This window comes from Streptomyces flavovariabilis, from assembly GCF_000725785.1.
GTDB lineage: Bacteria > Actinomycetota > Actinomycetes > Streptomycetales > Streptomycetaceae > Streptomyces > Streptomyces hawaiiensis.
On sequence record NZ_JNXD01000011.1, the window covers coordinates 1 to 55,800 of the forward strand.

At 71.8% G+C, this 55,800-nt stretch carries 58 protein-coding genes (1 of these 58 only partly in view); 16 read left to right on the forward strand and 42 right to left on the reverse strand.

Going from position 1 to position 55,800, the window contains the following annotated elements; genetic code table 11:
* The coding region (locus IO24_RS0119195) for a fatty acid desaturase family protein (protein WP_031137288.1) at positions 1–256 on the forward strand (256 nt) is incomplete at its 5' end.
* 482 nt (positions 257–738) lie between these two features.
* Here the strand turns inward: IO24_RS0119195 and IO24_RS0119205 are convergent.
* The 4 genes from IO24_RS0119205 to IO24_RS0119220 are packed head-to-tail and all read right to left on the reverse strand — an operon-like array spanning position 739 to position 2,559.
* Positions 739–1,422 (reverse strand): DUF6286 domain-containing protein, encoded by a 684-nt coding sequence (locus IO24_RS0119205; protein WP_031137290.1) that lies wholly within the window; start codon positions 1,420–1,422, stop codon positions 739–741.
* Positions 1,419–1,865: a hypothetical protein gene (locus IO24_RS0119210; protein WP_031137291.1), complete on the reverse strand. Its 447-nt coding sequence runs from the start codon at positions 1,863–1,865 to the stop codon at positions 1,419–1,421. The genes IO24_RS0119205 and IO24_RS0119210 overlap by 4 nt, the downstream gene beginning before the upstream one ends.
* Positions 1,862–2,089 carry a hypothetical protein gene (locus IO24_RS0119215; RefSeq protein ID WP_031137292.1) on the reverse strand — a complete coding sequence of 76 codons (228 nt, stop codon included), beginning with the start codon at positions 2,087–2,089 and terminating at the stop codon, positions 1,862–1,864. The genes IO24_RS0119210 and IO24_RS0119215 overlap by 4 nt, the downstream gene beginning before the upstream one ends.
* 38 nt (positions 2,090–2,127) lie before the next feature.
* The gene (locus tag IO24_RS0119220) at positions 2,128–2,559 is read right to left on the reverse strand and encodes an Asp23/Gls24 family envelope stress response protein (protein WP_031137293.1); all 432 of its coding nucleotides are present in this window, start codon (positions 2,557–2,559) and stop codon (positions 2,128–2,130) included.
* A 634-nt stretch (positions 2,560–3,193) separates the two neighbouring features.
* Here IO24_RS0119220 and IO24_RS47405 point away from each other — a divergent pair.
* On the forward strand, positions 3,194–3,526 hold the full coding sequence (locus IO24_RS47405) for a hypothetical protein (RefSeq protein ID WP_338055631.1): 333 nt from the start codon (positions 3,194–3,196) through the stop codon (positions 3,524–3,526).
* A gap of 614 nt (positions 3,527–4,140) precedes the next feature.
* On the opposite strand, the gene IO24_RS40850 is transcribed toward IO24_RS47405, so the two are convergent.
* The 7 genes from IO24_RS40850 to IO24_RS0119265 all read right to left on the reverse strand — a co-directional run bounded on the left by IO24_RS40850 (position 4,141) and on the right by IO24_RS0119265 (position 8,409).
* Complete coding sequence (locus IO24_RS40850) at positions 4,141–4,821, reverse strand: hypothetical protein (RefSeq protein WP_031137295.1); 681 nt, start codon at positions 4,819–4,821, stop codon at positions 4,141–4,143.
* Positions 4,818–5,207 (reverse strand): STAS domain-containing protein, encoded by a 390-nt coding sequence (locus IO24_RS0119235; protein ID WP_031137296.1) that lies wholly within the window; start codon positions 5,205–5,207, stop codon positions 4,818–4,820. The genes IO24_RS40850 and IO24_RS0119235 overlap by 4 nt, the downstream gene beginning before the upstream one ends.
* Positions 5,208–5,507: 300 nt before the next feature.
* Entirely contained in the window at positions 5,508–5,753 is a 246-nt protein-coding gene (locus tag IO24_RS0119240) for a hypothetical protein (protein WP_063768076.1), read from the reverse strand.
* Positions 5,754–5,758: 5 nt separating this feature from the next.
* The gene (locus IO24_RS0119245) at positions 5,759–6,355 is read right to left on the reverse strand and encodes a DUF5994 family protein (RefSeq protein ID WP_031137300.1); all 597 of its coding nucleotides are present in this window, start codon (positions 6,353–6,355) and stop codon (positions 5,759–5,761) included.
* Positions 6,356–6,972: 617 nt separating this feature from the next.
* On the reverse strand, positions 6,973–7,140 hold the full coding sequence (locus IO24_RS45240) for a hypothetical protein (RefSeq protein WP_157851275.1): 168 nt from the start codon (positions 7,138–7,140) through the stop codon (positions 6,973–6,975).
* Between the two features lie 377 nt (positions 7,141–7,517).
* A complete protein-coding gene (locus IO24_RS0119260) occupies positions 7,518–7,697 on the reverse strand; it encodes a hypothetical protein (protein ID WP_031137305.1) in 180 nt (59 codons plus the stop codon).
* 331 nt (positions 7,698–8,028) lie between these two features.
* Positions 8,029–8,409, reverse strand: coding sequence for a PIN domain-containing protein (locus IO24_RS0119265; protein WP_031137306.1), 381 nt, complete (start codon positions 8,407–8,409; stop codon positions 8,029–8,031).
* 213 nt (positions 8,410–8,622) lie between these two features.
* Here IO24_RS0119265 and IO24_RS0119270 point away from each other — a divergent pair, with 213 nt between their 5' ends.
* On the forward strand, positions 8,623–10,338 hold the full coding sequence (locus tag IO24_RS0119270) for a SpoIIE family protein phosphatase (RefSeq protein ID WP_031137309.1): 1,716 nt from the start codon (positions 8,623–8,625) through the stop codon (positions 10,336–10,338).
* A 120-nt stretch (positions 10,339–10,458) separates the two neighbouring features.
* On the opposite strand, the gene IO24_RS47185 is transcribed toward IO24_RS0119270, so the two are convergent.
* Entirely contained in the window at positions 10,459–12,834 is a 2,376-nt protein-coding gene (locus IO24_RS47185; protein WP_031137310.1) for an ABC transporter permease, read from the reverse strand.
* The gene (locus tag IO24_RS0119280; protein WP_031137312.1) at positions 12,831–13,592 is read right to left on the reverse strand and encodes an ABC transporter ATP-binding protein; all 762 of its coding nucleotides are present in this window, start codon (positions 13,590–13,592) and stop codon (positions 12,831–12,833) included. Before IO24_RS0119280 ends, IO24_RS47185 begins: the two co-directional genes overlap by 4 nt.
* 110 nt (positions 13,593–13,702) lie before the next feature.
* On the opposite strand from IO24_RS0119280, the gene IO24_RS0119285 reads away from it, so the two are divergent.
* The 3 genes from IO24_RS0119285 (at position 13,703) to IO24_RS0119305 (ending at position 16,483) form a co-directional block, all read left to right on the forward strand.
* A complete protein-coding gene (locus IO24_RS0119285) occupies positions 13,703–14,908 on the forward strand; it encodes a sensor histidine kinase (protein WP_031137313.1) in 1,206 nt (401 codons plus the stop codon).
* Positions 14,887–15,546, forward strand: coding sequence for a response regulator (locus IO24_RS0119290; RefSeq protein WP_078899102.1), 660 nt, complete (start codon positions 14,887–14,889; stop codon positions 15,544–15,546). Before IO24_RS0119285 ends, IO24_RS0119290 begins: the two co-directional genes overlap by 22 nt.
* A 616-nt stretch (positions 15,547–16,162) precedes the next feature.
* On the forward strand, positions 16,163–16,483 hold the full coding sequence (locus IO24_RS0119305) for a winged helix-turn-helix transcriptional regulator (RefSeq protein WP_234335187.1): 321 nt from the start codon (positions 16,163–16,165) through the stop codon (positions 16,481–16,483).
* Between the two features lie 52 nt (positions 16,484–16,535).
* Here the strand turns inward: IO24_RS0119305 and IO24_RS0119310 are convergent, their stop codons facing one another.
* The 4 genes from IO24_RS0119310 to IO24_RS0119325 all read right to left on the reverse strand — a co-directional run bounded on the left by IO24_RS0119310 (position 16,536) and on the right by IO24_RS0119325 (position 20,666).
* Complete coding sequence (locus tag IO24_RS0119310) at positions 16,536–17,645, reverse strand: SPFH domain-containing protein (RefSeq protein ID WP_031137319.1); 1,110 nt, start codon at positions 17,643–17,645, stop codon at positions 16,536–16,538.
* A gap of 29 nt (positions 17,646–17,674) precedes the next feature.
* Positions 17,675–18,112, reverse strand: coding sequence for an NfeD family protein (locus IO24_RS0119315; RefSeq protein WP_031137321.1), 438 nt, complete (start codon positions 18,110–18,112; stop codon positions 17,675–17,677).
* A gap of 148 nt (positions 18,113–18,260) precedes the next feature.
* Complete coding sequence (locus tag IO24_RS0119320) at positions 18,261–19,655, reverse strand: phosphatase PAP2 family protein (protein ID WP_107062988.1); 1,395 nt, start codon at positions 19,653–19,655, stop codon at positions 18,261–18,263.
* A gap of 114 nt (positions 19,656–19,769) precedes the next feature.
* On the reverse strand, positions 19,770–20,666 hold the full coding sequence (locus IO24_RS0119325) for a LysR family transcriptional regulator (RefSeq protein WP_045296010.1): 897 nt from the start codon (positions 20,664–20,666) through the stop codon (positions 19,770–19,772).
* A 103-nt stretch (positions 20,667–20,769) separates the two neighbouring features.
* Here IO24_RS0119325 and IO24_RS0119330 point away from each other — a divergent pair, with 103 nt between their 5' ends.
* The gene (locus IO24_RS0119330; protein WP_031137327.1) at positions 20,770–21,495 is read left to right on the forward strand and encodes an SDR family oxidoreductase; all 726 of its coding nucleotides are present in this window, start codon (positions 20,770–20,772) and stop codon (positions 21,493–21,495) included.
* Between the two features lie 24 nt (positions 21,496–21,519).
* Here the strand turns inward: IO24_RS0119330 and IO24_RS0119335 are convergent, their stop codons facing one another.
* Entirely contained in the window at positions 21,520–22,206 is a 687-nt protein-coding gene (locus IO24_RS0119335; RefSeq protein WP_031137329.1) for a DUF4232 domain-containing protein, read from the reverse strand.
* A 552-nt stretch (positions 22,207–22,758) separates the two neighbouring features.
* On the opposite strand from IO24_RS0119335, the gene IO24_RS0119340 reads away from it, so the two are divergent.
* The 6 genes from IO24_RS0119340 (at position 22,759) to IO24_RS0119365 (ending at position 28,431) form a co-directional block, all read left to right on the forward strand.
* The gene (locus IO24_RS0119340; RefSeq protein ID WP_028799214.1) at positions 22,759–22,962 is read left to right on the forward strand and encodes a cold-shock protein; all 204 of its coding nucleotides are present in this window, start codon (positions 22,759–22,761) and stop codon (positions 22,960–22,962) included.
* A gap of 180 nt (positions 22,963–23,142) precedes the next feature.
* On the forward strand, positions 23,143–24,627 hold the full coding sequence (locus IO24_RS0119345; protein ID WP_031137331.1) for a DEAD/DEAH box helicase: 1,485 nt from the start codon (positions 23,143–23,145) through the stop codon (positions 24,625–24,627).
* Between the two features lie 43 nt (positions 24,628–24,670).
* A complete protein-coding gene (locus tag IO24_RS0119350) occupies positions 24,671–24,919 on the forward strand; it encodes a CBS domain-containing protein (RefSeq protein WP_031137333.1) in 249 nt (82 codons plus the stop codon).
* 442 nt (positions 24,920–25,361) lie between these two features.
* Positions 25,362–25,712, forward strand: a complete 351-nt coding sequence (locus tag IO24_RS0119355) for a MerR family transcriptional regulator (protein WP_031137335.1) — start codon at positions 25,362–25,364, stop codon at positions 25,710–25,712.
* A gap of 233 nt (positions 25,713–25,945) precedes the next feature.
* On the forward strand, positions 25,946–28,009 hold the full coding sequence (locus IO24_RS0119360) for a galactose-binding domain-containing protein (protein WP_031137336.1): 2,064 nt from the start codon (positions 25,946–25,948) through the stop codon (positions 28,007–28,009).
* Positions 28,010–28,143: 134 nt separating this feature from the next.
* Complete coding sequence (locus IO24_RS0119365; RefSeq protein WP_031137337.1) at positions 28,144–28,431, forward strand: DUF4190 domain-containing protein; 288 nt, start codon at positions 28,144–28,146, stop codon at positions 28,429–28,431.
* 39 nt (positions 28,432–28,470) lie between these two features.
* Here IO24_RS0119365 and IO24_RS0119370 read toward each other — a convergent pair whose 3' ends face one another.
* The 4 genes from IO24_RS0119370 to IO24_RS0119385 form a co-directional block, all read right to left on the reverse strand.
* Entirely contained in the window at positions 28,471–29,025 is a 555-nt protein-coding gene (locus tag IO24_RS0119370) for a CGNR zinc finger domain-containing protein (RefSeq protein WP_031137339.1), read from the reverse strand.
* A 176-nt stretch (positions 29,026–29,201) separates the two neighbouring features.
* A complete protein-coding gene (locus tag IO24_RS0119375) occupies positions 29,202–29,645 on the reverse strand; it encodes a hypothetical protein (RefSeq protein WP_031137340.1) in 444 nt (147 codons plus the stop codon).
* 154 nt (positions 29,646–29,799) lie between these two features.
* Positions 29,800–31,020 carry a cation:proton antiporter gene (locus IO24_RS0119380; RefSeq protein WP_031137341.1) on the reverse strand — a complete coding sequence of 407 codons (1,221 nt, stop codon included), beginning with the start codon at positions 31,018–31,020 and terminating at the stop codon, positions 29,800–29,802.
* Between the two features lie 542 nt (positions 31,021–31,562).
* Positions 31,563–32,348 (reverse strand): AraC family transcriptional regulator, encoded by a 786-nt coding sequence (locus IO24_RS0119385; RefSeq protein ID WP_031137343.1) that lies wholly within the window; start codon positions 32,346–32,348, stop codon positions 31,563–31,565.
* A gap of 70 nt (positions 32,349–32,418) precedes the next feature.
* Here IO24_RS0119385 and IO24_RS0119390 point away from each other — a divergent pair, with 70 nt between their 5' ends.
* Entirely contained in the window at positions 32,419–33,252 is an 834-nt protein-coding gene (locus tag IO24_RS0119390; protein ID WP_031137345.1) for a phytanoyl-CoA dioxygenase family protein, read from the forward strand.
* On the forward strand, positions 33,249–33,524 hold the full coding sequence (locus IO24_RS0119395) for a hypothetical protein (protein WP_031137346.1): 276 nt from the start codon (positions 33,249–33,251) through the stop codon (positions 33,522–33,524). The genes IO24_RS0119390 and IO24_RS0119395 overlap by 4 nt, the downstream gene beginning before the upstream one ends.
* 103 nt (positions 33,525–33,627) lie before the next feature.
* Here IO24_RS0119395 and IO24_RS0119400 read toward each other — a convergent pair whose 3' ends face one another.
* The 19 genes from IO24_RS0119400 to IO24_RS47190 all read right to left on the reverse strand — a co-directional run bounded on the left by IO24_RS0119400 (position 33,628) and on the right by IO24_RS47190 (position 53,578).
* Positions 33,628–34,830, reverse strand: coding sequence for an acyl-CoA dehydrogenase family protein (locus IO24_RS0119400; RefSeq protein WP_031137348.1), 1,203 nt, complete (start codon positions 34,828–34,830; stop codon positions 33,628–33,630).
* A 1-nt stretch (position 34,831) separates the two neighbouring features.
* Positions 34,832–35,782, reverse strand: a complete 951-nt coding sequence (locus IO24_RS0119405; RefSeq protein WP_031137349.1) for a 3-hydroxyacyl-CoA dehydrogenase NAD-binding domain-containing protein — start codon at positions 35,780–35,782, stop codon at positions 34,832–34,834.
* Complete coding sequence (locus IO24_RS0119410) at positions 35,779–36,525, reverse strand: acetoacetate decarboxylase (RefSeq protein WP_031137351.1); 747 nt, start codon at positions 36,523–36,525, stop codon at positions 35,779–35,781. Before IO24_RS0119410 ends, IO24_RS0119405 begins: the two co-directional genes overlap by 4 nt.
* Positions 36,526–36,532: 7 nt before the next feature.
* Positions 36,533–37,309, reverse strand: a complete 777-nt coding sequence (locus tag IO24_RS0119415) for a crotonase/enoyl-CoA hydratase family protein (protein ID WP_031137352.1) — start codon at positions 37,307–37,309, stop codon at positions 36,533–36,535.
* 19 nt (positions 37,310–37,328) lie between these two features.
* Positions 37,329–38,498: a CaiB/BaiF CoA transferase family protein gene (locus IO24_RS0119420; protein ID WP_031137354.1), complete on the reverse strand. Its 1,170-nt coding sequence runs from the start codon at positions 38,496–38,498 to the stop codon at positions 37,329–37,331.
* Between the two features lie 155 nt (positions 38,499–38,653).
* Positions 38,654–39,565: a LysR family transcriptional regulator gene (locus IO24_RS0119425; protein ID WP_031137355.1), complete on the reverse strand. Its 912-nt coding sequence runs from the start codon at positions 39,563–39,565 to the stop codon at positions 38,654–38,656.
* A 44-nt stretch (positions 39,566–39,609) separates the two neighbouring features.
* Complete coding sequence (locus IO24_RS0119430) at positions 39,610–40,701, reverse strand: MBL fold metallo-hydrolase (protein ID WP_234335186.1); 1,092 nt, start codon at positions 40,699–40,701, stop codon at positions 39,610–39,612.
* 20 nt (positions 40,702–40,721) lie between these two features.
* Positions 40,722–41,579, reverse strand: coding sequence for a DUF6282 family protein (locus IO24_RS0119435; protein ID WP_031137358.1), 858 nt, complete (start codon positions 41,577–41,579; stop codon positions 40,722–40,724).
* Positions 41,572–43,383: an isocitrate/isopropylmalate family dehydrogenase gene (locus tag IO24_RS45995; protein WP_031137359.1), complete on the reverse strand. Its 1,812-nt coding sequence runs from the start codon at positions 43,381–43,383 to the stop codon at positions 41,572–41,574. Before IO24_RS45995 ends, IO24_RS0119435 begins: the two co-directional genes overlap by 8 nt.
* Positions 43,380–44,345: an alpha/beta fold hydrolase gene (locus IO24_RS42120; RefSeq protein ID WP_167551624.1), complete on the reverse strand. Its 966-nt coding sequence runs from the start codon at positions 44,343–44,345 to the stop codon at positions 43,380–43,382. The genes IO24_RS45995 and IO24_RS42120 overlap by 4 nt, the downstream gene beginning before the upstream one ends.
* A complete protein-coding gene (locus IO24_RS0119450; RefSeq protein WP_031137362.1) occupies positions 44,342–45,274 on the reverse strand; it encodes a beta/alpha barrel domain-containing protein in 933 nt (310 codons plus the stop codon). The genes IO24_RS42120 and IO24_RS0119450 overlap by 4 nt, the downstream gene beginning before the upstream one ends.
* 31 nt (positions 45,275–45,305) lie before the next feature.
* Positions 45,306–46,742, reverse strand: a complete 1,437-nt coding sequence (locus tag IO24_RS0119455) for an FAD-binding protein (protein ID WP_031137363.1) — start codon at positions 46,740–46,742, stop codon at positions 45,306–45,308.
* 45 nt (positions 46,743–46,787) lie between these two features.
* Positions 46,788–47,378 (reverse strand): YciI family protein, encoded by a 591-nt coding sequence (locus tag IO24_RS43135; protein WP_157851276.1) that lies wholly within the window; start codon positions 47,376–47,378, stop codon positions 46,788–46,790.
* 110 nt (positions 47,379–47,488) lie between these two features.
* Positions 47,489–48,469 carry an NAD(P)H-dependent flavin oxidoreductase gene (locus IO24_RS0119470; RefSeq protein WP_031137365.1) on the reverse strand — a complete coding sequence of 327 codons (981 nt, stop codon included), beginning with the start codon at positions 48,467–48,469 and terminating at the stop codon, positions 47,489–47,491.
* Positions 48,470–48,783: 314 nt separating this feature from the next.
* Positions 48,784–49,812 carry a LysR family transcriptional regulator gene (locus IO24_RS0119475; RefSeq protein ID WP_051905948.1) on the reverse strand — a complete coding sequence of 343 codons (1,029 nt, stop codon included), beginning with the start codon at positions 49,810–49,812 and terminating at the stop codon, positions 48,784–48,786.
* A 144-nt stretch (positions 49,813–49,956) separates the two neighbouring features.
* Positions 49,957–50,568 (reverse strand): TetR/AcrR family transcriptional regulator, encoded by a 612-nt coding sequence (locus IO24_RS42125; protein WP_051905949.1) that lies wholly within the window; start codon positions 50,566–50,568, stop codon positions 49,957–49,959.
* 90 nt (positions 50,569–50,658) lie between these two features.
* A complete protein-coding gene (locus IO24_RS0119485; protein WP_051905950.1) occupies positions 50,659–51,423 on the reverse strand; it encodes an HAD family hydrolase in 765 nt (254 codons plus the stop codon).
* Positions 51,420–52,550 (reverse strand): acyl-CoA dehydrogenase family protein, encoded by a 1,131-nt coding sequence (locus tag IO24_RS0119490; RefSeq protein WP_045296022.1) that lies wholly within the window; start codon positions 52,548–52,550, stop codon positions 51,420–51,422. Before IO24_RS0119490 ends, IO24_RS0119485 begins: the two co-directional genes overlap by 4 nt.
* Complete coding sequence (locus IO24_RS47190) at positions 52,544–53,578, reverse strand: ScbA/BarX family gamma-butyrolactone biosynthesis protein (RefSeq protein WP_051905952.1); 1,035 nt, start codon at positions 53,576–53,578, stop codon at positions 52,544–52,546. The genes IO24_RS0119490 and IO24_RS47190 overlap by 7 nt, the downstream gene beginning before the upstream one ends.
* Before the next feature lie 204 nt (positions 53,579–53,782).
* On the opposite strand from IO24_RS47190, the gene IO24_RS0119500 reads away from it, so the two are divergent.
* Positions 53,783–54,436 (forward strand): ScbR family autoregulator-binding transcription factor, encoded by a 654-nt coding sequence (locus IO24_RS0119500; RefSeq protein WP_037668063.1) that lies wholly within the window; start codon positions 53,783–53,785, stop codon positions 54,434–54,436.
* 148 nt (positions 54,437–54,584) lie between these two features.
* Here the strand turns inward: IO24_RS0119500 and IO24_RS0119505 are convergent, their stop codons facing one another.
* On the reverse strand, positions 54,585–55,800 hold the 3' portion of the coding sequence (locus IO24_RS0119505) for an MFS transporter (protein ID WP_031137376.1). 65 nt of this gene lie beyond the right edge of the window; 1,216 of the gene's 1,281 nt are visible here — the last part of the coding sequence; its start codon lies beyond the right edge, outside the window; its stop codon occupies positions 54,585–54,587.

Below are 55,800 nucleotides of genomic sequence, written 5' to 3' on the forward strand. Positions count from 1 at the left end.
GCTCACCTCACGCAACGTGCGCGGCGGTCGGCTCACCGACATCGCACTGGGCGGGCTGAACCACCAGATCGAGCACCACCTGTTCCCCAGCATGCCCAGTCCCAACCTGCGCCGGGCGCGGACCATCGTCCGGCGCTACTGCGAGGACCTGGGCGTGGACTACGTGGAGACCGGGCTGATCACCTCCTACCGGCTGGCCCTCACCAGTCTCCATCAGGCGGGAGCACCGCTCCGGAGGACCCGGGTTCCCGCGTAGGGACTGAGCAGGAGGAAGAACCCGAGAACGTGGCCTTCAGGCGACGCGGTCGGCGCGGTGGCGGGCTTCCCGGAGTCTGACCTTCGACGGGAGGCGGTCCAAACCGGCGGAGTCCCGCGCGTGCGCGAGTGTTTCCCGGCTCAGTTGCCCCAGAATCCGCTCCGGGTCCGCGTGAGGTTCCAGCAACAGCCGCACACGTGCGGCCGGAGCTGTACGTCTGCCGGTCAGCCGTACCTGTGCCCGCGACACCCCGTCCAGGGCCTGCGCCTCTTCCTCGATGACGTCCTCCAGCGTGCGGCCGTCGAGTCGGGCCGCCGCGCCGTCTTCGCTGTCGACGAGAACCTGGCCAGCCCGGCACGCCGAAACCCCAGTGGCGCTGCAGATCCAGCCCGCCCAGCAGCACCCCGCCGCCCAAGGCGAAGAGCCCAAGACCGAGTAGCCCCAGCAGCACCCGGTTCACTCCCTTGAGCATCGGGATCACCTCAGCCCTTCTTCGGGCGCCGGACGTGCACGGTCAGCGCGGGTTGCCGGGCGAGACCCAAGGACGTCACGGCTTCGCCCAGCGTGGCGTCCAGGTCCGCGCGGACCTCCTCAAGAGCGCGGAAGTGTGCCCATGCCCGGGCTTTGACCTTCCGGTGGCCGACAGCGACCCGTGCCGACTGGACGCCGGGCACCTGCACGGCCCGGTCGCGCAGCCTCAGGGCGACCGCGCGGCGGTCGAGTCCGGCGTGGACCTCCTCCGCCCCGGGGATACCGGTGGGCTGCCGCATGGGCAACAGCCTGCGCAGTCCCGGCGTCACCGCCAGCAGGAAAAGCCACAGGCCGAGGGCCATCGCCACCGCGGCCCCGACGATCACCCAGGTGTCATCCAGGGGCCGTGTGGCCAGCTCCTCGGCGAGCCGCCGCCGCCAGCGCATCGCAGACCGGCCAGCCCGTACCGAGACCACGTCGTACAGGAGCAGTCCGATCGCCGCGACGGACAGCAGGGCCACCAAGGCCGCGGGGATCCGCCGCGCAGACCAGAAACGGCGCTCCGACCGGCCTGACGTGTCGACCGCTGCTGTCGAGCCCGTGTCCGGGGCGCCGTCCGCGGACGAAGCCGCCTGTCCGGGATCGGAGGGAACGTCACTGTCACTGGCAGGCTGCCGCCAGGTGCTCGGGCTCATCTCACCCTCTCCTGGTCCATGTGCCGCGCATGCACCGAATGCAGCCTCTCGACCGACACCGCGAGGTCGGACACGTCCATGCCGGCCCATGTCCTGAGCCTTTCGGTTACCTCCCGGCGCACTGCGGCGCACTGCGCCCCGATGTCGGACGGATAGCCGAGCTCGACGGTGATGCGCATCCGCACGTCGCCGAGAACCGCCTGCCGTCCGGCGGCGGACTCGTCGTCTCCTGTGGCGGTGTTCCGCTCCGGCGCCCGCCGCACGGTTGTGGTCACTTGTGGCGTCCGGCGGCCGGGCGGTACGTGGACGGCCGCCTCGGTGAACCGGCTCAGCGCCTCGCCCGCCACATGGGAAGCGATCTTCGCGACGACCCGGTCGGCGACAGTGGTCGCACCGCGCTCCCGGCGGGGTATGCCGGGACGCCGATCGACTTCACCGGTCACTGCCGCCAGTCTCCCCGAGCCCGTCGCCGGTCATCGCGAATCCGATCCTGCCGGTCTCGCCGACGGACGAAGTCGCCCGGCTCGAGATCACCTTCCATGAACCGCCCGGCCACGAGACCGACAATGCCCAGACCGAGCACCAGCAAGAAAGCCCAGAAGCTACCGAAATACGCGGCGAAACCCAGCGTCATTCCGGCCATCAAGCCCACCACGGCCCTGCTCATCACGCGCCCCTTCACTCACATGGGCTGCTCCGCCCCGGCTACCGGATCCGGGGCCGCTCTTCGCCTTCGTCCTCCTCGTCGGGCAGCTTCACGTCGCTGACCATGATGTTGACTTCCACGACGTCCCGACCCGCCATCCGCTCCACCGCGGAGATCACGTTCTCCCGCACCTCACCGGCCACGTCCGTGATCGAGACGCCGTAGTCGACGACGATCTCCAGATCGATGGCCGCCTGCAGCTCTCCGACCTCGACGCTGACCCCGCGCGTGGCGGATTTGCCGCTGCCGGCGCCGGGCATCCGCTCCCGCACGGATCCCATCGAGCGGGCGAATCCGCTGCCCAGGGCATAGACGCCGCGCACGTCCCGTGCCGCCATTCCGGCGATCTTCTCCACCACCACATCGGCGATGGCCGTCCGGCCGCGAGACCCGGGCGCACCACCGTGCCTTACGCCGGTGTTCTCAGTCATCGGGATATTCCTCCCTAAGAAGCACACCTGGCACCGTCTATGCCGATTATATTCTCATTAGAACCTTTTGACCGAAGCGCGGATTGTGGCGGGTGGTCCGACGAGTGGCCCGAGCGTCTCCGCCGGGAGCCCTCGCGGACATCCGAGCGCAGTGCGGGCAGGAAGAGAACCGCGGCCATGGAAGAGAGAGGGTGAGGAGCCGGTGACCGAGGCGTGGACGCCGCCAGTACGGCACCAGCTCGACCTGGGCCGACTGCTCCCGCTCGGCGGGCCAGACGACGGGACATGGATCACCGAGCAAACAGCTGTCCGGGCCCTCGGGCGGGCGGCCGCTGAGGTTCCCGATGTCCGGGTGGGGACCTTGCGCATTGGGTCGGCACCGTTCGAGCCCGTGTCCGAGCCGGCCGTCCGTCCGCCGGTCAGCGCGCTACCGCCTGGCCCGCTCAGGATGGAGGCAGCCTTCACGGCATCCCTCGGGCAGCCACTGCCTCACACCGCCGAACAGCTGAGGAGCGCACTGTTCAACGCGGCCACTGAAAGGCTCGGCCTGGCCGTCGTGACGACCGACTTGCGCGTCACGGATCTCCATGAAGGCCCGGAGACAGCCGTCAGATCGCAGACCGCGAGGAGGACCATGAAGCCCCAGCCGGAAGCCGCAGCCGTGCGAACCTCGCCCCCGGCGACCGGAAGAGGACCCACGCCAGGCCCCACCGGGAAACTGGCGGACGTCGCGGCGGCCGTCCCGGGCGTCGCCCGCCTCACCGCCGTGCTGGGAGGCCGCCCGGTCAAGGTGGTGCACCAGGACGATCCCCCCAGCCGCCACATCCAGGTCCAGCTCGCTGTCGCCCCCGGACACCATCCACTGGAAGTCGCCCGCGCCGTCCGGGCCGCCCTGGCGGAAGCAGCCACCTCTGACACGCCCGGCCCGGTCACCGCCGCCGTCCTCATCACAGAAACCGCGCCCTAGCCAGGCAGGTGTCAACGGCAGCTCGATGCAGCGATCCCAGATGAAACCGCGCAATCCACCCCCCGGGGTCGTCCTGTGCGCGGGCCCGGTGCAGCAGGTCGGCGGGCGAGAGACAGCAGCCGCCGTGCAGGTAGGCGGAGCCGGGAGGTCGCGTCGGCGGCCAGGTCGTCGCGCTGGTCGTCGTAGGCGGACAAGACCGGACAGCGAAGCGGTCCTCGCCCCCCGGGGGGTACGGTCGTCAACGAGGCCCTGTGGAAGCGTCGTTGGTGTCGGTGATCGGCCGGCTCCACACGCAGCCGAACCTCGCGCCGAGCTGCGTAGCGGCTCACCCCGGGCGATGTGTACCGTGGCGGCCCCGGTCTCCGGTTGGGTACGGCGAAGCCGGTGCGGCGGATGCCGGTGTCGACGACGAAGACCGGACCACGCGTTCCGCGTCCCTCGGAGTCTGCCCAGCCCACGGATGGTCCCGCGGCTTTCCGGGCGAGCGGGCCAGGCAGCACGCCGAGTACCCGGTGGCCCCTGTCTCTCCCGGCGGTCGGTTCTTGGAGCCGCGCTTGTCGTGGGGCCGACCCGCGTCGGTTCAGGTCTTCCGCGCCCAGGTCACGCGTCGGCCGTCAGTCGGGCCGTTGGGTGCGGTTCTCGTGTGCGAGGCCGTCCGTGCGGGCAGTCGTGCGTGGCTCGAGGGGGAGGACCAGGGCCCGCAGCAGCGCGGGGGCCGGTGGCCGGAGGACCGTGGGATCCGGCGGTCGGCGGATCGCGCCGATGTCCTGCCATCCCCGCGACAGGAAGGCGTCGCGGGCCGGCGCGTCGGCCTGGGCGACCAGTGTCGCCCCGAGCGAGGCGTGGTGGTCGGCGAGCAGCCGTTCCTGGAGCCTGCGGGCGAGACCCTGGTCGTCCGTGTGGGGATGCACCACGATCTCGGTGATCGCGAAGACGTGTCCGGACGCGGTGAGCTGTTCGACGCTCTGTGGAAGGGCCCCGTCGAACCCCCTCCACCAGGTCCCCTCGCGTGGTACCGGGAATCCGTAGGCACACCCGGCGAAGGCCGTGTCCTCCCCGATCAGCAGGGCGAAGCCGGCCTGCCGGATGGCGCCGGTGAGTCGCCGCAGGAACGCCTCCCGGCCTCGGTACTCCTGGCCCGCCTGTGCGCGCGAGGACTCCACGTACAGATCGGCCAGGTCCTCCCGCAGGGTCTCGGCCTGCCAGCGGTTCAGCCGGCGCAGACGTACGGCGTGGGCGGGAGTCGGTGTGCTTCCCTCACCCCGGGGCGGCTCCCGTCGGAGCGGGGCCGTCACCGCGCACCGCCCGCGGCAGCGGGAAACCGGCGTGATGGTGGGCGAACGCTGTGGAGCTCGTGGAGCTCGTGGAGCTCATGGAGCAGGAAACCGGAGCCGGTGATCTCGATGATGCGGGCCATGATCGGTGGCGGATGGTGCAGTCGGAGGACCGTTCCGGCTTCGGTGGCGAGCCTCGATGCCGCGAGGAAGGCGTTGAGTCCGCTGGCGTCGCAGAAGGTGACCTCCGTGAGATCGATGTCGGTGGTGCGGATGCCGTCGTGCAGGCATTCGGCCAGTGCGGCATGCACGAGCGGGGCGGTGGCCAGGTCGATCTCACCTGCGAGGGTGATCAGCGTGCGGGTGGTGTGGTCGTGCCGGTGGACGTTCAGCCGTGGAAGGGGCATGCGCCCCTCAAGGATGAGTTGCCGAGCGTCGAGGTGGATCGGTCGTCCGGGGATACGCCACGAACCGGACGGAAGGCCCGCGCCCGACGGGGATCGTGTCTTGGAGGGATGGTGGCTCTGTGCCGCCCCGAGCCCACGCTGCCTCGGCCCGGGGCACAGGACGCGGGAGGACCCCGGCCTGTCGTGTGCGTACTACGGTCGGGCCCCGGGCTGCGGGCTGTGGTGACGGGTTCGGTCAGGCCGGCCCGTTCGGCGACGGGCCGGGAGAGCCTGCCGAGTCGGTGGGCTCACCCGGCTTGCTTACGGGGGCGCCGCCGGGAGAGCCCCCTCGTTCGCCGGGCCCGCGATCACCGCGACGGCGGCCGGTGCCGCTCTCTCCCGCCGGCCGCGGGCCTTGCGCGGAGCCGGTCCCGCGACAGGCATCCCGGTGTGGCCGTAGTGGATGGCGGCCATGCGGTCGCCGTGCTGTGAGTTCAGCAGACGGATGAGGAGCACCCCGAAGGCGATCATTCCCAGGATCACGGCCACGGTCACGAACGTCCCCACGGTCCTCACCTTCCCATCGGCTGCTGCGGCATCGCGGCGGTCATGGCCGGGATCCGTGGACGTGCGGCCCCGTCCTGGGCCTCAATCCCTCCTTCGGAGTCCCAGACCGCTTCCACGGCCCGGTCGGCGTCGCGCAGCGTCCGCAGACGCGCCGCCTCCTCCATCAGCCGGCTCGCGGTCGACACACCGTGCGGGTCACTGGCGGCGGCCATCAGCCAGGCGGCCGAGTCGGGAGCCGTCTGCGGCGGGACGACCAAAAGGTTCCAGCGGCCCACGCGGTAGGAGAACAACAGCAGTTCATGCGGGTCCTGCTCGTCCCGGAACCAGCCCACGTTCACCACGTGCCCGGCAACGGGCACCTTGCGCGGGATGACCGGCCACTGGGCGGGATTCACCGTGACCCGGGTGATCCGCCCCCACAGCGGATCCAGTACAGCGGTCAGGGACGGGAGTTCCGCCCCGAGATCGCGGGAGCGGGGCCACCAGGCGCCGTCCAGCAAAGCCGGCGCGGAGCCGGCGGGAACCAGCGACAGACGCAGAGAAAGCGAGGAGAGCCGGTCATCGGCTTCGGTCGTCGGCGAGCGGGAAATGGTCGCAGTCATGACGCGAACCCTGCCCCGGGCCGGCATGAGCCGACCCGGAATATTCGATCGCCGAAAACGACACGAGCCTGAAAGCCGGTGCGCGAAACATCCTCGGTAAAACCAGCGTACTCCTCGAACAGGCCCGACGGACCGTACGGACAAAGGAGGAACGGTCCCATGCGCCCCTCCCCGGAACCGTCGTCCCTCAGGCAACGATTCGACGTCATCGACATGCTGCAACGGCTGTCCGCGCTGCGTCGAGCTGCTCGACGGGTCGGCGGCCGGGATCTTGCTCGCGGACGCGCACGGCGAGTTGCAGACAATTTCGATCTGACGCGGCTGACGAATGAGGAGGGGCGGAAACCTCCATCAGCCAGCAACGGGAGACCTGCTGACGCGCCGTCGGCAGGGCCCGGTCACCATTCACATCAATGAACTCCGCTTCAGTCCCGGGAGAGCCCTTGGGCCCGGCAGGGTCGTTTTCCGTGAGCAGCGACCAGCGTGTGACGCGGGCTCCTTGAGTCCCCTCCGTCCCCCTACCCTCCCGAGCCTGCGCGTGCGGTGCCACGCCTGACAAAGGGCAGAGCCCCGGAGAGGTGATATCTCCGGGGCTCTGTGCTCCCGAGTGGCGCCTGTCAAAGGAAAGCGCAGGTCCCGCCGCTACCCCTGGTGTTCTTGAAGAACCACCCGATGTTGTTGCGGGTCTCTTCGCCGTAGCCGCCGTCCGCGCCGATCTTCTCTTGCCCCTGCGCGTACATGAGCGCGGTCTTGGTGTTGCTGCCGAAGATCCGGAAGCTTGGCAACGAAGTGGCCGGCGCCGGACATGGCCTTGCTCGCCTGGCCGTTGCAGTAGCCCGCGTAGGCGGAGGCGGGCGTCGCGGTGGCCAGGCCTAACCCGGCGCCGGACAGTGCGACAGCTGCGGCGGAGATCCAAACCCTCGTGCGCAGCGCGCGGAGCTTGTACATGTTTCCCCTTCTACCTCTGCGCAAGTCGGTTGTACTGGTTTGCTCCGTCACGTGTTGCCAGGTGGCGCTCAGAAGCAGCTCCAACGCCCGTTGCCGCTGTACTGGTAGGCCCATTTGATGTTGTTGCGGGTCTCTTCGCCGTAGCCGCCGTCCGCGCCGATCTTCTCTTGCCCCTGCGCGTACATGAGCGCGGTCTTGGTGTTGCTGCCGAAGATTAAGCCGGAAGCTTCGCGTGGAAGCCGGAGTTCGAGATCTCGTCATCCACCCACCCGTTGCAGTAGCCCGCGTAGGCGGAGGCGGGCGTCGCGGTGGCCAGGCCGAGCCCGGCGCCGGACAGTGCGACAGCTGCGGCGGAGATCCCCACCCTCGTGCGCAGCGCGCGGAGCTTCTTCATGCTTCCCCCTGAAGTCTGTGACACAGGCGGCCCCTGGTGGAGCCGGCAGCACCACTGTGGCGGGAAGAGTCGGGCCGGCAGAACCTATAACGTTTCAGGTCTGGGCCGCGGTCAGCGCCGCAATCGGCCTCGCCCTCGAGGTGGGGAAGAGCGGCCAGTTGTGTTTCGTCCGCCCCCGCCTCAAGCGTGACGTATGGGGAGGGACAGCTGAGCACGCCATGAAGTGGATCAGGCGGGGCGTCCCGTCGCGCTCCCTGCCGACGTGCCCACGGCATGCCCTTCAGAACGGACAACCGCGGTCAATAGCGGTACGAAGCCGCTCACGCGCGGCTCAGACCTGCTCCGCACTCAGGCGCTGATGCTCGGCAGTGAGCAGCCCGATGTCTTCCACATCGGAGGTCAAGATCGTCACTTTGCCGGGATGCTGCAGGGCGGTCGCGCACAGCATGGCGTCGATGGCGCACTTGTGGCCGTGCAGCCCCGCCGCACGCAGCAGAGCGGCAGCGGATTGGGCGACGGTCTGGGTCACCGGCTCGACGCTCAGGCGGGACAGGGTCCACTTCAGTGCGGCGTCGTTGATCTTCGGGTGGATTACCTCGACCAGCACGGCGGCTGAGGTGATCACCGGCAGGTCCGCGTCGCGTGCCGCCGTCAGCCACTCGTGGATTTCCCGATCACGCCGTACGGCCTTCGCCTTCTGACGATGGGTCAGCCAGGTGGATGGCTTGTCCTGGTGCTCCGCCGTAGCCGGCCGTACGCCGCCGACCGGCTCGACGACGGCCACTACCCGTCGTACACCATGAGCGTTAGGCAAGGTCGCCGAGCTGATCGGTGCCAAGTCGAGGGAGTGGCGATCCACTGGTGTGTCGGTCTGCCGATGAGCCCGCGGTCCTCGACGAGGGTCCATGACGGGAGGAGCGGCGTGGTGGCTGGTGTGGGAGATGAGGGGCGGTGGTGGTCGGCGGCCGCGCCGGGTTTCTGGCGGCAGGTCGTCGGGCAGCTGGGCACGGCCCTGATCGTGGTGGATCCCGCCGGACGGATTCTCGCGGTCACCCCGGCCGCCGAGCGACTGCTGGGCCGCACCGCCGCCTCGATGCGCGGGGAGGACGCACACGACCTGCTGCACCGGGATGCGGACGGCGGCAGGATTCCTCGGGAGCAGTGCCCGCTGCTGCGGGCCGTGGCCGCAAGGGCCGAGGAGCGGCGGGAGGGCCACATCTGTCTGCGCGGTGACGGTCGCCTGGTCGCGACATCCTGGTCCGCTTCCCCCTTGACGGGTGACGGCGCCTACATGGGCATGGCCGTGCTGTTCACCGACGCCGTCGGCGACCGCAGCGCGCGCCGGGAACGTGCGGCCTATACGCGTGCTCTGGAGGACCTCACCGAGCGGCTGACGCTGGTCGCGGAGATCACCGACGTGCTCGGTCAGACGCTGGAGACCGATGAGGCCCTTGCCCGGCTGGGCCGCCTGCTGGTGCCCCGCATCGCCGACTGGGCGGCGGTGGACCTCCGGGTGGGCTCCGGGCAGGTCCACCGTGTGGCGGTGACGGGTCCCGAGGGCCGGGACGCCGCGCAGGAGGACTGGCGCGAGAGCCTCGCCGAGGCCGGAGAGGAGGACCGCTCCCCTCTGGTCCAGGTGCTGAACGGCGGTGATCCCGTCCTGCAGCGCGAGGCGGACGTGGCCGCCCCGACCGTCTCCGCCCTGGCCGCCGTCCACAGCGGCTTCCTGCGGGCCGTCCGCGCGACGTCCGCCGTCACCGTGCCGCTGGGCTCCCGGCTACAGGTCACCGGCGCCCTGACGCTGGTGCGCACGGACCCGGCGCACCCCTTCGACGCCGACGACCTGAAAGTGGTGAGCGACATCGGCCGCCGGGTCGGGACGGTCATCGACAACGCCCGCCGGTTCGGCCGCCAGCGCGCCGTCGCCGAGGCCATGCAGCGCAACCTGCTCGCCCCACTGCCCCAGCCCGGCCGCCTGCGGCTGGCCGCCCGCTACCAGCCCGCCCCGGCCGGCTCGCAGGTCGGCGGCGACTGGTACGACGCGTTCGAGCGGAAGGACGGCACGCTCGCGCTGGTCATCGGCGACGTCGTGGGCCACGACCTGACCGCGGCGGCCGGAATGGCGCAGCTTCACGGCATCCTGCGCTCACTGGCCTGGGACCACACCGGCCCGCCCGGCGCCGTCGTCGACCGCCTCGACGACGCCATGCCCGCCATCACCACCGTCCCCATGGCCACCCTCGTCCTCGCCCTGCTCGAAGGCGACCCGCACACCGGCCCGTGGACGCTGCGGTGGACCAGCGCGGGGCATCCGCCGCCCCTCCTGCTGACCCGGGACGGGCGGGCCCGCTACCTCGAAGCGGGGCAGGGTGTCCTCCTCGGCGCCCCGCCGGGCACCAGTGGCAGCCGGCCGAGCGCCGCGCAGTCCCTGCCGCCGGGTTCCACCCTGCTGCTCTACACCGACGGCCTGATCGAGATCCCCGGCAGCGACCTGGACACCGGACTCGCCCGTCTGCGCCGCCACGCCCTCGCTCTCGCCCACGAACCGCTGGACACGCTGTGCGACCAGTTGCCCGCCCGCATGCCGCCCGGCAGTACCGACGACGTGGCCCTCCTGGCCCTGCGCCTGCCGACGCCGTGAGAGCCGTGACCGCGTGGCCGCGGGACGTGGTGCTCACTTGCCTGGCGAGGATCCGGCGGAGCCGGGCAGCCGCCTGTGGGCGGGGCCGCGCCGCGCCCACGCGAGCCGCCACGCCCGGACTCAGGGGAGGCGCCGCAGGACGACGCGGGCCGGGAGGACGGTGGCCGCCGTGCCGAGCAGCAGGCAGCCTGCCACCACGCCCGTGAGCCAGGGCCAGGCCAGGGACAACTCCACCGGCAGGCCCAGCTCTTCGCGAAGGCCGTGGACCGTGCCGAACAGGGCCGGGGCGGCCGCCGCCAGGCCCAGGGCCGCGCCCAGGGCGACGACGCAGCACGTTTCTGCGGCAAGGGTCAGCAGCACCTGGCGCGGCGTCGCACCGGACAGGCGCAGTACGCGGACGTCGCGCACCCGGCCCGCGGTGGCCGTCAGCACGGTGGAGGCGACGGCGATCGCCGTGTAGCCCGCCGATACGGCCACGAGCAGCAGGGTGAAGATCCACACGAGCCGGTCCTCCTCGGCGTCGTCCGAGGCCGCGTACGCCTCCACGGAGATCTCGTCGGCGCTGAGCCCGGCCGGGAGGGGCGTGGGGGCGGGGGTGGTGCGGTAGGCGACGTCCGCCAGTGCGGAAGGGTCGTGGTCGCGTACCACGTCGCGTGGGAGGAAGACCTGGTACGGCATCGAGTCGTCCACCACGGCCGTCACACGCAACCGCCGCGTACGGCCGTCCTCCAGGGTGAGTGAGGCGACCTGGCCTTTTCGCCAGCCGTGCGCGGCCGCCACGGCCGCCGTGACGACGACGGTGTCGCCCTGGGGCGGGGGCACGGCGTACACCCGCTCGAAGGCGGACGACACGCCGGCCGCGGAGAGCGCCGCCCTGCCGTCACCGCCGTACACGGTCGTCGAGAGCAGCGAGGCACCCTCGACCCGGGCCACCGCCGCGTCCGACAGGCCCGGCGTCCCCCTGGGCACCACCGCGGCCTCAGCCCGTACGGCCGCGGCCTGCCGGGCGGTGTCGGCGTTCTGGGTCGTCTGCACGGTGCTGGTGATCAGCACGGCGAAGGCGACGGTCGCCAGCACCGGGGCGACGGTGGCGGAGGTCCGGCGCACCGCTGTGATCATGTTCTCGCGGACGAGCACGGCCGGCGCACCGGGGTGCCGGGCCAGCGGCCGGGTGAGCGCCCCGATCACGGGCCCGACGAGCCCCGGTGCGAGGAGGGTCAGGCCCGTTGTCAGGCTCATCGCCGTGCCGAGCGCCAGCAGTACGAGGGCGTCGGCCCCCGCGAAGGCGGTGCCCACCGAGCAGACCGCTCCCACGCCCGTCGCCGCCAGCCCGGCGACCCGGCGGCGCCGCGTCATCGGCCGGTTGTCCACCGCCGCCTCGCGCATCGCCTCCAGCGGCTTCACCCGGGAGGCCCGGCGTGACGCGGCTCCCACGCCGACGAGCGCCACCACCACGCCGGTGGCGAAGGCCGCAACCGGTACCCACCACCGCAGGCTCACCTCGAAACCCGCCGGCTGGAAGCCCGCGTCGATCAGCACCCCGGTCATCGTGGGCGCGAGCACCACTCCGAGCAGTGCCCCCGCCGCCGCACCGACCGCACCCACCGCCAGGGCCTCGCCGTACACCAGACGCTTCAGCTGTCGCGGTGTGGCGCCGATCGTCCGCAGCAGGCCGAACTCGCGGCGGCGCCCGGCGACGGCGAACGCGAACGTCGAGGAGACGACGAAGACCGTGACGAAGGCGGACAGCAGCGCAATGGCGGTGAGCACCTGGCCGCCGATCCAGCGGGTCATCTCGTCCTGCTTCGGCGCCAGCGCCTCGCGGGAGGCACCGGTCAGGACGGTGCCGTCGCCGCCGACGGCACGCCGTGCGGCGGCCGCGACGCGGGTGGCGTCGGTTCCCGACTCCAGGAGCAGCCCGATGGTCCGTACCCCGCCCGCCAGTTCGGCGGCCCACCGGTCGGTGACGTAGTAACCGGGGCCGTTCATCGTCCCGGACACCGAGAACCGCTGCGGCCCGCGCGCCGTCAGCACCGTGACGGGCTCGCCCGGCGTGAACCCGAGGGACCGGTCCACGACGATCTCGTCCGCGGTGACGGGCGGCCTGCCCTCGCTCAGGCCGTACTCCGCGAGCGCCGCGGCCGACCAGGGGTGGCCCTGTCGCTCGCCCCGGCGCTGTTCGGTGTCCGCCGCCTGCGCGTAGAACGACCGGTCCGGCACCGCATCGACCACGCCCGGCAGCCGGGCCAGCTCCCGTCGCAGTTCCTCGGCGCTCTGCGGTGCCCACGGCGGATTCTCCGTGAACACCCCACCGGTCTGCGTCCCCGCCGGGCTCTGCACCAACACCGGTGCGCCCGCGAGCCGTTCAGGCACCTTCGCGCCGTCCGACAGCAGCACCAGCGCGCTCATCGTCACCACCGCGACGCCCAGCGCCACGGCCACGAAGCATCCCAGGAAGGAGGTCCAGCGTTCCCTCGCCGTCGCCAGGCTGATCACGGTCCCACCTCCAGCGCGGCCGTCCGCGCCGCGATCTCCTCGGCGCCGGCGGCACCGGGCAGTTCGTCCACGAGCCGTCCGTCCGCCAGCAGCAGCACGCGATCCGCGTACGCCGCGGCGGCGGGGTCGTGCGTCACCATCACGACCGTCTGGCCGTGGACGTCCACCAGGTCTCTCAACAGCCGCAGCACCCTCCGCGACGACCGGGTGTCCAGCGCGCCGGTCGGCTCGTCGGCGAAGAGGACGGCGGGCCGCGCGATCATCGCCCGCGCGATCGCGACCCGCTGCTGCTGGCCTCCCGACAGCTCGCTCGGCCGGTGTCCGAGACGGTCCGCGAGCCCGACGGCGGCGAGCGCCGACCTCACCTCGCCCGCCGCGGGACGGCGCCCGGCCAGACGCAGCGGCAGTTCGACGTTCTGCGCGGCGGTCAGTGCCGAGACGAGGTTGAACTCCTGGAAGACGAAGCCGACTCGCTCTCTGCGCAGGACGGTCAGCGCGTTCTCGTCCAGTCCGCCCAGGTCCGTACCGCCGATCAGCACCTCCCCGGTGGTCGGCCGGTCGAGGCCCGCCGCGCAGTGCAGCAAGGTGGACTTGCCGGAGCCGGAGGGGCCCATGACGGCGGTCATCGTGCCCGCCGCGAAGTGCGTGGACACGTCATCAAGGGCCGTGACGGTGTGCTCCCCGGTGCCGTGACGCTTCGTCACCGAGCACAGCTCGACGGGCCGTACGGCCGCCGAAGTGATGTCTGTCGTGGTCATGTTGAAAGAAAACGGCAGGAGAGCCACCCGGCACATTCCCGCCTGGGCGAGAGGTGATACTCCACTTGGCACTACTGCCTTCGGGCGCCGGCGCCGCTACGTTCGACCGCGTGACCCCTCGAACCGTCCTGGAGGCCCTCGCCCGGAGCCCGGTGGGATACCTCCGCACCGTGTGGCCGTATCGCGCCCTTGGGTTCCTGCTGTCCGGCGGGGTGTTCGCGACGGCCGCGTACATCGCTGTCGGCGGACTGTTCACCGCGCACCTCGGCACGTCGGCCACGGTGCTCTGTGCGGTGGCCGTCGTAATCTTCGCCGCCGCCCTCGCGGGTCCGCTCGAACGACGCCGCCACGCGCTCGTCGACCGGAGCGACCGGAGCGGCAGCATTGACCGGAGCGGCCGCAGTGACCGGCCCGAGTCGCGGAACGGTCTACGGGCCGCCGGCTACGCCGTCGTGTCCGTCCTCGCGGTGGGCTGGATGGACCTGGCCGTCGCCCTCGTCTCGCTCGGCATCCCCGGCTTCCTCCTCCTCACGCCCTTCCAGCCCACCGCCTCCCCCTGGCAGACCGTGGCCGGCCCCGTCGCGGGTGCCGTGCTCCTGCCCGTGGCCGCGTACCCCATCGGTGCCTGGGCCGGCGTCCGCGCCGCTGTGACGCGTGCCGTCCTGTTCCCCAAGGATCACGAACTGCGCGAGGTCGTGCGCTCCCGGGCCCGCCTCGTCGACGCCTTCGAGACCGAACGCCGCCGCATCGAACGTGACCTGCACGACGGCGCCCAGCAGCGCCTCGTCGCCCTCACGATGAAGCTGGGCCTCGCCGCCCTCGACCTGCCGCCCGGCAGCGCCGCGGCGCAAGAGGTCGCCGAGGCCCACGCCCTGGCCAAGGAAGCCCTCACCGAGCTGCGGGAACTGATCCGCGGCATCCACCCCCAGGTCCTGACCGAACGCGGGGTGCCCGCCGCCGTGCGGGACATCGCCGGGCGTTGCCCGGTCCCCGCGCACCTGGACATCGATCTCTCCGGCCGGCTTCCGGCCGCCGTCGAGCAGACGGCGTACTTCGTGACCGCCGAGGCGCTCACCAACATCGCCCGGCACAGCGGTGCCGACCACTGCCGCATCACCGCCCGTTGTGATGACGGCGTGCTCCGCCTCGACATCGAGGACAACGGTTCCGGCAACGCCGACCCCGCTCGCGGTACGGGCCTCATCGGCCTCGCCGACAGGATCGCCGCCGCCGACGGCAGAATGCTCCTGTCCAGCCCGCCCGGCGGGCCCACCCTGCTCAGAGCGGAGATCCCGTGCGGCCGTCCCTCCGCATAGTGATCGCGGAGGACGCCGTCCTCCTGCGCGAAGGTCTCGTCCACCTCCTCCAGCGCTTCGGCCACCAGGTCCTCGCCGCGGTGGGCGACGGCCCCGCCCTGCTCACCGCGGCCCGGGAAAACCGGCCGGACCTGGTCATCACCGACGTCCGCATGCCACCCGGCCAGACGGACGAGGGGCTGCGGGCCGCCCGCCGGCTCCAGTCCGAGCAGCCCGGACTCGCGGTCCTCGTCCTCAGCCAGTACGTCGAGCAGACCTTCGCCGACGAACTGCTGGACGACCGCCGCGGCAGCGTCGGAACGGGCTACCTGCTCAAGGAACGCATCGGCGACGTCGAGGAGTTCGCCGACGCCGTCACCCGCGTCGCCGCCGGCTCCACGGTCGTCGACCCCGAAGTCGTACGCCAGTTGCTCGCCCGCCGCCGCGATCCCCTGGACCGGCTCACACCCCGCGAACGGGAGGTCCTCGCCCTCATGGCCGAGGGCCGCTCCAACGCGGCGATCGCCCGCCGCCTCGTCGTCACCGAGGCCGCCGTCGCCAAGCACATCGCGAGCATCCTCCTGAAGCTCGACCTCCCGCCGACGGCCCCCGACGACCACCGGCGCGTCCTGGCGGTGCTGGCCTATCTGCGCGCCTGAGCAAGGGCGGAGCACCGGCCTCTTCTCTGCCGGCGACAGCGAGGTGCCGCGGCCGGAGTGTCCGGAGCTCAGCCGGTCGCGAGGTCCTCGAACGTGTCGCGCTCCAGGGCCGCGGAGGCGGCGACGACGCCGCCCATGATGGCGCCGCTGACGCCGGCCGACGCCACGTCCTGGCCGGTGAGGAGGAGGCCGGGGATGTGGGTGTGGGCGCCGAGGCCACGCAGGGCGACCGCTGCGGGGTGTGGGCGAGGGACATGAAGTCGCCGTTCTCCCTGCCGAGGAAGTGGTTGAAGCTGAGCGGCGTCGCCAGCTCGGTGTGGTCGATGCGGCCCTCCAGCTGGGGGCAGAAGCGGAAGACCTGGCCCAGTAGTTCCTCGGTGAGCCGGTCCTTGAGGCGCTCGTAGTCGGCACCCCGGCGCATCCACGCGCTGCCCGCGTACGGCTCGAACAACGACCAGCTCGTCAGCCCGGCGATGTCGATGGTGGTGCGTCCCGGATACCGGGATTCCCACGACGGGTCCTTCAGGGACGGGAAGGTGAGGAAGTACGTCGGCGTGGCGTGGTGCTCGGGGTCGGCCTCGAACGCGGCGATGTCGCCGTCGATGTCGGGGCTGGCGTGGGCCCAGATGTTGGCCGGGTCCAGGTCAAGGCGGTCGCCGGATTCCCGGATCGCGCCGGTGCGCGCGGACGCGACGAGTACCGCCTCACCGACAAGGGCCGCGCCCTGCTGCCCATCCTGATCGCCCTGAACGACTGGGCCGAGCGCTGGATCGTCCCCGCCGGCGCCTCCACGCTCTCCCTGCTCCACCGCGACTGCGGCAGCCCGGTCCGGACCGTGGCGACCTGCGCCTCCGGGCACGAGATCACCACGCCCGGCCAGGTCACGGCCGTCCCGGGCCCCGGGGCGAAGCCCGCGTCCGCGTCCGAGCCCGAGTGACCCGCGCACGGCGGTGGGCAACGGGGGTGCGGGCCCTGCAGCCGAGGTGGGCTCAATCGCCGGACGACCGGCCCCGGCGTGGCATCTGGGGTGACTTGGCGGCCTCGGCCTCCGCCTTGGCGTCGCTCACCGCGGCGGCGGCCTGTTTCTCGGCCTCGTCGGCAGCCGCGGCGGCGTCGAGGGAAACCGTCGAGCCTGCGTCGAGCTGCGCGATCCGCGTCCCGTGCGACGCGTCGGCGTCGTCGGCGTCGGCCCCTTCCCCGGGTTGCGCAGGGAGGGGAGGGCCTGCCGTCGACTGGTCACCGAACGCCCGGGTGACCGTGCGGACCGCCTCGGTCAGCTCCCCCGGGATCACCCAGAACGTGTTGTTGTCGCTGCTCGCCAGGTGCGGGAGCGTCTCGAGGTACTTGTAGGCCAGGACCTTCGCGTCGGCGTTGTTGCGGTGGACGGCCTGGAAGACCAGCTCCACCGCCTTGGCCTCGCCGTCCGCCCGAAGGATCATGGCCTGTTGCGTGCCCTGGGCCTCCAGGATGTCCTTCTGCTTCGTGCCTTCCGCGGTGAGGATCTTGGCCTGCCGCTCCCCTTCGGCGTGCAGGATGGCCGCGCGCTTGTCGCGCTCGGCCCGCATCTGCTTCTCCATCGCCTCCTTGATGGTGTGCGGTGGATCGATGGCCTTGATCTCGACGCGGTTGACCCGGATGCCCCACTTGCCGGTGGCGTCGTCGAGGACGGCCCGGAGCCGGGAGTTGATCTCCTCGCGCGAGGTGAGCGTCTCCTCCAGGTCCATGCTGCCGATGACGTTGCGCAGCGTGGTCACGGTGAGCTGATCGATCGCATGGAGGTAGTCGGCGACCTCGTAGGCCGCCGCCCGCGGGTCCGTGATCTGGTAGTAGAGAACGGTGTCGATGTTCACCACGAGGTTGTCCTCGGTGATCACCGGCCTGGGGTCGGACGAATAGACCTGCTCGCGCACGTCGAGTTTCGTGTTGATGCGGTCCGCCACGGGCACGACCAGGTTCAGGCCGGGTTGCAGCGTCCGGCGGTATCTGCCGAACCGCTCGATGTTGTAGCGGCGCGCCTGCGGGACGATCCGCACGGTGGAGGCCACGAGGAAGACGACGACGAGGGCCGCCACAAGAATGGGGATGACAACTGGATCCACAGTGCCTCCATTGCTGTGTGTTCAGCCGTTCAGGGAAGGAGTTCGCGGGGGTAGACGATGGCCGTGGCCCCCTCGATCTCCATGACGTCCACCCACGCACCCACCGGGATCACATGGCTCTCGTCGAGGGCGCGGGCGGACCATTCCTCACCCGAGAGTTTGATCAGGCCGCGGGTCGCGGTGACCTCCTGCATCACTTCGGCGCGCTTGCCGATCAGCGCATCGCTGCCCTCGCGGGTGAGGGGCTGCTGTGCCATGTGCCGCAGCGCGACCGGACGGACGATGACGAGGCCCGCCGCCGCCGCCGCTCCGAGGGCCACCAGCTGACCGAGCAGGCCGATGCCCACACCGGCGACCACGGCGGCGACCAGCGCTGCACCCGCCAGCAACCCGAAGACCAGCGTCAGGGTGAAGAACTCCGCGGCACCCAGCACCCCGGCGGCGAGCAGCCACAGGAACCACGGCATCGCATCGCCCTCCTTCAGGGGCCTTCTCCACCAAGCTACCGCCCGGAACACCGGGCAGACAGACTCGCGAGCGGATGCCCGGCACCCGCCATGCCTTCTCGCCCTCCGGAGGAACGGTGGCCCGGACGGTGACGTGGCGGGCGAGAGGTCAGTGGGGCTCCGGTGAGCGAGCGGGCGGAGGGACGGTTCCTTCGTGCTCTGCGGTCATGGCGTCCTCCCGCCCGGCGTTCCCCACCGGGGTCCGGGGACCGGGCAACCGCGGGGAGGGCCTGCGGTCCGTACGCACGTAGCCGTAGATCACCGAGGTCATCGCCAGGATGAGAAGTGGCCCGGACACCTCCGGGAGTCCGGCCATCTCCATCGGCAGATAGCGGTACGACAGCAGGAGCGCGATGAAGACCGTGGTGCCGTAGACGACCAGCTGGATTCCCGCCCGGTCCCAGCCGCGGTCGAGCGAGCGCAGGGCTGCCTCGATGGTGAGGGCGAACACCACGCCGGCGACGAGATCCACGCCGTAGTGGTAGCCGAATCCCAGGGTCGCGGCGAGTGTGGTGATCAGCCAGAACGTGCCGGCGAACCGCAGCAGACGCGGCGCCCTGCGGGTATGGACGAAGATCGCGACAGCCCACGCCGTGTGCAGGCTGGGCATGCAGTTGCGGGGGGTGATCCCGTCGTACGTCATCGGGTGCGGGGCGGTGACCGGCAGCGGCGTGTGCGGCCACAGGTCGGCCGCCGCCCACTGCACGCCGCCGGTGCCGGAGGCGCCCGGGCCGTAGGCGAAGACCGGGCCGACCACCGGGAAGAGCATGTAGATGCCCGGCCCGAGAAGGCCGATCACCAGGAAGGTGCGCACCAGGTGATGGCTGGGGAAGCGGCGCTCGGTGGTCACGTCGCGCAGCTGGTGGAAGGCGACGACCACCGCGGCCACCGCGAGCTGGCCGTACACCAGTTGGAGGAGATGGCTGCTGAAGGGGTCGGTGGCCTCGACGATCCGGCCGGCCAGCCAGGAGGGGTTGCCCAGCGCGTGGTCGGCGGTCGCCACGTACTGGTCGAGCACCGTGGGGCGGGTCTTCGCCGTGATGAACAGCCAGGTGTCGCCGGTCTTGCGGGCGGCCACCAGCAACAGGCCCAGCCCGACACCCTTCAGCAGCAGGACGCGTTCGGGGCCGGTGCGGCACGTGACGGCGATGACCGCGAAACCCAGCATCACCCACAGCGCACCGGTGCCGAAGACATGGCCGTCGGACATGTCGGCGCCGACAGCCCGTCGCACCAGCAGGAGAACGGCGTCGATACCGATCGCGGCGCCGGCCGCGATGAACCGCTGCCGCCAGCCGAGCACCACCATCATCAGCGCCAGACCGCCGTACAGCGGCCCCGGCTTGGGAGCGAAGACCAGGGCCTTCACCTGGTTGGTGATCGGCCCCGGTTCACCGTAGTGGCGTGCGGCGATCTCCAGCGCGACGAGGAATCCGCAGGCCACCACGCCCGCCAGGACCCACAGCACCGCGCGCCGATGGCGCCGGGCGCCCCACGCAGTCATGCCGCTTGTCCGCGAGAACACCCGCGATGCTCTGGCTATCAATCTATTGGCCGATTCGTCCGAATGGCTGGGCAGATGGAGAGCGACGGAGGGACCATCGCGAGTTCGAACATGCTATCGGAGGGCGGTGGCTCGGCTGCCGGTCCGGCCGGCGACGTCCGGACCGACCCGCGCCGCCGTCCGGACCAGCGCCGCGACCGCCCGGGACCGGCTGTGGGGTGGCCAGGCGATCACTGTGGTGACCGTCGGAGCGTCCAGCACCGGCACGGCGGCGAGGCCGTCGCGCAGTTGGGTGCGGCAGGACTCCGGCGCGATCCAGCAGGCGCGGCCGAGTGCGATCAGCTGGAGCAGCTGGGCGTGGTCGCGGGCCCGGGGGCCGGGCCCGGCCGGATAGGTGCCGTCGGGGCCGGGCCAGCGGGGCATCGGCAGGTCGGGGAGGCCGGTGACGTCGGCCGTACGGACATGGGGCCGCTCGGCGAGGGGATGCCCGGCCGGGACCACCGCGACCTGGCCCTCCGTGCAGAGCTCTTCGGTGTCGAGGCCGGCCGTGGTGTCGAACGGCAGGTGCAGCAGCGCCACATCGGCCCGGCCGTCGCGCAGCATCGGTCCCTGCTCGCCCATTGCGCACAGGAGCAGATCGACGGCGACCGCGTCGGGCTCGGCCGCGTAGGCGTCGAGCAGTCGCGCCAGCAGCCCGCTGGAGGCCCCGGCCTTCGTGACGAGGACCACGCCGGCCTGGCCCGTCGTGGCGAGCGCCGCGCGGCGGGTGCGGCGTTCGGCGGACTCGACCGCCGCGAGCGCCGCCCGGGCCTCCCTCAGGAGCACCGCCCCGGCCTCCGTCAGGATCACCGCGCGGCTGCTGCGTTCCAGCAGCACCGCTTGCAGACGCCGCTCGAGCCGGCCGATCGCCCGCGACAGCGGAGGCTGCGCGATCCCGAGCCGCTGGGCCGCCCTCCCGAAGTGCAGCTCCTCGGCGACGGCGACGAAGTACCGCAACTCCCTTGTCTCCACGCCGTCATGGTACTTCCGCGACCTGGACCGATACCGGTGCGGTATCGGCGCCCACCCGATCGGTGTTGGCCCGCCGCCGCCCGGCCCGGACAGGATCCACGGCATGAGCGAACAGACGATCGCGCTGGTGACCGGCGCGAACAAGGGCATTGGACACGAGATCGCGGCCGGTCTGGGCACCCTCGGCTGGAGGGTCGGGGTGGGCGCCCGGGACCGGGAGCGGCGCGAGACCGCCGTGGCGAAACTGCGGGCGGCCGGGGTCGACGCGTTCGGCGTACCGCTCGACGTGACCGACGACGCGAGCGTGGCCGAAGCCGCCGGACTGATCGAAAAGAGCGCCGGCCGTCTCGACGTGCTGGTCAACAACGCGGGGATCACCGGTGGCGTGCCGCAGATGCCCACCACCGTCGACCCGGCGACGGTGCGGACGGTCGTGGAGACCAACGTGATCGGCGTCATCCGCGTCACCAACGCGATGCTGCCGCTGCTGCGCCGCTCGTCGTCGCCGCGGATCGTGAACATGTCCAGCGGTGTCGGCTCACTCACCCGGCAGACCACTCCCGGCAGCGACACGGGCCCGATCGCCGTCGCCTACACGCCGTCCAAGACGTTCCTCAACGCCGTCACCGTCCAGTACGCCAAGGAGCTCCACGACACGGACATACTCGTCAACGCCGCCTGCCCCGGCTACTGCGCGACCGACCTCAACGGCTTCCGCGGCGTCCGCACCCCGGAGCAGGGCGCGGCGGTCGCGATCCGGCTGGCGACGCTGCCCGACGACGGCCCGACCGGCTGCTTCTTCGACGACGAGGGAGAGGTGCCGTGGTAGCTCCGAAGGGAGTTCCGGGTCCGTTCAGCCGAAGGGGACGGCGTCCGTCGCGGAGGTGTGCCAGTTGGTGACGACCGGCTTGTCGACCGTGATGGTGCCGACCTTCAGGGAGACCGGGTTCGGGTCGTCGTCACCGACGGCGACGATGATGCTGTCCAGTTCCTTGCCACCGTCCACGTCGGTGCTCTTGGGGTTGACCCCGGCGTAGGCGGTGGTGTTACCGCTCAGCGTGATCTGCTCGCCCACGGCCTGCTCCGCGGGGCCCGCCTCGGTGCCGTCGGAGCCGAACGCCACGGTCGGCAGCGCGGCGGGCAGGACACAGGTGATCCCCGGCCTGGCCTTCGCGGAGATCAGGATGTAGCCGCCGGCCTGCGTCTCGGACCGGGTGTTCCAGGTGATGTCGTTGGCGCCGCAGCTCTGCCCGACCGGCTCCCGCCCGCCGTTGCCGGTGTCGGCCCCGGAGCCGGCCCCGTCCTCGCTTCCCTTGCCCGTCGCCCCGGAGCCCCTGCCCGCCGCGCCGGAGCCCTCGCCGGTGCCCGCGGCAGACGCGCCGGACGGGGTGGCCGCGTCGCCGGGCGCGGTGGCGGACGACGAACCCCGCGCGGCGCCGGTGTCCGTGGTCTTGTCCGAGTCCTGGCACGCGGTCATCAGCAGGGCGCCGCTCACGAGGGCTGCGGAGACGAGAAAGGCCTTGCGACGGTTGCCGGACATGAAATCCCCTTGTTCATCGGCTGGTCGAGGCCGTGGTCGATTCGGCCTCCCGGTGCTTCTCGATCCATAGGAGGGCGCCGGGAGCCGAGGGGATCCCGCCGTCGTCGTTCCCGCACCACGCTGTCACCGATCGGTGACATGTCCACGTAGTCGCGATCCGGCGCGCGCACGGGGGATGTGACCTTCGTCGCGGGAGCGGCCTTTCGGCGCGTTCTCCGCCGTGCCGTCCGCCGACGGCGGTGGCAGTGGCCGGTCCCCCGTCGTCGGAGGTCACAGGGCCGGCACGCGAGAGTGCGGCAGGAAGAACCGCGCCCCCGGATGGCAATATCTGTGCCCGCAACATGAGAAATAGAAGCGGGGCCCGCCGAATATTCCTCGAACACCTGCCGCATCGCATTTTTCCGACACCGCGGGGCCGAACACACCGTGCTACTGTCGATCTCAGTTGCAGGTGTGGTTGCCAGAAGGTTCATTTCCTACGGGGTAATCAACACGGCGACACGGAATTCATACAGGGTGAATTCCTGAAACCGCCTCCGAAGGAGAAACAAAATGGCTACTGGCACCGTGAAGTGGTTCAACGCGGAAAAGGGCTTCGGCTTCATCGAGCAGGACGGCGGCGGCGCCGACGTCTTCGCCCACTACTCGAACATCGCCACCCAGGGCTTCCGCGAGCTGCTGGAAGGCCAGAAGGTGTCGTTCGACATCGCGCAGGGCCAGAAGGGCCCGACGGCCGAGAACATCGTGCCCGCCTGACATCGGCGCTCGCGCATATTTCGCAGCTGGGGCCCGCACCTCTGGGGTGCGGGCCCCAGCTCGCTGTTTTTTTCGGCCGGTCCGACCCGGCCGCCTCGACTCCGGCTCGTCTCGAGATTCTCTGCGCCGCTCCTCTGCTGCGGGATTTCCTTGCTACGCGCCCATCAAGGAAGGTCCCGCATGAAGCGTGCCCACACCTCGCGTACCCATGACCGTTTCTCAGGAGGCGACGGCTCCGGCCGCCGTTCCGGTGGTCCGCGCCGCTCCACGAGCTACGGAAGCCGCCGGGCGCCCCAGGGCGAGTTCGCCCTGCCGAAGACGGTCACACCGTCGCTGCCCGCCGTCGAGTCGTTCGCCGATCTCGACCTGCCCGAGCGGCTGCTGGCCACGCTCGGCCGGGAGGGCGTGACGGCGCCGTTCCCGATCCAGGCGGCGACCCTGCCGAACTCCCTGGCCGGTCGTGACGTACTCGGCCGCGGCCGCACCGGCTCGGGCAAGACCCTGGCCTTCGGCCTCGCCGTGCTCGCCCGTACGGCGGGCAAGCGCGCCGAGCCGCGGCAGCCGCTCGCCCTCGTCCTCGTGCCCACCCGCGAGCTCGCCCAGCAGGTCACCGACGCGCTCACTCCGTACGCCCGCTCCGTGAGCCTGCGGATCGCCACCGTCGTCGGCGGGATGTCGATCGGCAAGCAGGCCGGTGCGCTGCGCGCCGGGGCCGAGGTGGTCGTCGCGACGCCCGGCCGGCTCAAGGACCTCATCGACCGGGGCGACTGCCGCCTGGACGGCGTCGGCATCACGGTTCTCGACGAGGCCGACCAGATGGCCGACATGGGCTTCATGCCGCAGGTCACCGCCCTGCTCGACCAGGTGCGCCCCGGTGGGCAGCGGATGCTGTTCTCGGCCACCCTGGACCGCAACGTCGACCGGCTGGTCCGCACCTACCTGCACGACCCGGTGGTGCACTCCGTCGACCCGTCCGCGGGCGCGGTCACCACGATGGAGCACCACATCCTCCATGTGCACGACGCGGACAAGCACCGGACGACCACCGAGATCGCGGCCCGCGACGGGCGCGTGATCATGTTCCTGGACACCAAGCACGCGGTGGACCGGCTGACCGAGCACCTGCTGAGCAGCGGTGTGCGCGCCGCGGCCCTGCACGGCGGCAAGTCCCAGCCCCAGCGGACCCGGACCCTGGCCCAGTTCAAGAGCGGCCATGTGACGGTCCTGGTGGCCACCAACGTCGCCGCGCGCGGCATCCACGTCGACAACCTCGACCTCGTCGTCAACGTGGACCCGCCCAGCGACCACAAGGACTACCTGCACCGCGGCGGCCGTACCGCCCGTGCCGGCGAGTCCGGCAGCGTGGTCACCCTGGTGACTCCGGGGCAGCGTCGCGGGATGAGCAGGCTGATGACCTCGGCGGGCATCACCCCCCGGGTCGCCCAGGTGCGGTCCGGCGAGGCGGAGCTGAGCCGCATCACGGGTGCCCAGGCCCCCTCCGGTGTCCCGGTCGTCGTCACCGCGCCGCGCGCGGAGCGTCCCCGCGGCACGTCTGCCCCGTCCCGGGGCCGGCGAGGCCGCCGTCCCACCGGCCAGGGCCGCCCCGCCGGCGAGGCGGCGCGCCCCAGGGCGCAACGGCGGACCGGCTTCGGCTCGGCCGCGTAGAGCCCTGCGCCCCACCGGCCCTCCCCTCTGGCAGGAGACACCCATGACACCGGCTCGGACGCAGCACCGCACCGTGGTCCACGCGCCTCGCATCCGTGACGACATGACGGTCGAGGTGGCGCTGTCGCTCATGGCCGGTGCCCGGGTCGATCACCTGGTCCTCTGCGACGGGGACGACCAGAGCACGGGTCTGGTCACCCTGGCCCGGCTCACCGTCCTGCGGGAGGCACCCACCTACTCGGACCGGGTCCGTCTCCGGGACGTCCCGGAGGGGGCGAGCACAGGCGGTTAGCACGGGCGGTCAGCCGCCATCGGGTACCGAAGAGGGCCCTGCCGACGCGCGTCGGCAGGGCCCTCTTCGTCGTTTCGTGTGCCACAGGAGCCTGCGTCCACCGAGCTCCAAAATCTATCTTTGTCAGAGTAGACATTGGCGCTCACCGTGGTTAGTCTTCTTTTCGTAGACATGATCAGGACACCCGAGGAAGGACGGAGGAGCAGACGCCATCAGGATCGCCCGGCCCGGGGAGCTCTCGGTCCGGGTACCGCAAGACCCCGGATTGGATGGTGGTCCCCGGTCACGCAACCGCGATCCCCGCACCCCTCCCGAAGCCGGGCCGGGTAGCGGAACAGAAGGTCGGCGCAGCATGAGGGCCGACAGATGGTGTTGAATTTCCTTCGGGGCCCTGGTGCCGTACGGCACCAGGGCCCCTCGATGCGTTGTACTACGAGGTGACATGGAAGCAGATACCCCGCTCAGCGATCGTCTGGACGACGACGACTACCCGGCCTACACGATGGGCCGGGCCGCCGAGATGCTCGGCACCACCCCCGGCTTCCTGCGAGCCATCGGGGAAGCCCGTCTGATCACTCCGCTGCGCTCGGAGGGCGGACACCGCCGGTACTCCCGCTACCAGCTGCGGATCGCCGCGCGCGCCCGAGAGCTCGTCGACCGGGGAACGCCGATCGAGGCCGCCTGCCGCATCGTCATCCTCGAGGACCAGCTCGAGGAAGCTCAGCGCATCAACGCCGAGTACCGCCGCGCCGCGAGCGAGGCGTCCGGCGTTTCCGAGTCCCGTCCGAGCTGATCAGGAGCACGGCGGCAGGACCAGGTCCCCGCTCCCTGAAACCCCAGGCCCGACGACCTGGGGTTTGTTGTTGCCCCGGCCGATTCGGGACCCCCCGGGGTGAATCGCCCCCCGTCACCGGGCCGGCCGCCCCGGGCCCTTGACTCATGGAGCGGTAGTGGCGATTCTCGTCGCACCCTTTGCGAGGTCATGACAAGACGACCGAGCGACCTGTCGACCGAGGGACGTGGGCTGTGACCGGTTCCGGACGCCCGTACCGCAGACGCAAGAACGTCACCGTTGTGTCGCTCCTCCTGCTCGTGCTGTCGATCACGCTCGGCCCCACCCCGAGTGCGGCCGCCGGGAACGACTGGTGGGACCCGACCGCACGGCCCGCGCCGGACTCCCGGATCAACGTCACGGGCGAACCCTTCACCGGCACGAACGCCCAGGGCGAAGTGCGCGGGTTCGTCGACGCGCACGACCACATCTTCTCCAACGAGGCCTTCGGCGGCCGTCTGATCTGCGGAAAGCCGTTCTCCGAGCAGGGCGTGGCCGACGCGCTCAAGGACTGCCCGGAGCACTACCCCGACGGCTCGCTCGCGATCTTCGACTTCATCACCAACGGCGGCGACGGCAAGCACGACCCGAACGGCTGGCCCACCTTCAAGGACTGGCCCGCGCACGACTCGCTGACCCACCAGCAGAACTACTACGCCTGGATCGAGCGGGCCTGGCGCGGCGGGCAGCGGGTGCTGGTCAACGACCTCGTCACCAACGGCGTGATCTGCTCCGTGTACTTCTTCAAGGACCGCTCCTGCGACGAGATGACGTCCATCCGGCTGCAGGCCAGGCTGACGTACGACATGCAGGCCTTCGTCGACAGGATGTACGGCGGGCCCGGCAAGGGCTGGTTCCGGGTCGTCACCGACAGCGCGCAGGCCCGCGAGGTCATCGAGCAGGGCAAGCTGGCCGTCGTCATGGGGGTCGAGACCTCCGAGCCGTTCGGCTGCAAGCAGGTCCTGGACATCGCGCAGTGCAGCAAGGCGGACATCGACAAGGGGCTCGACGAGCTCCACGCGCTGGGCGTGCGCAGCATGTTCCTGTGCCACAAGTTCGACAACGCCCTGTGCGGGGTGCGCTTCGACTCGGGCTCGCTCGGAACGGCCATCAACGTCGGGCAGTTCCTGTCGACCGGCACGTACTGGAAGACGGAGAAGTGCACGGGCCCGCAAGCCGACAACCCGATCGGCGACGCGGCGGCGCCCGCGGCCGAGAAGAAGCTCCCGGCGGGTGAGGAGGTTCCCTCCTACAGCGCCGACGCGCAGTGCAACGTGCGCGGGCTCACCGACCTCGGCGAGTACGCCGTGCGCGGCATGATGAAACGCAAGATGATGCTGGAGATCGACCACATGAGCGTCAAGGCCACCGGCCGGGTGCTCGACATCTTCGAGGCGGAGTCCTATCCCGGCGTGCTCTCCTCGCACAGCTGGATGGACCTGGACTGGACCGAGCGGGTCTACGGGCTCGGCGGCTTCATCGCCCAGTACATGCACGGCTCCGAGGGCTTCGTCGCGGAGGCGAAGCGCACAAAGGCCCTGCGGGACGAGTACGGCGTGGGGTACGGCTACGGCACCGACATGAACGGCGTCGGCGGCTGGCCGGGACCGCGCGGTGCGGACGCGCCGAACAAGGTCACGTACCCGTTCAAGAGCACCGACGGCGGCTCGGTCATCGACCGGCAGACCACCGGCGAGCGCACCTGGGACCTGAACACCGACGGCGCCGCCCACTACGGACTCGTCCCGGACTGGATCGAGGACATCCGCCGCGTCGGCGGCCAGGACGTGGTCGACGACCTGTTCCGGGGCGCCGAGTCCTACCTCGACACCTGGGCGGCCTCCGAGGACCACAAGTCCGGCGTCGACCTCGCGGCCGGCTCCGCCGTGTCGGCCAGTTCCTCGGAGTGGAGCCTGTTCACGAGCTACCAGCCGCACCGGGCCGTCGACGGCGACCGCCGCACCCGCTGGGCCAGCGACTGGAGCGACGACCAGTGGTACCGGGTCGACCTCGGCTCCACACAGACCGTGGGGCGGGTCACCCTCGACTGGGAGCGGGCGTACGCGAAGTCGTACCGGATCGAGCTCTCCGCGGACGGCGAGAACTGGCGGACCGTCCACTCCACGACGGCCGGTGACGGCGGCCTGGACACCGCACGATTCGCCGGCACCCCGGCCAGGTACGTCCGCGTCCACGGGCAGGAACGCGGCACCGACTGGGGCTACTCCCTGTTCGAGGCAGGCGTCCACAGCCGCTGACGCGAGAACTGACGGGCCACTCCCCCGAATTGGTTGTCATGGGAACGCCACAGAGGGGCATTCGAACAAAACAAGTCGAAAGTGAGGAGAGTGCGGCCCGTTCGGTCCGTGCCATCGACAACTGGGAGTGTTCCATGGCGAGTTACGGCGGTTCCTCTGCCGCGTCCTCCGGTTCGCGCACCAACGGCCTGGCGATCGCGAGCCTGTGCTGCGGCATCATCGGCCTGTTCTTCCTGAACATCATCCTGGGCCCGCTGGCCATCATCTTCGGTGCCGTCGCGCGCCGGCAGGCCTCGGTCAAGAACGGCGCCGGCATGGCGAAGGCCGGCATCATCCTCGGCATCGTCGACGTGGTCCTGTGGCTCATACTGCTGGCCGTGGCCAGCAGCAACGGCGGATTCAGCTGGTACGTCGGCGGCTAGGGGCCCGGCGCGGGGTATGCGGGTGGAGCGGTCAGCGGGTCAGAGGACCGTCACGGTCTTCTTGCGGGCGCGGTACGCGGCTGCCTTGATCTTGTTGCCGCAGGGGTCCATCCCGCACCACTGCCGTCGCATGCCCCGCGAGCGGTCGATGTAGATGCGGGTGCACTCCGGGTTTCCGCACTCCTTGAGCAGGGGCGCGTCCGGGCCGCTCAGGAGCTCGACGGCGTGGCGCGCCACCATGGAGAGGGCCTCGCCGGGCGTCGCCTGCGTCCATCGACCCGCCGGGGTGAGCTGCGGCACGGCGGGCGGCGTGCGGGCCGTGTTGTTCACGACGGTCAGCGCCGCCCCGTCGTACTCCTCCCCCAGCCGGCGGGCGGTGACCAGCCGGTAGACCGCTTCCCGCACGGCCCTCGCCCGCTCGACGTCGGCCTCCTGCCCGGGGGAGACCGCGTCGACCAGGCCTGACTCCACATACCACGCGGTCAGCCGGTCCGGCGTCACGAACATCTCGAAAGGCGCCGAGCGGCGGGCCCGGAGCGTGGCGGCGAAGTCGAGTGCCGGGTCTCCGCAGACGAAGACATGGTCGAGGTTCACGTCACCATTCTGGCCGGTGACCATACCCTCGGCAAGCGCCTCGTCCCGATCGTGGGAGGGGCGACGAGCCGCTTTCCCGAGTCACTCCGGCCGCCGGAGCGGGCCGCGTCGCCGGAGCGGGCCGCCGGAGCGGGCCGCCGGCGCAGCCGGGGCGGGGTGGTCTTCGCAGCCGCGAGTCAGGGATCGTACGGTCGGTCGCCGGTGGCGGTGTCGGGCCGGGGGCAGCCGGGGGCCAGGCGGCGGTAGGCGGCGCGGGCGTGGACCAGGCGGGCCAGGGCCGTGCCGATGAGGGCGGCGGTGAGCAGGCAGGCCAGCCAGGTGGTGTCGCGGTTACCTGCCCAGGTGAGGGCACCCGCGGGCGGTATGGCGAAGCCGTTGAGAAACAGCCAGCACAAGAGCGCCGTTCCGGGGGCCGCCGTGAAGCGCGCGCACAGACCCAGCAGGGCCGCCAGCACGGACAGCGCGGGCAGGGCCAGTTCCGGCCGGTCGGGCCCGGCCGCGGTGTTGACGAGCGCCACCAGAACCAGTGCCCCGACGCCGGCCCACGCCCAGACCAGCGGCGTGGCCACGGGCTGGGGCACGGGCCTGGCTCCGGTGCCCAGGGGCTTCCACTCGATCATGCTGGCGCTTCCTTCCGGTCCTCCTGGACGGAACTCTCCCCTGGCCGCCTACCGGAGCGCAGGGTGCTCGTCAGGGTGCCAGCAAGTCCCTTTCCGGGAAACAGCCAATCCGGACAGCACCGCCGGACGGCCCTGGACTCCCCCGCATGACGGGTCAACCGTGCGCAGGCGTCGTCTCCTTGGGCGACTCGGCGAGCGGAGCGGTGGGCGGTGCCGGGTGGGCCGGGCCGCGGATTGCGCGGCGGGCCAGGGGCTCGGTCCAGCGGGCGGCGAGCGGGCCGAGGATGACCAGGATCAGGACGTAGGCGGTGGCCAGAGGGCCGATGCGGGGTTCGGCGCCGACGGCGAGACCGGCGATGACGATGGAGAACTCGCCGCGTGCGACCAGCGTGCCGCCCGCGCGCCAGCGGCCCCGGGGCGAGATGCCGGCCCGGCGGGCGGCCCAGTAGCCGGTGGCGATCTTCGTCAGGGCGGTGACGGCGGCCAGGGCGAGCGCGGGCAGCAGCACGGGCGGGATGGCGGCGGGGTCGGTGTTCAGTCCGAAGAAGACGAAGAACACGGCGGCGAACAGATCCCGCAGCGGCGTGAGGAGGCTGCTGGCGCCCTCGGCGACCTCGCCGGACAGGGCGATGCCGACCAGGAACGCGCCGACGGCCGCGGAGACGTGCAGCTGCTGGGCGAGCCCGGCGACGAGGAGGGTCAGACCGAGGACGGCCAGCAGCAGCATCTCGGCGTTGTCCGAGGACACGGCGCGGCTGACCAGGCGGCCGTGCCGCAGCGCCACGTAGAGGACGGCGCCCACGGTGCCCAGCGAGATCAGCAGGGTGACCGCGCCGCCCGCGAGGCTCACCCCGGCCAGCAGGGCGGTGAGGATCGGCAGGTAGACCGCCATGGCCAGGTCCTCCAGGACCAGCACACCGAGGACGACCGGTGTCTCACGGTTGCCGAGCCTGCCCAGATCGCCCAGTACCTTGGCGATGACCCCGGACGAGGAGATCCAGGTGACCCCGGCCAGGGCGACGGCGGCGACCGGTCCCCAGCCCAGCAGGAACGCCATGGCCGCTCCCGGGGCGGCGTTGAGGACGAAGTCGACGGCGCCGGAGGGGTACTGGGTCCTGAGGGTGGTGACCAGATCGGAGGCGCTGTACTCCAGGCCGAGCAGGAGCAGCAGGAGTATGACGCCTATCTCGGCGCCGGTGGCGACGAACTCCTCGCTGGCCCGCAGCGGCAGGATGCCGCCCTGGCCGAAGGCGAGCCCGGCCAGCAGGTACAGGGGTATGGGTGAGAAGCCCACGCGTCCGGCGAGGCGTCCCAGGAGTCCCAGGGCGAGAATGATCGCCCCGAGTTCGATGAGCATGGCGGTGGTGTCGTGCACGGGCGTCTGACCTCCGTTGATCGGGTCTGCGGCGTCTGTGCCAGTGGGCGTGAAGTGCCCGTGGGTACGGCTCGGTGAACGGCGGGACGGGGTGTGGCCTCGCGTCGGGACTGCGGGGCCGGTCACTCGGTGCTGCGGCGTGGGCAGTGTGCTCCGCTCCGGGCCGTCCGCCGGCCGGGGTACGCGTACTGCGCCACGCCTCGGACGTCAGGCGTCGGGCGTCAGGCACCGGGCGTCAAACGTCAGGCGTCACGCGTCAGATGGAGAGGAGACCGCTCACACCGCGGCCGGTATCGGGGACGCCGTCACGGGCGGCGTTGTGGACGCGGACGGGCACCACTCGCCCCATGTCACGCCCCCTCACGCCGGCCCGGAAAGCCGGGCGGCCACTGTCGACGAACCGAGCGGCCGAACGACTGTGCGCGGCCACGCTCAACCGAGCATAAGAGCTCGGTAAAGAATCCTAGCGCACGCCAACAGCCCGTGATCGGGCAGGAGTTCCGAAGCCGCCACCCGAAGAGCCGCCTACGGGCCGCTGACCGCTACGCGCCCCCGGTCCTGCGCACGGCACGCGGCGACGCGCCGAGTTCCTTGCGGCAGGTCTTGTTGAACGCCTGGAGGTCGGGGATCCCGACCGTCGCCGCGACGGCCGGGATCGCCAGCGTCGAGGCGATGAGCAGGTGGCGGGCCCGCTCCATTCGGCGTCGCCGGACGTAGCCGACGACCGTGTGCCCGGTGTCCTCGCGGAACAGCCGGGTCAGATGCGTGTGCGACACCCCGGCGGCCCGGGCGATCCCGGGAACGCTCAGCGGGTCGGCCAGGTGCTCCTCGATATGGGCCATGGCCGCCCGCAGCGCCGGGTGCCGGGCCCCGGAGGGCGTCTCGGTGGCCTCGGCCAGGCCGGTCGTGCGCCACAGCACCGTCCACAGTTCCGCGGAGGCCCGGGCCGGCGACTGCGCGCCCGCCGCGATCGTCTGCCGCAGCAGTGCGCTCAGCACCGCCGCCTCCGCGCCGGCGTCCTGCATCGCCGGGAGCCGCCGCCGCTCCCCGTCGCCCGGCAGCCGGAAGTGGGCGTACAGGTGCTCGCAGCGCGGGGCGTCGTAGTGGAAGTGCACCTCCGTGCCGGGCGGTACGAGGCTGAGGTGCCCGGGGCGGATCGGGTGCCGGGTGCCGCCGAACTCCAGCGTCCCGGAGTAGCCGTAGAGGTGGAGCTGCCACAGGTGCGGGAGGCGGAAGACCTCGTGCGGGCCGGCGGAGCCATGCACGCCCAGGCCTGCGTGGACCAGGTCCGGCGGCAGTTCGAGGGGCAGTTCCACGAAGGTCGCCATGGTGGAAAATTACCAGTGGTTGCCGATTACGGCCCACGACTGTCAGCCCTCGCGCTTCTACGGTTGCGTCATGCCGACCACAAAACAGCTGCTGAGCTCCGCCGAGGTGGCGCGGTTCACGGCCCACGGTTTCCTGCGCCTGGACGGCGTCGTGCCCCGGGAGATGAACGAGGAGGCGCTCGGCGTCTTCGCCGCCGGGGCACTGCCCGCCGTGCCGTACGGCACCCCCGTACCGGTGGCCTTCCCCGAGGGCTCCTTCACCCGCCGGCTTCTCGGACTTCCGTCCGTGGCAGGCGCGCTGGAGAGCCTCGTGGGGCCGGATCCGACCGTCGACCACCACTTCGTCCACACCCGTCCGCCCCACGAGGGCAGTGCCCAGCCGCTGCACGCCGACGCCCTCATCGATGTACGGACCGACGCGTACGACGTGCAGCTCATGTACTACCCGCAGGAGGTCACCGCCGACATGGGCGGCACGCTCGTCGTGCCGGGCAGCCATCTGCGCCGCACCAACGAGTCCGACACCGGCCGCTACCAGAACCTGCGCGGCCAGACCCGGCTGACCTGCCCGGCGGGCACCGTGCTCCTGCTGCACCACGGCATCTGGCACGGCGGGCGGCGCAACGACAGCGACACCGTCCGCCACATGTACAAGATCCGCTTCAACCCGACCGTGCCGCAGGTGCGGCTGTGGGACACGCGGGACATGGACTCCCCGGCCGTCCGCGAGGAGTTGCGGCGCACGTTCCCCTGGTACGAGGGGGCCACCGCCCGGCTGGAGATCCACAACCGGATCCTGCTGTGGCGCTCCCTGTCCGCCGACCCCGGCTTCGACATCGACCACTGGGCCACCCGCATCACCAACCGGCCCGCCGCGCCCGCCTCGCAGAGGAGCACCGCGTGACCACCACCCGGCAGCAGGTCCTCGTCCTCTACCTCGACACCTCCGCCCTCGACTCCAAGGTCGTCGGCTGGGCGCGCTACGACGGCACGGGCACCACCCGCCCCACGACCGGTGACAGCGACGAACCGCCGTACGAGACGGGGACCGACGCCCTGGAGGACGGCTGGCGCCTCTTTCAGGCGTCCCCGCTCGTGCCGCCGTATCCGGGGGCGGAGCACGCGACGTCGTTCCTCAAGCACGAGTTCTTCTTCGAGAAGCTGGTGCGTCGGTGAGCACGGCCGGCGGCGCGCGCCGCGGCGGTGGCCTTCGGCCGGCAGGCAGAACGAAACCCCGGGTGGGGACCCGGGGCTGATTCGTCCTGGCGTGCGCCTGCGATCAGACGAAGGCGCTCTGGCCGGTGATCGACTTGCCGACGATCAGGGTGTTCATCTCGCGGGTGCCCTCGAAGGAGTAGATGGCCTCCGCGTCGGCGAAGAAGCGGGCGATGTCGTGGTCCAGCAGGATGCCGTTGCCGCCGAAGATCTCACGGCTCCAGGCCACGACCTCCCGCATCCGGGACGTGACGAACGCCTTGGCCAGGGCGGAGTGTTCGTCACGGAAGATGCCGGCGTCCTGGAGCCGGGCCAGCTGCACCAGCATCCCCCAGGACGCGGTGATGTTGCCCAGACTCTTCACCAGCAGGTCCTGGACGAGCTGGAAGCCGCCGATCGGGCGGCCGAACTGACGGCGCTCCCGGGCGTAGTCCAGGGCGAGTTCGTAGGCGCCGGCCATGACGCCGAGGGCCTGCCAGGCCACTCCGCCGCGCGTGGCGCGCAGGATCTCCGCGACGTCGCGGAAGGAGTTGATGTTCTGCAGGCGGTTGGCCTCCGGCACGCGGACGCCGGTCAGGGTGATCTCGGCGTTCTCGACGATGCGGAAGGCCAGCTTGTTCTCGATCTTCGCCGGGCTGAAGCCCGGCGTGCCCTTCTCGACGACGAAGCCCTTGACGTGGTTGTCGTCGACGTCCCGGGCCCACACCACGACGTAGTCGGCGAAGGTGGCGTTGCCGATCCACTTCTTGGCGCCGTCGAGGACCCAGGAGTCGCCCTCGCGCCGGGCGGTGGTGCGCATACCGCCCGCGACATCGGAACCGCCGAGCGGCTCGGTCATCGCGAAGGCGCCGATCTTGTCCATGGCCGCCATCGCCGGGAGCCAGCGGTCGCGCTGCTCCTGGTCGCCGCCGGAGTGGATGGAGTACATCGCGAGGCCGTTGTGGACGCCGAAGAACGTCGACACCGAGGCGTCGGTGCGGGTCATCTCCAGGGCGAGCATGCCGCTGAGGAGGTTGCTGACGGCGGCGGGGTGTTCGCCGTAGCCCTCGTAGGGCAGGCCGGCGAGGCCGCTCTCGCGGAACAGGCCGATGAGCTCCCTGGGGAACCGGCCCTTGGCCCAGTTGTCGTTGACCAGCGGCTTGACCCGGTCCCGCATGAGGGCGCGGGCCTTGAGCAGGATCTCGCGCTCGTCGTCCGGCAGCAGCGACTCGTAGCCGTAGAAGTCGGCGACCAGCTGGTCCTCGAGCGGTTCGATGGTGGTGGTCATCTCAGTTCTCCTCCTTTTCGGTGCTGTCCAGGGCGGACAGGACAGCGAGCTGCCTGCGGTCGCGCGTCTCGGTGAGTTCCGAGTACGCGGAGGAGCCGTAGGCCTTTTCCACGGCTTCGATGAGCCGTTCCTGTTGTTCCGCGTTCTGCGACGGGGTGCCGAGGCCCGCTCCCGTCTGCTTCATCGACGCGCCGATGTGCTCGACCAGGTGCCGGTAGCCGCCCGGTCCGCCGCCCAGGTGCGAGCCGAGGAACGGCCCGACCGTGGCCCAGCGCAGGCCCAGCGAGTTCGTCATGACCTTGTCGAGGTCCTCGGGGGTGACCACGCCCTGCTCGACGAGGTACACCGCCTCGCGGCTGAGCGCGTTCTGCAGCCGGTTGCCGACGAAGCCGGCGATCTCCTTGCGCTCGACGACCGGGGTGCGGCCGACCGAGGTGTAGAAGGCCGACGCGGCCGCTACGGCGTCCTCGCCGGTGCGCTCGCCCGGCACGACCTCGACCAGCGGGACGAGGTGCGGCGGGTTGAAGGGGTGGCCGATCAGCACGCGGGCCGCGTCCTGGTCCGCCAGCTCCCCGGTGAACGCGGTCGACGGGATCGCCGAGGACGAGCTGAGCAGCAGCGCGTGGGCGGGTGCCTCGCGGGCGAGGGCGGCGAACAGGTCCTTCTTGAAATCGACCCGCTCGGGGCCGTTCTCCTGGACGACGTCGGCGTCGCGCACCGCTTCGGTGACGTCGGCGGCGATGTGCACCCGGTCGGCGAGGCCGGTCACGTCCAGGCCGCGGGCGGCCAGGTGCGGGGCGTACTGCTCCAGGGCCTCGTTCACGGCCTCGGCGAGGTCCTCGCGCGGGTCGCTCACCCGGACGGTCAGGCCGTGCGCGGCGAACAGCGCCGTCCAGGACAGTCCGATGGTCCCGGCGCCGATCACCGCCGCCGTACGGAAGGTGCGGTTCATGACGCGGCTCCCTTCAGGTAGTCGTGGACCGGCTCGACGCCCGCGAGCGTCAGGTCGGTGAGGATGTGGCTCGCGGAGACGACCTCCATCACCGGCAGGTCGGCGAGCGGGGCGAGCACGTGCTGGAACAGCTGGAGCCGGGCGGGTCCGGTCCACGCCTGCTTGACGGTGACGTCGGTGATGCGCGTGCGGACGAGTTCCTGCACCCGCGGCGCACCGTCGTAGCCGGGGATGGTCTTGAGCATGAAGGTCGGCACGGTGATCTGTGCCCGGGCCTCGTCCCGGTCCAGCTCGTGGTGCTTGTAGCCCATGGTCGCGGTGGCGACCCGCAGGCTGCCGTGGTCGAGGGTGCCGACGAGCGCGCCGGAGTCGACGGTGAGCGACGGGGAGCCGAGCACCTTCGGGTAGGCGGAGACCTCGCGGCCGGAGGCGGTCGCCGGGAAGTTGTCGAGGTACATCGCGTGCAGGTACTCGCCCTGCTCGCCCTCGAAGCCGACGGGGATCGCCTGGCCGGCCTCGGTGTAGGGGCCGTAGCCGCTGACGTCGCCCATCTTCATGACCTCGAACCGGACCAGCGGCTCGGCGATGCGCAGCGGTTCGGGGACGACGGCCCGCAGCGCTTCGGGGTCGGTGCGGTAGACGACGTTGAGGTACTCGCGGTCGGTGAACCGCGGGATCACCGGGGCGTAGGCCGGGCTGGTGAGGGGGGTGGTGAGGTGCTGTCGTACGTCTTCGGTCCGCATGCCGGCCTCACCGCCCGGTCCAGCGCGGCGGGCGGCGCTCGGCGAAGGCGGTCATACCCTCGCGGACGTCGTCCGAGGCCATCAGGGTCTTCATCTCGGCGCGCTGGAAGGCGAAGGCCTCTTCGTCGGACGCTCCGTCGGCGGCCCGGACGACGCGCTTGACCGCCGCCAGCGCGAGCGGGGCGTTCTCCGTGAGCCCTTCGGCCAGCCGGAGCGCCTCGGCGACGGCCTGCCCCTTGGCGGTGACCCGGTTGGCCAGGCCCAGTTCGCCGGCGCGGCGGCCGTCGACGGGCTCGCCGGTCAGCAGCAGTTCCATCGCGAGGTGGTGGGGGATGCGCTTGGGCAGGCGGATCACGCCGCCGCCCGCGGCGATCAGGCCGCGCTTGACCTCGGGGAGGCCGAACCGGGAGTCCTCGGCGGCGACGATCAGGTCGCAGGCCAGGGCCAGTTCGAAGCCGCCGCCCATGGCCGCGCCCTCCACGGCTGCGATGAGGGGCTTGTCCGGCCGGGCCTCGGTCAGGCCGCCGAATCCGCGGCCCTCGGCCTCGGGCGACTCGCCGCGCAGGGCGGCCTTGAGGTCCATGCCGGCGCTGAACGTGCCACCCTCGCCGGTCAGGACGCCGGCCCGCAGGGTGGGGTCGGCCTCCAGTGCGTCGAGTGCGGCGGCCAGGGCGGTGGCGGTCGCCGCGTTGACGGCGTTGCGGGCCTCGGGGCGGTCGAGGGTGATCAGCAGGGTGGAGCCGGTGCGTTCGGTGCGCACGACCGGAGGTGTGGGGGTGCTCATGACTGTCCTCCTGTGGCGGTCAGCGGGCTGTGGCGTCGAGTTCGGCGAGGACGTCCTCGGTGTCCTGGCCCGCGACCGGCGCCAGGCGGCGGATCGAGCCGGGGGTGGCGGAGAAGCGCAGCGGGATGCCGATGGTGCGGACCGTGCCCTCGGTCGGGTGCTCGACGGTGTCGAGGAGGTGACCGTCGCGGACGTAGGGGTCGTCGTGGGCGCGGTCGAGTTCCAGTACGGGGGCCATCGGGATGCTGTGCTCGGCGCACACCTCCGCCCACTCCTCGGTGGTCAGCGCCGGGGCGCAGACCTCAAGGAGCGCGGCCAGGTCCTCGTGGTCGGCGCTGTCGATGGCGTCGCCGTTGACCCGCGGGTCCTCGGCGAGGTCCGGGCGTCCGGCGGCGGTGAGGAAGTCCCGGTAGTTCTGCGGGTTGTACGGCATGACGCAGGCCAGGCCGTCCTTGGTGCGCACCGCCTTGTGTCCCTTCAGCATGGACAGGGCGAAGCCGGTGGGGCCCGTCTCGGGCACGTGGGTGTGGCCCGCGAGGTGCTCGACCAGGTTGAACGCGATCAGGGTGTCCGTCATCGGGATCTCGATGAGCTGGCCCTGGCCGGTGTTGTTCCGGTGCAGCAGGGCGGCCAGCACGCTGTAGGCGATGGTCAGGGAGGAGACCTTGTCGCCGATGATGGTCGGCAGGTAGACGGGCTCGCCCAGTGCGCGGTCGGCGATGTCGACGAGGCCGGAGGCGGCCTGCACGGTCTCGTCGTACGCGGCGTTGCCGGCCCGGTCCGAGTCGCTGCGGAACCCTTGCGCGTGGGCGTAGACGAGGCCGGGGTTGCGGGCGGCGATCTCGTCGTAGGACAGGCCGAGGCGGTGCAGGGCGCCGGGGCGCATGTTGGTGATCAGCACGTCAGCGGTGTCGATGAGCCGCAGTGCGCGCTCGCGGTCGGTGTCGTCCTTGAGGTTGAGGGACACGCTGCGCTTGTTGCGGTTGACGTTGAGGTTCAGCGGGGTCATGCCCGGGGTGGTGCGGTAGTGGCCGGTCCGCACGGTGTCGGACGGCGACTCGATCTTGATCACGTCGGCGCCCAGGTCGCCGAGGATCTGGGCGGCGTAGGGGCCCATCACCACGGTCGACAGGTCGATCACGCGGACGCCCTCCAGCGGGCCGGCGACGGTGTCGGTGAGGTCCGTCATCGCTTTTCCTTCACTCCTTGCTTCGCCTTGTATGTGTATCTGGAAACTAAGTTACCGCGAATAAGGAGCGAGACAAAGAAAATGGCATGACCGAATAACGAAAGGCGGCATGACCACAGTGGTCATACCGCCTTTTTGTGAAGGTTTTTTGTTGATTACGAGTGCAGTGGCTCGGCGAACACCTCGCGGGCTGCGGTCACGACTTCCTCGAGGTCACCGCCGTGCGCCCGGTCCTTGCGCCAGATCAGCCCGGTCTCCAGACGGGGATGGAAATCAGAGAAGGGAAGGACGACGACATTGTCGAGACGGTAATTCTGCACCGGGCTTCTGGGATCCAGCATGGAAATGGAGAACGCCAGACCTCCGGATACTATTTCGGAAACTCCGTCGAGGGTGACGCTGCCCAGTTCGACGCGCTTCTTGATGCCGAGTTCGGCGAGCTGCTGGTCGAGTCCGCGGAAGTACGCGCTGGTCGCCGCCGTCGGGGAGCCCGCGTAGGCGAGTTCGGCGAGTTCCGCGAGGGCGACGGACTCGCGTCCCGCGAACCGGTCCCGGGGCACGACCGCGCCGAGCCGCTCCGACATCACCGGCACCTGCTCCAGCGCCGGGTCGCCCCCGGCCGGGAGCCGGGCCAGGGTCAGCGCCAGTCTGCCGTCGCACACCGCGTCGACGAGCCGGTCGGTGCCGCCGGGCCAGCGTTTGATCTCGAACCGGTCGCTGACCCGCTCGGCGAGGGCGTCCATCCGTTCCCGCAGGTCGGGATGGACACCACTGGGGACGCCGAGCAGCAGGGTGGTGCGCCGCGGCCGGGCCGTCTCGTCCAGCCGCCACCGGATGGAGTCGACCTGCTCCAGCACCCCGCGCGCGATCGGCAGCAGCGCGTTGCCGGCCGGGGTGAGCCGCACGTGATGGGTGTCCCGGTCGAACAGCCGGTGCCCGACCTCGTTCTCGAGATCCTTGATCCGCCGGCTCAACGGTGACGCCGCCATGTGCAGTTTGCGGGCCGCGGTGGAGAAGTTCAGTTCTTGGGCGACGGCGAGGAAGTAGCGCAGGTGCAGGAGCTCCACGGGATTCACCCTAACCGCTGTGACCGCGGGGCCTCGCCGCCCTGTCACCCGTGGAATTCGGACATCCTGATCGGCGGCGGCAGGAGTTTTCGGGCGGGATCCGGGCGCCACCGGGCCGTGCCCGTGCCGTCCCGTACGACCCGCCCGAAGGCCTGGTCGCCGAAGTGGAAGGCGAACGCGTGGGTGCGCGGCAGCAGGAGGCGGGTCAGGAGGGTCCGGCGTGCCTTCAGGACCGCGCCGGTGTCCGTGTCGGGGCCGGAGGGCCACTCGGGGTGGGCCAGCTGGGCGGGGGTGTGGAACGCGTCGCCGAAGACCAGGACATGTCGTCCGCCGGAGGCGGCGATCACGTAGGTGGTGTGCCCGGGGCTGTGGCCCGGGGTGACCAGCGCGGTGACGCCGGGCCAGATCTCCGCGCCGTCGCCGAACGTCCGCAGCACCCTCGACATCGGCACCATGAATCCGTCCCAGGACGGGGCTCCGACCTCGATCTCGCGCCGCCAGAAGGGGTCCCATTCGGCGGCGGCCACCAGGTAGTCGGCGCGCGGGAACGCCTTGTGCGGTACCCGTGCACCGTCCGTGCGGAAGCCCGCGCCGGTGTGGTCGGTGTGCAGATGGGTGAAGGCCACGGTGTCGACGGACTCCGGGGGCACCCGGAGCCGGCGCAGGGTGTGCGGCAACGCGCCCGCGCGGGAGACACCGAGGGACGGAGAGAGCACGTTGCCGCCGAGTCCCGCGTCGATCAGCAGCCGCCGCCCGCCCCGCTCGACGAGCAGCCCGCCCACCGAGGCGGCGATCCGGCCGGACCGGGTCAGCGCCTCGGGGTGGTCCCGCCAGTAGGTGGCGGGGACCGCTGGGAGGAACCCCGTGGGGTCCAGCTCCATCGCGCCGTCGACGACGTAGGTGAGCCGGGTGTCTCCGACGGTGAGAGTACGGACCGCCGACTGGTCGTTCAGCGCGCCGGGGCCGGTGCAGGCGGGGTGGCCCGTGGCCGGGTGGGCGCTTTCCGGGGACGCGGCGTACACGCGGCCGGAGGCCGCCTGCGCGCTGTCCGGCGGCGCGGCGTACGCGGCCGTGGCCGCCGCGCCGCGCAGGAGTGCGCGACGGGACATGCCGAGGGGGCGGGGGACGTCGGTCATGAGCCTTCCTGGTACGGCGGTCAGGGCGCCAGCAGCGCTGCCGGGTTGAGTGCGGTGACGGCACGGACCTGGTGGGACGTCAGCTGCGCCTGCTCGAACCAGCCTTCGCTGAGCGACAGCCATTCGCTGGGTCCCGGCTGGTCCGGCTGCCCGAGATCGGAGCTGAACACCACCCGGGGGTGGGCGCGGACGACGTCTCCCAGATGCCGGGCGTCACGGTGCCCCAGGAGCAGCGTCAGGGCGGTGACCTCGACGTACACCCCCGGCATACCGTCGAGTTGGGAGAGGTCGGCAGGGGTGAGGCCGGTCATCGGATGGGTGGCGTGGGTCAGCAGCAACCGGGGCAGGTCCAGCCGGTCCGCCTCGTCGACCACGCGCAGGGTCTCCTCCCGGTCGCAGTGACCCGTCGCCAGGACGACCGGAAGGTCCCGGGCCGCCCGGAGCACCTCGCGCACGGAACGCCGGAGCTTTCCGGTGTCGTCCAGGACCCGTTCGCCGCGCCACCGTTCGGTGTCCAGCAGCGGGTGGAAGGACTGCCGGTGCAGCCGGGAGGGATGGGCCGGGCCGACGAGGGTGGGCAGGTGTACGACCAGCCGGGCGGGGCTGTCCTGGCCGTGGGTGTAGACGGCCTGTTCCACCACCCGGGGGTGCACGCCTCCGGCGAGGTCGTTGAGGACGACGGTGCCGGAGACGGGCAGTCCCTCCTGGCGGGCCTCCCACGCGCTCGCCGCGGTGCAGCCCAGGTGGCTCTTGATCACCACCCAGCCGTCGATCCCGGCGTAGGCCCGGCCGGCGCCACCGGTGGTGAGGCGGCGCCGGTACAGGTCGGGGCCTGCGTGGTAGTGGACGTCCACCACCCGCCGCGCGAGGTCACGCATCGGCGGTCTGCCGCGCCGGGCCCTCCCACGGCCTCGCGTAGCCGAACCTTCGCCGGGCCTCGTCCAGGCGCAGTCCGGTGTCCACGGCCTCGGCGATCGCCGTCTCGGTCCGCTCGACGCGCTCGGCACGGCCCGCGACTTCGGCGGCGTGTGCCGCGGGCACGACGAGTACGCCGTTGTCGTCGGCTACCACGACATCGCCGGGGCGTACGGTCACGTCGCCGACGGTGATCTCCCGGCCGGTCGCGGCGAGTTCGACGCGGTTCTTGCCGCTGACCATCGTGGCGCCGGTGCTGAACAGGGGGTATCCGGCGGCCCGGATCTCGGCGATGTCGCGGGCCGAGCCGTGCACCGCGGTGCCGCGCACGCCGCGGCCGCGGGCCACGGAGGTGAGCAGCGAACCCCAGTTGGTGCAGTCCGTGCTGCCTGCGTTGTCGACCACGACGAAGGCGCCCGCGGGTACGTCGTCCAGATAGTCCGCCGCGTTCCGGAAGCCCTGGCCGTCGCCGTCCACCGGCCGGTAGGTGACGGTGTACGCCAGGCCGGCCGTACGTGCTCCGGGCACCCGGGCGCTCAGGCCCTCGAGCACACCGCCGATGCCGAGGCTGTCCAGGGCGTCGGAGACGGAGGCGGTGTCGAGACGGGCGAGCCGGTCGACGACGTCCTGGGGGAGGGGGGTGCTCTCCGCCGAGCGGGCTGCCCCCTCCTCCAGTCGGCCGGCGACGGCACGCGCCACCTCCCTGGTCCCCGACGTGCCGCCCAGGTCGTACGTGACGGTCTTGCGGGCGCGGGCGACGGTGCGTACGGCGTTGCGCAGTTCCTCGCCCGGCACGTCGAGGCCGAGGTGGCCGAGCATCTGGGCGATCGTGAGGAGCATCGCCATCGGGTTGGCCCTGTCCTTGCCGACCATGCCGGGCGCGCTGCCGTGCACCGGCTCGAAGTAGCTGCCGTGGTCGCCGATGTTGCCGCTCGGGGCGAGACCGAGTCCGCCCATGACACCGGCACCGAGGTCGGAGAGGATGTCGCCGAACATGTTCTCGGCGACCAGGACGCCGAACCGTTCCGGCCTGCGGACCATCCACAGGGCGACGGCGTCGACGTTGAGGATCTCCGTCTCGATGTCCGGGTGCTCCTGGGCGATCAGTTCGAGGCGCTCGCGCAGCAGGTTGCCGCTGTTGCGCAGGACCATCGGCTTGTCCGCGACCGTGAGCAGGCGCTTGCCGTGCGCCTCGGCGTGGGCGAAGCCGAAGCGGAGCAGGCGGTCGATGCCGTGGCGGGTCTGCAGGCGCAGGGTGAGGCTGGTGTCCTCCGGGCCCGATGCCGCCGCGTTCGGGTGGTGTCGTACGGCGTTCCAGAGCGGCTCGTCGAGGCCGTGGACGTCGATGCCGGCGTACAGGCCCTCGGTGTTCTCGCGGATGACGGTGAAGTCGAACCGGCCGCCGTCCAGGTCGGTGACCGGACGGATGTTGGCGTACAGGCCAAGGCGCTGGCGGAGTTGCAGGACCGGTGAGACGTACTGGAGGCCGGTGCCGCGCAGGGACGGGGCGAGTTCGGCCTCCGTCTCCCGCACCGGCTTGCTGGTGATGGCGCCAAGGAGGCAGGTGTCGGTCTCCTCGAGCAGCTTCCAGGTGCGCTGCGGGACGGGGTCACCCTCCTCGCGCCAGCAGTCCCAGCCGATGTCTCCGAACCGGAACTCCAGGGGCAGCTTCAGCTTTTCGACGGTGTCGAGCGCGGCGGAGACGACCTCCGGGCCGATGCCGTCGCCCGGGAGGACGGCGACGCTCTTCTTCGGGGTCGGCTTCATGTCAGTCCCTTCTCCCGCAGGAAGGCGCCGATGAGGGCGGACACTTCCGCGGGCTGATCGGTGTGGGGGCGCATGCCTGCCTCGGCGACGACATGCACCCGGTGGTGCGGGGCGGCGGCGGTGTGCCGCCGTGTGACGAGTTGCGAACGCCCGCCGGTGATGTGCAGCAGGGGGCCGGGGTGCGCCTCGACGGCCGCAGCGAGATCGATACCGCACAGCAGCCGGAGCCCCCCGTCGAGCCGCTGGGCCGGGGTCTGGTGGGCGGGGGGCGGGATGTCGGCGGGGACGGCCGCGGCGGTGCCGCCTCGCACGAGACGGCCGGGGTCTGCCGGGGCGGCACCGGCCCGCCACGCGGCATCGCCCTCGGCCGCCGCCCGGCCCTCACGGCCTCCCGCGAGGCGGTCGTAGCCCGCTCCGCCGGTGGCAACTGCCGTCCGTGCGGCCGTTGCCGTCGGGTCGGGGCCGGTGGACGGGGGTGTGCCGTCCGGCTGGACCCTCTCGTGCAGCAGCGCGAGGGACGCCGCCGTGTGGCCCGTGGCCGCCAGGTCGGCGATTTCGGTGAGGCGGTGTTCCAGGAGCGCGTCCGAGCGGGCCGGGCCCGAGACGAGGAGGGCCGCCGTGCCGGGGGCGACGTACGGGAGGAGCCCCTGGGCCACGGCTCCGCCCAGGGCGTTCCCGCACAGCAGGTCGATGCGGCCGAAGGCGGGGAGCAGGGCCCGCCAGCGGGCGACGAGGTCGTCCAGGGTGCGTACTCGCTCGTCCCGGAGGGAGAGCGTGTCGACCACCGTCACCCGGAGCCCGGCCCCAGCCGCCGTCAGCGTGTCGATGACCGGGGCGAAGAACGCTCCCTCGTCCCAGGCCGGTGTGACGGGGGCGAGGACCAGGGCGTGGGCGTGCGCCGGGCCGGCGGCGGTCCGGGGTGGGTGGACCGCCGTCGGCACAGCAGTTCCGGTGTGGGTCACCGGGCGCCCGCGAGGGTGCGCGCGGTGGCGAGCACCTCGCCGTGCCGGCCCACCAGTTCCTTGCGGTGCTCCACCGGCAGGTCGTACCGGCCGAGCACCAGATCCGGCAGCGGCAGCGAGGGCGAGCCCTCGGGGACGTTCGCGAGGAGCAGGTCCGCCAGCTCCAGCACGGGCTCCAGGTTGAGGCGTGCGGCGGCCTGCGGGTCCGTGCGGTCCAGGTGCGCCAGCCACTGCTCGGCGATGAGGTTGCCCGGGCCCTTGCCCATGCCCTGGATGGAGGAGTCCATCCAGGTCGCGCCGGCGGCCTCGGCGCTGATGGCGTTGGACAGGGCGAGCCCCAGGTTGTTGTGGGCGTGCAGCCCGACCGGGCCCCCGGTGACCGACCTGGTCAGGGTGGTCAGGTGGGCGGTGTCCACCGGCGACAGGCTGCCGTTGGAGTCGGCGAGGTAGACGAACTCGGCGCCGGCGTCGGTCGCGGCGGCCGCCACCTCGACCACGTCGCGGCCCGGCCACTGGCTGATCCGGGCGAAGTTGACGCCCACCGTGAAGCCGATGTCGCGGGCCTGGCGGATGTAGTCCAGGCCGGGCTCGTAGCCCTTGGCCGGCAGGATGATGCGGACGAGCCGCGCTCCGGCCTGGTACATGGCGGGCAGGTCGTCGCGGGTGATGTTCTTCGGGTGCAGGATCATCGCGACGTGCCGGGGGCCGACCTCCTGGGCCATCGCGGCGATGTAGTCGTCGTCGCCCCGGCCGGTGAGCCCCAGGCCGGGCATCGGGACGAGTGAGCCCTTGCGGTAGGCGATCTCGACCCAGTCGAACCCGGCCTCGACGCTCAGCTTCGCGTGCTTCAGGGCGTAGCCGAGCGGGAAGTGGAAGCCGTTGCGATAACCGCCGTCGCGGAGGGTGACATCGATGTTGACCATACTCATGGGTCCTCCAGGAAGCTGACGTGAGGGTGTGTCAGGCGGACTGCTGGGCCTGGACCGCGTGGTGCGCGGCGAGCCGTCCGAAGATCAGCGAGCGCAGCACGGACGTGGCCGGCGGGTAGGCCTTGTAGAAGAGGCCGGTGGCCTCGCCCGCGGCGTACAGGCCGGGGATGGCCGTGCCGGACGGGGTGACGACGCGGGCGTCGAGGTCGGTGCGGACGCCGCCGTAGGTGAAGCAGATCGCGGCGGTCACCGGGACGCCGATGAACGGCGCGGTGTCCAGGGGCGTGGCCCAGTTGGACTTGGGCGGGGTGAGGCCGACGGTGCTCTTGCCGTCGAGGCGGGTCGGGTCGAACTCCCCTTCCCCGACACCCGCGTTGAACTCGGCGACGGTCTTCGCCAGTCCCTCGGCGTCGATGCCGAGCTTGTCGGCGAGCTCCTCCAGGCTGTCCGCCTGCTCCGGCGGTACGTCGCTGAGCAGCGAGTTCATGATGCCCGGGATGGCGAGGGTCTTGGCGTCGGCGATCCAGTACGCCTCCTGGTCCTGGTTGCGCCAGATCTCGTAGCCGACGTGCTCGAAGGTGTTGTCCCAGGTGTCGCGGCCCTCGTCGAAGAACCGCTGCATACGGCCGTTGACGAAGATGCCGCAGCTGAAGCCGTACAGCACCGCGTCGGCCTTGCTGGTGCGGCGGTCGACCGGCTCGGCGTGGATGCCGTCGAACTGGCCGGCCGTGTCGGCGCCGAGCTCCAGTGCCATGCGCAGGGCGTCACCGCGGTTGTTGGCGATGCCGGGCGCGATCAGCGGCAGGTCGCAGGCGCGGTCGCCGACGTAGCGGGTGAGCATCTCGGTGTTGCCCTGGAAGCCGCCGCAGGCCAGGACCACCGCGCGGCCGGTCAGCCGCCGGGTGCGGCCGTCGGGGCCGCGCACCACGACGCCGTCGACGGCACCGTCCTCGGCGGTGGTCAGGCGCAGCGCCTCCGTCTCGTAGTGGATGTCGACGCGGGGGTCCTTCTCCAGGGCCGCGCCGAGGTGTTCGACGATGGAGGCGCCGCCGCCGCGGGGGCTGGCCGGCGGGGTCATGGAGGGGGTGCCGCCGTCGAAGGTGTGCGGCAGCGGGAAGTCGGCGTAGGCGATCTCGACCCCGTGCTTCTCCACGAAGGCGAGGGTCTGCGGGGACTCGCGCTCCACCGTGCGGCAGTACTCGACGTCGGCGAGGCCGCCGGAGACGCGGCCGACGTGCTCGGCCCAGTCGGTGTCGAGCCGCCGCTGCTCGTCGACGCGGAGGAAGGCACCGGTCCAGCGGGTGGCGCCGCCGCGTTCGGCCTCGGTGGACCGTTCGAGTATCGCGATCCGGGCGGGCGTCTCGCGCTCTTCGGTGGCCTCGGCGAAGGACAGGGCGGCCGACAGGCCGGCGGCGCCGAATCCGACGACGACGAGGTCGTACGGGGCGGGCGTGGACGGGAGGGTCATGGTTGCTCCTGGAGGTCTTGCGTGCTGGGCGGTGCGTGCGGCGGGTCAGCGGTTGGGGCTGATGACCCGGCTGGTGCGGTACAGGCGGTACTTGGCGCCGGTCACGGTCTTCGCGAACTCCTGGTAGCGGCTGGTGAAGCCGGGGTCGTCGAAGATGGCGTTGAACCGCTTCTCGTCGGTCCAGGCCGCGAGGTTGATCACCGCGTCGCCGTCGACGCTGGTGAGCAGGCGGGAGCCACGGAATCCGTCGGCGGTGGCGGCGACGTGCTCGACGGCACCGGCGAGGGCGTCGACCGTGGCGGGCGCGTCCTCGGTGGTGGCGACGTTGATGAGCAGGACACTGTCGTCCGGGACGGCCGCGGTGACGACACCGGGGCTGGCGTTCTTGCCCTCGAAGGCGACCCGGTCGTACGAGGCGATGCCGAGCTTGTGCCACGGGTCGCTCTCGATGAGCTCCCGCACGGTGGTCTCGTCGAGGTCGGCGGTGACGATGACGGCACCGCCGTCGGGCCGGGGCCCGCTCAGCAGGATCCGTCCCTGGTCGGAGTGGTCCCGCAGCCAGGCCTTGTGCTCGGGCAGGTGCACGGTGACGGTCTCGCGGGGCTGGAGGTAGGTGAGGGTGAGGACGTGGATCACGGGTTTTCTCCGGTGTGAGGAAGGACAGCCCGTCCGTCGGTCGGGGACGGGGCCGTGCAGGGCGGTTCGGGTGGATTCCGGGGGCCGGGGCCCGGCCGGAGGGGGAGGGGTCAGGGCGTGATGCGCCCGGCCAGGCCGCGCAGGATGGACTCGGCCTCGGCGACGGTCTCGTGCACGACGCTTCCCGCCGGCCGGATGTCGTGGACCAGGTCGAGGACCTCACCGGCGAACAGCGCGCGCCGGCTCGTGTCGTCGCGGGCGACCGCAGCGGCCCACTCGGGCTCGATCTCGGCGCGCCGGGCCGCGAGTTCGGTGTCGCGGCCGGTCCAGGCGCGGGTGAAGTCGTTGCTCACCGAGCGCGCCTGGTAGGCCTCGTCCCACGGGATGCCGCGTACGACGTCGAAGGCCCGGGTGTCGACGAGGTCCGCCGTGGCCCCGGAGACCAGTGAGGACTTGAAGCCGGGCGTGCCCAGCGACTCCTCGGTGACGGCGAAGCGGGTGCCCATCATGACGCCGTCGGCGCCGAGGGCGAGGGCGGCGGCCAGGCCCCGGCCGTCCGCGAAACCGCCCGCGGCGACGACGGGCACCACGCCCTGGGTGATGTCGAGCACGGCCGGGATCAGCGGCAGTGTCGCCTGTGTCTTGTGGTGGCCGCCTGCCTCGGCGCCCTGGGCCACCAGCACGGAGGCCCCGGCCTGCAGGGCCACGGCCGCCTGCTCGGGATCGTGCACCTGGACCACGACGTGGGCACCGCTCTCGGCGGCGGAGGCGACGTACCGGCGCACCTGGTCCGGGTCGCCGAACGACAGGGCGACGACCGGCGGGGCGTAGCCGAGCACCTTGTCCCACAGGCCCGGGCGCTCGTCGAAGGTGAACATCACGCAGCCGACGCCCCAGACGCCACCGGCCTGCGCGGCCTGCCCCACGTGTTCGTCGATGAAGGCGGGGTCGCCGTAGCTGACACCGACGAGTCCCAGCCCGCCGGCGCGGGTGACGGCGGTGGTGAGCCGTCCTCCGGACACGGACCCCATGGGGGCACTGATGACGGGGTGGTCGATGCCGAGCAGTTCCGTCAGCTTGGTGGAGATCACGCTTCTCCCCTGTTTTCCCGGCCGCGGCCGAATGGATCAGGAATGAATCCGACGTCATTGGGAAATCGATCGGAAATTGCCGTGTGACCGAACCGGATTCGTGTCACATACAGGAGACTAGGTTCGGCGGATCTCGCCTGTCCAAGACCTAAACCGCGTAGTAGCCATAACGCTCCGGCTATGACGGAATGTGACCCTCCGGTAAGGTGACCTCGGAGTAAGTTTCCGCTTTCATTTCCTGCGGGGAAACACAGAACGGCCGGTCCGGAACAAGAAGTTCCGGACCGGCCGTCGGATGGGGCCGAAAAGGGAGATCAGGCGCGGTAGGGCCACCCGCACCGAGCGGCCACCCGGCCCAGGTACCGGGCCGCACGGCTGCCGGCCAGGGCGGTCACGGCCAGCCGTTCACGGGGCGCGGAGGCGGTGGGCAGCGGGCGCCAGACGAGCCGCGGATCGTCCGTCACGGCCACGCTCGGGCGCAGGGCCACCAGATCGCGGGTGGTCTGCAGGGCGTGCACGAACAGAGCCTGCTGGTCCTGGTCGACGGGATGCAGCACGGCCTTCCAGCCCAGCGCCGTCAGCTGCGCCGGCACAGCGTCGGCATACCCGGGCGCGCATCCCTCGTCGTACCAGAGGAGGCGCTGACTGGAGAGATCCTCCCAGGTCAGAGTCGGTTGAGCAGCCAAGGGGTGCGTGGTGGGCAGGACGACGCCGAGCGGCTCGTCCCACACGACGGCGCGGGCGAGGTGGGGCGCGGTCACCGGCAGCCGCATGATCCCGAACACGATCTCGCCGTGCTCCAGCAGCTCGGGCTGCTCCGCCGCGCCCACCGAACGCATGCGCAGGTGCGGCCCGGGTCTGCCCCTGACGTGGTGGGCGCCCTGCCCGGCGAGGCCGTTCTGCACTTCCGCGAGAACCTCCGCCGGCACGCCTCCGCACACGCCGACGGACCAGAGCGCGGGGGTGGGGGCGGCGGCCGCGATGGCCGACCGGAGCTGGCCGGGGATGCTCTGGATCTCCCGGAGAAAGGCCCGGCCACCCGCCGTCAGTTCGACACCGCGGGAGCTGCGAACGAAAAGCGCGGCTCCTATTCGCTGCTCCAGCCGTTTGATCTGCTGACTCAGACTCGGCTGCGATATACGCAATTCTTTGGCGGCTGCGGAGACAGTGCCGGAGCGGACCACCGCCAGGAAATACCGAAGGTGTCGCATATCGAAGTCGTCGACATGTTCGGCATGGTTGACAGCGCGCTGAATCTCCTCCTGGTGCGACTCCTCGGGGACCGCGCCGAAGGCTGCCTGCCCGAGGGGGAACGGACCGATCCTTTCATCCAGCACACTCATCTGCTTCCCTCCGTCACTTCATGGCGACCGCGACCGCGGACCGGCCTGGGGCCGGGCAGCGGGCGGCCCGGCGGACCGGGACAGCATCATCATGACAGAAAAAACCTTCGGGATGGTATTTTTTACGTGTCCGAAACGACAACCTCATCGCCCGGCCATGTCCCGGCAGCCCCCGCGATCACCGGCGAGCGCGTCGAGCAGGAGACGCCACACCGCCTCCCTGGTGGGGGCGCTGCCGTACTGGTCGTCACACTGCGAGGCGTGGAGAGCACCGTGCAGGGAGGTCAGCAGCAACTCCGCGACCAGGTCCGGCGGATAGGGGGCCATGCCGTCCTCCTGCTGCGCCCTGCGGACGAGACCGACCAGATGACGCCGTACGTCGTCGAAGAGGTCCGGGGCCGCGCGGGCCAGACAGGGCAGGTCGGTGGCGAGCCGGAGGGCCGCCCTGAGCCGGATGTCCGAGCGCAGGCGCTGGGCGAGCTCCAGGACCAGTTCCTCCAGCACGGCACGGGCTGCGGCACCCGGCACGTCCCGGGCGTGCCGCATCTCCTCCCACGCCACGCGGGACTGGGCGAGCAGGGTCGCGGCGAGGATCTCCTTGGACGGGAAATGCCCGTAGAGGGCCCCCTTGGTCATCCCCGTCCGCCTCGCCACGTCGTTCAGCGTGGCCTTGGCGTATCCCTGCGCCGCGAACTCCTCGGCCGCGGCGTCCAGCACCTTCTCACGTGTGCGCAGCGCCCTTTCCTGTTTGGCCATGCGGGGTGCCCTCCGGTCTCGATCGAGAGCACAAACATACCCCTGGGAAGGATTCCTCCGAGGAGACGAAAGTCGGCCGTACATCGGGACTCACGGAGGCCGGATCCTGCCGTTGGCCTGGGGCGGAACAAGGCGGTCGCCCGGTTGCCACGACGGCTTCCCGGGGTGAGGGCCGGTGTCCCCGGGGAGGGTCGTCCAGCCGAGCCGGGCGGCCTCGTGCCGCAGGGCGGGGGCACCGCCGATCACGACCGGGTGGCCGACGGAGCGGAGCATGGGCAGGTCGCTGTCGTGGTCGCCGTACGCGTGGCAGTCAGCGGCGCGGGCGCCTCGCTGCGCGAGGTGGTCCTCGACCGCGTCGGCCTTGGCCCGCCCGATCATCGGCCGGTCGATCTCGCCGGTCAGCAGCCCGTCATCGGTGACGGTCTGTTCGGCGCACCGTACGGCGGCGGCGCCGAGGTCCGCGGCGACGGCGTCCACGACGGCGCGCAGGGAGCCGGAGACCAGCACGATCTCGTGCCCGAGGGCACGGTGCCGGGCGAGGGCGTGCAGTCCGGCGGTCACGAAGGCGCGCTCGCCGCGGCGGTGGAGGGCGTACCAGTCGCGGGCGGCGGCCTGGAGGAGCGAAAGGGGCGTGCCCCTGTAGCGGTGGTAGTAGTCGCGGTTGAGCCGGGAGCGGTCGGGCGGGCCGGCTGCCACCGTGGACGTGGTCGCCGGCGGTGCCGGCTGCCTGCCCGTGTCTGCCGGGTCGCCCTGCCGTGCCACCCAGAAATCCCAGAAGTCGAGCAGGCTCTTCGTGGCGACGAGGGTCTCGTCGACGTCGAAGAAGGCGACCGGGACGGCTGCCGCCCGGGTCATGGCCCGTCACCTCCCGCTGGGGACAGCACCGCTTCCGCGTAGGCCCGGGCCGCGGCGTCCGGGTCCAGGGCGGCGTGGGCCGCGATGGCCGTGGCGTCCCGCCAGGCGCGTTGTACGGCGCTGTCCGGGGACTGGGCGCGCAGGCCGGAGGCGTGGAACAGCGCGTCGACCGCCTCCCGGCACAGGGTGGCCGCGGCGGTGGCGTCCCTGCGGTTCTCCGCGACCGCGAGCGCCGTGATCTCGCCCCGGTCGGCGCGCTCGGCCGCGCCGGTCAGGAGCAGACCGGCGGCGTGGATCCGCGCCGACGCCCGGGCCAGCACGGTGTGGGTGGCCGGGTGGGGGCGCTCGGCAGAGAGCCGTTCGCCGGTCCAGACGCGCAGGGCCCCGCGGGCGGCTCCGAGCAGCGGAGCGGCGAACATCAGCGCCGCGACCATGGGGTACGGCACGGTGTGGCAGCGGGCCGCGCCGGGCCTGCTCCGCAGGAGTGCGGCGAGCGTGTATGTCCGGTGCCGCGGAACGACGACCCCCGCGCACCGCACCGTGTTGCTGCCGGTGCCCCGCAGGCCCGAGGAGTGCCAGGTGTCCTCCACGGTCACCTGGCAGCGGGGGACGGCGAAGACCCGGTGCTCCCGTCCCTCCTCGCCGTCCGTCCAGGAGGCCAGCAGGATCCAGTCCGCGTGGTCGACGCCGCTGGCGGGCCGCCAGGCGCCGTCGAGGCGCCAGCCGCCGTCGACCGCCACCGCAGCACCCTGGGGCGGTACCACCGCGGCGGCGATCCGCACGTCCGCTCCGTCCGCCCACACCTCGCGCTGCCCCTCGGGCGGGAGATAGGCGGCCAGCCGGCCGTGCGCAGCGAACAGCGCGGCGCACCACGCCGTGGCGGCACAGGCCTCCCCCGCGTCCGCCACACCGGCCACCAGCGGGCCGAACTCCCCCGCTGCTCCGCCGAACCGGCCGGGCACGAAGTGACGCGGAAAGCCCGCGCGGGTCAGCGCGTCGACGACATCGGCCGTGAGGGCACGCCGCTCCTCCGCTGCTCGGGCGTCCCGGCGGGCGGTCGCCGTCAGGGCCGACAGGTCACGCAAGGGTGCGCGCCGGGCGGCACGCTCCGGTTCGTCGCTCAGCATGCGGCCCCCGTACGGCGGTGGGCACGGCCGGGCGTGCCGCACCGGATGCGGGCCCGGGCGAGCGTGCGGTCGCCTTGCGTGGCGGTCAGACGGAGGAGGCCGGCGTGCTCGTCGTGCGGCTCCCTGGCCTCTGCCTCGCGGGGCTCCAGGCTGATGGCCACCGGCAGGTCCGGTTCGCCGAACGAGTCGTATGTGACGGCGAGTTCACGGATGTCCCGCACTCGGGCCGGGCCGGCGGCGCCCTGGGTGGCGGCGACACCGGCCGCCTGGCGGAAGGCCTCCACGAGGGCCATGCCGGGTATGTGGTCCGACGGGTGGTCGAAGAGGACGGGGTGGCCGGGGTCCAGCCGCAGCCACCACCGGCCGGAGCGCTCCGCGTCGGAGGCGAGGAGGACGTCGCGGTCGCGCCACAGCCCGACCCTGGCCGGTGGCAGCGCGGCGGCCACGGCCGCAGCCGCGTGGGCCCGCCCGGACACCACGGGTGGCTGCGCGGCGCCGCGCTTGCGGAGGACCGCGTACCGGCGTGGTTCCATGGCCTCCCAGTGGACCCGCGCCCGGCCGGCTGCCCGGCCCGCCGCCCACACCGTCGCGTCCAGCTCCAGGCAGGCGCGGCGGGGGCTCCCGGTCGCACGCCGGCAGCGCGCCTGAAGCGTCGCGTCGGCCGAGGGCGGCAGCGGCTCGTCGAGTTCGACGGCGACCTCGCCGAGGACGAAGGGGTGCCTGAGGGGGATGTCGTGGAAACGGTGGGACAGATGGATCGCCGCCTGCCGGGCCGTCTCGGCCAGCAGTACGGGGTCCAGGGTCCCCTGGTCGGGGCGGTCAGCGGTGATGAACTGGTCCCGGGGTAACCGGGCGGCGACCGCGAACCGGTCCTCGCCCAGGTGCCGCGCGTCGGTCAGGAGCACTTCCGTGGAGGCGGCCTTGTGCACGGTTTCGCGGGCTACGGGGCGGTCGTAGCGGAGCGCGCCACCGGGAGGTCCGGGGATGTGGAGGTCCGGTGGCGCGGCGAGGGACGGTACGCAGTGCAAGATTCTGTTCCCTTTCGGGTCGCGGAAGCAGGGGTGGGCCCGCTAGGGTCCCGTCGTTCACGGGAAGCGACGCGAAAAAAGATACCTTCCAGAAGGTATAGAGCCGAGAATCGTTTTGAGCCAGTACAGCCGGAATCATTCCGTCTGCCCGGCCGAACACGTCAACCCGTTCCGGCCGAGGCCGCCGAGTCAGAGGAACCGAGCATGTCCGAGCCGCAGCCAGCCATCGCCGCGTTCGCGCCGAGGAAGTTCGTCACCAGGAGGGGGCCCGACCCCAAACAGGAACGGTCCGCTCGCACCAGGTCGCTGGTGCTCATCGCGGCCTCCGAGCTCTTCGCCGAGCAGGGGTTCCGGCACACGTCGGTCAAGGACGTGGCCGACCGCATGAAGATGACGAAGGGCGCGGTCTACTTCCACTACCCCTCCAAGGAGGCCTTGGCCGTGGCGGTGGTGGAGGAGCACTACGCCCGGTGGCCGGCGCTGCTGGAAGAGGTCATGGCGGAGGGGTTCGGGCCGCTGGAGACGGCGGAGCGGATGCTGGCGCGTACGGCCGTGTCGTTCCGGGACGACATCGTCGTACAGGCGGGGGCACGTCTGCAGATAGAGCGCCCGCACATCGACGCCGAGCTGCCGACGCCGTACGTCGACTGGACCGAGCTCCTGGCCTCGCTGCTGGTCGCGGCGCGGGACGAGGGCCAGGTGCGGGAAGGCGTCTCGCCGGAAGCGGCGGCGCGGTCCCTGGTCTCGGCGTTCTTCGGCGCCCAGCACATCTCGGACGTGCTCAGGGGACGCGCGGACGTGGTGGAGCGCTGGACGGAGACGAGCGAACTGCTCTTCCACGCCATCCGGGCACACTGACTCGGGGGCCTGAAAAGCGGCTTCGGGAGGCACCGGGGCGCACACCCGTGCGTGGCGGTGCTCCGCGGCCGAAGCCGTGGAGCACCGCCACGCGGATACACCCGGGGACCCGGCGCCGGCACCGGCGCCGTCCCGTCACACCGTCCCGTCACACCGGCTCGGACACCCGGCGGTGGCCGGAGAGCACGACGAGCCCGCCGACGACGGCGAGACCCATCAGGACGGTGCCGAAGAGGGTCGCGCCGGTGGGCAGGCCCACCGCGTCCATGAGGTACCCCGTGGACACCGGCAGGAGGCCGGCCGGGATGTAACCGCCCACGTTCAGCGCGGCGTTGGCCTCGGCGAGGCGCTGCGCCGGGACGGTGGAGTTGAGCAGTGACAGACCGCCGAGCTGGCCCATGCCCTGGCCGGACCCGGCGAGCAGGGCGGAGGCTACGAGCAGCGCGACCGACGAGGCCTGCACGGCTGCGATCAGAGCGGCCATGCTGAGGGTGGTGCTGATCGCACCGGCGGTCAGGATGGTGCGCCGGGGCAGCTTCTGCACGGCGAACTGCACGCCGGTGGCGGCGAGGAACATGACGAACGCCATGGCTCCTGCGACGATCCGGCTGGTGGTGCCGAGCAGTTCGGTCAGCAGGGTCGGGCCGAGCGACAGCACGAAGGACGTGGCGGTGATGCCGGGGGCGAACACCGCGATGCCCAGGGTGAGATGGATGCCGTTGCCGTGCGGTACGCCGGGCACGCGCACCCAGGCACCCTTGCCGCGGGCGGCGGGACGGCGTACCGGCATGCGCAGCACGGCGAGGACGGCCGTGAGCAGCAGGACCGCCTCGACGACGAAGACGGTGACGGTGGGGGCCGGGAGCGTCTCGGACAGCAGGCCGGCGAGCAGCGGGCCGAGGCCGGCCCCGAAGACCATGGCGCAGGAGGCCAGCAGCGCGGCCAGCCGCTTCCGCTCCGGGCCTGCCACGTCCGTCACGGCGGCCATGCCGGCGGAGACGACCGCTCCGACGGCGATGCCGGTGAACAGCCGGGCGACGATCAGTGCGGCGACCGTCGTGGCGGTGGCGAAGATCGCGCAGGCGGCCAGGGCGAGCGCGAGGGCGGGCAGCAGCACGGGCTTGCGTCCCAGCCGGTCGGAGACGACGCCCGACACGAGCAGCGAGCCGAGCAGTCCGACGATGTAGAACGCGAAGACGACGGTCAGGGTGCCCTTGGAGAACCCGATGTCGCGCTGCCACAGGACGTACAGCGGGGTCGCCGCGTTGGACAGTACGAAGACGGCGGTGACCGGCCAGGCCGCCAGCCACACCCACCAGGTGGGCGTGCGGGTCGCGGTGCGCTCCGGCGGTGCGGGCGTGGCC

Bases quoted from the DNA above. Each gene is read 5' to 3' on its own strand.
- IO24_RS0119205 (WP_031137290.1), bottom strand. From the start codon at position 1,422: ATGAGCCCGAGCACCTGGCGGCAGCCTGCCAGTGACAGTGACGTTCCC.
- IO24_RS0119215 (WP_031137292.1), bottom strand. From the start codon at position 2,089: ATGAGCAGGGCCGTGGTGGGCTTGATGGCCGGAATGACGCTGGGTTTC.
- IO24_RS0119220 (WP_031137293.1), bottom strand. From the start codon at position 2,559: ATGACTGAGAACACCGGCGTAAGGCACGGTGGTGCGCCCGGGTCTCGC.
- IO24_RS47405 (WP_338055631.1), top strand. From the start codon at position 3,194: ATGAAGCCCCAGCCGGAAGCCGCAGCCGTGCGAACCTCGCCCCCGGCG.
- IO24_RS0119235 (WP_031137296.1), bottom strand. From the start codon at position 5,207: ATGCCCCTTCCACGGCTGAACGTCCACCGGCACGACCACACCACCCGC.
- IO24_RS0119245 (WP_031137300.1), bottom strand. From the start codon at position 6,355: ATGACTGCGACCATTTCCCGCTCGCCGACGACCGAAGCCGATGACCGG.
- IO24_RS0119260 (WP_031137305.1), bottom strand. From the start codon at position 7,697: ATGAAGAAGCTCCGCGCGCTGCGCACGAGGGTGGGGATCTCCGCCGCA.
- IO24_RS0119280 (WP_031137312.1), bottom strand. From the start codon at position 13,592: ATGACCACGACAGACATCACTTCGGCGGCCGTACGGCCCGTCGAGCTG.
- IO24_RS0119315 (WP_031137321.1), bottom strand. From the start codon at position 18,112: ATGCCGTGGTTCCTGTGGCTGCTCGCCGCCGGGGTGCTGGGTGCCGCG.
- IO24_RS0119320 (WP_107062988.1), bottom strand. From the start codon at position 19,655: ATGACTGCGTGGGGCGCCCGGCGCCATCGGCGCGCGGTGCTGTGGGTC.
- IO24_RS0119330 (WP_031137327.1), top strand. From the start codon at position 20,770: ATGAGCGAACAGACGATCGCGCTGGTGACCGGCGCGAACAAGGGCATT.
- IO24_RS0119335 (WP_031137329.1), bottom strand. From the start codon at position 22,206: ATGTCCGGCAACCGTCGCAAGGCCTTTCTCGTCTCCGCAGCCCTCGTG.
- IO24_RS0119340 (WP_028799214.1), top strand. From the start codon at position 22,759: ATGGCTACTGGCACCGTGAAGTGGTTCAACGCGGAAAAGGGCTTCGGC.
- IO24_RS0119345 (WP_031137331.1), top strand. From the start codon at position 23,143: ATGAAGCGTGCCCACACCTCGCGTACCCATGACCGTTTCTCAGGAGGC.
- IO24_RS0119350 (WP_031137333.1), top strand. From the start codon at position 24,671: ATGACACCGGCTCGGACGCAGCACCGCACCGTGGTCCACGCGCCTCGC.
- IO24_RS0119355 (WP_031137335.1), top strand. From the start codon at position 25,362: ATGGAAGCAGATACCCCGCTCAGCGATCGTCTGGACGACGACGACTAC.
- IO24_RS0119365 (WP_031137337.1), top strand. From the start codon at position 28,144: ATGGCGAGTTACGGCGGTTCCTCTGCCGCGTCCTCCGGTTCGCGCACC.
- IO24_RS0119375 (WP_031137340.1), bottom strand. From the start codon at position 29,645: ATGATCGAGTGGAAGCCCCTGGGCACCGGAGCCAGGCCCGTGCCCCAG.
- IO24_RS0119385 (WP_031137343.1), bottom strand. From the start codon at position 32,348: ATGGCGACCTTCGTGGAACTGCCCCTCGAACTGCCGCCGGACCTGGTC.
- IO24_RS0119390 (WP_031137345.1), top strand. From the start codon at position 32,419: ATGCCGACCACAAAACAGCTGCTGAGCTCCGCCGAGGTGGCGCGGTTC.
- IO24_RS0119400 (WP_031137348.1), bottom strand. From the start codon at position 34,830: ATGACCACCACCATCGAACCGCTCGAGGACCAGCTGGTCGCCGACTTC.
- IO24_RS0119405 (WP_031137349.1), bottom strand. From the start codon at position 35,782: ATGAACCGCACCTTCCGTACGGCGGCGGTGATCGGCGCCGGGACCATC.
- IO24_RS0119410 (WP_031137351.1), bottom strand. From the start codon at position 36,525: ATGCGGACCGAAGACGTACGACAGCACCTCACCACCCCCCTCACCAGC.
- IO24_RS0119415 (WP_031137352.1), bottom strand. From the start codon at position 37,309: ATGAGCACCCCCACACCTCCGGTCGTGCGCACCGAACGCACCGGCTCC.
- IO24_RS0119420 (WP_031137354.1), bottom strand. From the start codon at position 38,498: ATGACGGACCTCACCGACACCGTCGCCGGCCCGCTGGAGGGCGTCCGC.
- IO24_RS0119430 (WP_234335186.1), bottom strand. From the start codon at position 40,701: ATGACCGACGTCCCCCGCCCCCTCGGCATGTCCCGTCGCGCACTCCTG.
- IO24_RS0119435 (WP_031137358.1), bottom strand. From the start codon at position 41,579: ATGCGTGACCTCGCGCGGCGGGTGGTGGACGTCCACTACCACGCAGGC.
- IO24_RS45995 (WP_031137359.1), bottom strand. From the start codon at position 43,383: ATGAAGCCGACCCCGAAGAAGAGCGTCGCCGTCCTCCCGGGCGACGGC.
- IO24_RS0119450 (WP_031137362.1), bottom strand. From the start codon at position 45,274: ATGAGTATGGTCAACATCGATGTCACCCTCCGCGACGGCGGTTATCGC.
- IO24_RS0119455 (WP_031137363.1), bottom strand. From the start codon at position 46,742: ATGACCCTCCCGTCCACGCCCGCCCCGTACGACCTCGTCGTCGTCGGA.
- IO24_RS0119475 (WP_051905948.1), bottom strand. From the start codon at position 49,812: ATGAGTGTGCTGGATGAAAGGATCGGTCCGTTCCCCCTCGGGCAGGCA.
- IO24_RS42125 (WP_051905949.1), bottom strand. From the start codon at position 50,568: ATGGCCAAACAGGAAAGGGCGCTGCGCACACGTGAGAAGGTGCTGGAC.
- IO24_RS0119485 (WP_051905950.1), bottom strand. From the start codon at position 51,423: ATGACCCGGGCGGCAGCCGTCCCGGTCGCCTTCTTCGACGTCGACGAG.
- IO24_RS0119490 (WP_045296022.1), bottom strand. From the start codon at position 52,550: ATGCTGAGCGACGAACCGGAGCGTGCCGCCCGGCGCGCACCCTTGCGT.
- IO24_RS0119500 (WP_037668063.1), top strand. From the start codon at position 53,783: ATGTCCGAGCCGCAGCCAGCCATCGCCGCGTTCGCGCCGAGGAAGTTC.